Source organism: Pseudomonas sp. A-R-19 (assembly GCF_019956575.1).
GTDB lineage: Bacteria > Pseudomonadota > Gammaproteobacteria > Pseudomonadales > Pseudomonadaceae > Aquipseudomonas.
The window spans coordinates 1-42,256 of the sequence record NZ_JAHBDR010000079.1; the positions used below are offsets into that span (position 1 = coordinate 1).

The 42,256-nt window shown below is 62.4% G+C and carries 42 protein-coding genes; 20 read left to right on the top strand and 22 right to left on the bottom strand.

The annotated features are described in order from the left end of the window. The first annotated feature begins 925 nt into the window (after positions 1–925). The 6 genes from KGA88_RS22555 to KGA88_RS22580 all read left to right on the top strand — a co-directional run bounded on the left by KGA88_RS22555 (position 926) and on the right by KGA88_RS22580 (position 7,604). Entirely contained in the window at positions 926–1,441 is a 516-nt protein-coding gene (locus KGA88_RS22555; protein ID WP_110663281.1) for a flavin reductase family protein, read from the top strand. Positions 1,442–1,450: 9 nt separating this feature from the next. Further along, positions 1,451–3,130 carry an FAD-binding protein gene (locus tag KGA88_RS22560; protein WP_223594363.1) on the top strand — a complete coding sequence of 560 codons (1,680 nt, stop codon included), beginning with the start codon at positions 1,451–1,453 and terminating at the stop codon, positions 3,128–3,130. After that, positions 3,118–3,873, top strand: coding sequence for a glucose 1-dehydrogenase (locus tag KGA88_RS22565; RefSeq protein ID WP_085725856.1), 756 nt, complete (start codon positions 3,118–3,120; stop codon positions 3,871–3,873). Before KGA88_RS22560 ends, KGA88_RS22565 begins: the two co-directional genes overlap by 13 nt. 13 nt (positions 3,874–3,886) lie before the next feature. Next, positions 3,887–4,969: a ferredoxin--NADP reductase gene (locus tag KGA88_RS22570; RefSeq protein WP_223594365.1), complete on the top strand. Its 1,083-nt coding sequence runs from the start codon at positions 3,887–3,889 to the stop codon at positions 4,967–4,969. A 235-nt stretch (positions 4,970–5,204) separates the two neighbouring features. Next, positions 5,205–5,951 carry an SDR family NAD(P)-dependent oxidoreductase gene (locus KGA88_RS22575; RefSeq protein WP_110661736.1) on the top strand — a complete coding sequence of 249 codons (747 nt, stop codon included), beginning with the start codon at positions 5,205–5,207 and terminating at the stop codon, positions 5,949–5,951. 72 nt (positions 5,952–6,023) lie between these two features. Beyond that, positions 6,024–7,604 (top strand): FadD3 family acyl-CoA ligase, encoded by a 1,581-nt coding sequence (locus KGA88_RS22580; RefSeq protein WP_223594367.1) that lies wholly within the window; start codon positions 6,024–6,026, stop codon positions 7,602–7,604. A gap of 172 nt (positions 7,605–7,776) precedes the next feature. Here the strand turns inward: KGA88_RS22580 and KGA88_RS22585 are convergent, their stop codons facing one another. Both KGA88_RS22585 and KGA88_RS22590 read right to left on the bottom strand, forming a co-directional pair. Then, positions 7,777–8,655: an SDR family NAD(P)-dependent oxidoreductase gene (locus tag KGA88_RS22585; RefSeq protein WP_223594369.1), complete on the bottom strand. Its 879-nt coding sequence runs from the start codon at positions 8,653–8,655 to the stop codon at positions 7,777–7,779. Then, positions 8,652–10,394 carry an FAD-binding protein gene (locus KGA88_RS22590; protein ID WP_223594371.1) on the bottom strand — a complete coding sequence of 581 codons (1,743 nt, stop codon included), beginning with the start codon at positions 10,392–10,394 and terminating at the stop codon, positions 8,652–8,654. Before KGA88_RS22590 ends, KGA88_RS22585 begins: the two co-directional genes overlap by 4 nt. 448 nt (positions 10,395–10,842) lie before the next feature. Between KGA88_RS22590 and KGA88_RS22595 the strand changes: the two genes are divergently transcribed. The 3 genes from KGA88_RS22595 (at position 10,843) to surE (ending at position 14,821) form a co-directional block, all read left to right on the top strand. Further along, on the top strand, positions 10,843–12,360 hold the full coding sequence (locus tag KGA88_RS22595) for a DUF1302 domain-containing protein (RefSeq protein WP_317851685.1): 1,518 nt from the start codon (positions 10,843–10,845) through the stop codon (positions 12,358–12,360). 23 nt (positions 12,361–12,383) lie between these two features. Continuing rightward, the gene (locus KGA88_RS22600; RefSeq protein ID WP_223594375.1) at positions 12,384–13,763 is read left to right on the top strand and encodes a DUF1329 domain-containing protein; all 1,380 of its coding nucleotides are present in this window, start codon (positions 12,384–12,386) and stop codon (positions 13,761–13,763) included. An 80-nt stretch (positions 13,764–13,843) separates the two neighbouring features. After that, positions 13,844–14,821, top strand: coding sequence for a 5'/3'-nucleotidase SurE (surE, locus tag KGA88_RS22605; RefSeq protein ID WP_223594377.1), 978 nt, complete (start codon positions 13,844–13,846; stop codon positions 14,819–14,821). A 191-nt stretch (positions 14,822–15,012) separates the two neighbouring features. Here surE and KGA88_RS22610 read toward each other — a convergent pair whose 3' ends face one another. The 3 genes from KGA88_RS22610 to KGA88_RS22620 are packed head-to-tail and all read right to left on the bottom strand — an operon-like array spanning position 15,013 to position 17,877. Continuing rightward, a complete protein-coding gene (locus tag KGA88_RS22610) occupies positions 15,013–16,128 on the bottom strand; it encodes a 3,4-dihydroxy-2-butanone-4-phosphate synthase (RefSeq protein WP_223594381.1) in 1,116 nt (371 codons plus the stop codon). Further along, complete coding sequence (locus tag KGA88_RS22615) at positions 16,125–17,051, bottom strand: alpha/beta hydrolase (protein WP_110661783.1); 927 nt, start codon at positions 17,049–17,051, stop codon at positions 16,125–16,127. The genes KGA88_RS22610 and KGA88_RS22615 overlap by 4 nt, the downstream gene beginning before the upstream one ends. After that, positions 17,038–17,877, bottom strand: coding sequence for an SDR family NAD(P)-dependent oxidoreductase (locus tag KGA88_RS22620; RefSeq protein ID WP_223594383.1), 840 nt, complete (start codon positions 17,875–17,877; stop codon positions 17,038–17,040). The genes KGA88_RS22615 and KGA88_RS22620 overlap by 14 nt, the downstream gene beginning before the upstream one ends. A 146-nt stretch (positions 17,878–18,023) precedes the next feature. Here KGA88_RS22620 and KGA88_RS22625 point away from each other — a divergent pair, with 146 nt between their 5' ends. The 4 genes from KGA88_RS22625 to KGA88_RS22640 all read left to right on the top strand — a co-directional run bounded on the left by KGA88_RS22625 (position 18,024) and on the right by KGA88_RS22640 (position 21,739). Then, a complete protein-coding gene (locus KGA88_RS22625; RefSeq protein WP_223594385.1) occupies positions 18,024–19,067 on the top strand; it encodes a Rieske 2Fe-2S domain-containing protein in 1,044 nt (347 codons plus the stop codon). Positions 19,068–19,203: 136 nt separating this feature from the next. After that, positions 19,204–20,334 (top strand): helix-turn-helix transcriptional regulator, encoded by a 1,131-nt coding sequence (locus KGA88_RS22630; RefSeq protein ID WP_223594387.1) that lies wholly within the window; start codon positions 19,204–19,206, stop codon positions 20,332–20,334. 87 nt (positions 20,335–20,421) lie between these two features. After that, positions 20,422–20,970, top strand: a complete 549-nt coding sequence (gene nudE, locus KGA88_RS22635; protein ID WP_223594389.1) for an ADP compounds hydrolase NudE — start codon at positions 20,422–20,424, stop codon at positions 20,968–20,970. Between the two features lie 601 nt (positions 20,971–21,571). Then, positions 21,572–21,739 (top strand): hypothetical protein, encoded by a 168-nt coding sequence (locus KGA88_RS22640; protein WP_177336459.1) that lies wholly within the window; start codon positions 21,572–21,574, stop codon positions 21,737–21,739. A 65-nt stretch (positions 21,740–21,804) separates the two neighbouring features. On the opposite strand, the gene dmpG is transcribed toward KGA88_RS22640, so the two are convergent. Genes dmpG through KGA88_RS22660 form a run of 4 tightly spaced genes read right to left on the bottom strand, consistent with a single transcriptional unit; the run spans position 21,805 to position 25,398 of the window. Next, positions 21,805–22,839 (bottom strand): 4-hydroxy-2-oxovalerate aldolase, encoded by a 1,035-nt coding sequence (gene dmpG, locus KGA88_RS22645; protein ID WP_223594393.1) that lies wholly within the window; start codon positions 22,837–22,839, stop codon positions 21,805–21,807. Between the two features lie 13 nt (positions 22,840–22,852). After that, on the bottom strand, positions 22,853–23,761 hold the full coding sequence (locus tag KGA88_RS22650; protein WP_223594397.1) for an acetaldehyde dehydrogenase (acetylating): 909 nt from the start codon (positions 23,759–23,761) through the stop codon (positions 22,853–22,855). 18 nt (positions 23,762–23,779) lie between these two features. Continuing rightward, entirely contained in the window at positions 23,780–24,571 is a 792-nt protein-coding gene (locus KGA88_RS22655) for a fumarylacetoacetate hydrolase family protein (protein WP_223594403.1), read from the bottom strand. Further along, positions 24,568–25,398 (bottom strand): alpha/beta fold hydrolase, encoded by an 831-nt coding sequence (locus KGA88_RS22660; protein ID WP_110662568.1) that lies wholly within the window; start codon positions 25,396–25,398, stop codon positions 24,568–24,570. The genes KGA88_RS22655 and KGA88_RS22660 overlap by 4 nt, the downstream gene beginning before the upstream one ends. Before the next feature lie 269 nt (positions 25,399–25,667). Between KGA88_RS22660 and KGA88_RS22665 the strand changes: the two genes are divergently transcribed. Beyond that, positions 25,668–26,444, top strand: a complete 777-nt coding sequence (locus KGA88_RS22665) for an SDR family oxidoreductase (RefSeq protein WP_223594404.1) — start codon at positions 25,668–25,670, stop codon at positions 26,442–26,444. A 13-nt stretch (positions 26,445–26,457) separates the two neighbouring features. Further along, positions 26,458–26,955, top strand: a complete 498-nt coding sequence (locus KGA88_RS22670; RefSeq protein WP_223594406.1) for an SRPBCC family protein — start codon at positions 26,458–26,460, stop codon at positions 26,953–26,955. A 353-nt stretch (positions 26,956–27,308) separates the two neighbouring features. Here KGA88_RS22670 and KGA88_RS22675 read toward each other — a convergent pair whose 3' ends face one another. The 10 genes from KGA88_RS22675 to KGA88_RS22720 all read right to left on the bottom strand — a co-directional run bounded on the left by KGA88_RS22675 (position 27,309) and on the right by KGA88_RS22720 (position 35,560). Continuing rightward, entirely contained in the window at positions 27,309–27,743 is a 435-nt protein-coding gene (locus KGA88_RS22675; RefSeq protein ID WP_223594408.1) for a nuclear transport factor 2 family protein, read from the bottom strand. Next, complete coding sequence (locus tag KGA88_RS22680; RefSeq protein ID WP_110660508.1) at positions 27,740–28,129, bottom strand: steroid Delta-isomerase; 390 nt, start codon at positions 28,127–28,129, stop codon at positions 27,740–27,742. The genes KGA88_RS22675 and KGA88_RS22680 overlap by 4 nt, the downstream gene beginning before the upstream one ends. Then, entirely contained in the window at positions 28,130–29,332 is a 1,203-nt protein-coding gene (locus KGA88_RS22685; protein ID WP_110660507.1) for an acetyl-CoA C-acyltransferase, read from the bottom strand. Between the two features lie 29 nt (positions 29,333–29,361). After that, a complete protein-coding gene (locus KGA88_RS22690; RefSeq protein WP_110660506.1) occupies positions 29,362–29,820 on the bottom strand; it encodes a MaoC family dehydratase in 459 nt (152 codons plus the stop codon). Positions 29,821–29,822: 2 nt separating this feature from the next. After that, positions 29,823–30,605 (bottom strand): SDR family oxidoreductase, encoded by a 783-nt coding sequence (locus KGA88_RS22695; RefSeq protein WP_110660505.1) that lies wholly within the window; start codon positions 30,603–30,605, stop codon positions 29,823–29,825. Between the two features lie 13 nt (positions 30,606–30,618). Further along, positions 30,619–31,812 carry an acyl-CoA dehydrogenase family protein gene (locus KGA88_RS22700; RefSeq protein WP_223594409.1) on the bottom strand — a complete coding sequence of 398 codons (1,194 nt, stop codon included), beginning with the start codon at positions 31,810–31,812 and terminating at the stop codon, positions 30,619–30,621. Continuing rightward, on the bottom strand, positions 31,809–32,981 hold the full coding sequence (locus KGA88_RS22705) for an acyl-CoA dehydrogenase family protein (protein WP_223594410.1): 1,173 nt from the start codon (positions 32,979–32,981) through the stop codon (positions 31,809–31,811). The genes KGA88_RS22700 and KGA88_RS22705 overlap by 4 nt, the downstream gene beginning before the upstream one ends. A gap of 150 nt (positions 32,982–33,131) precedes the next feature. Then, on the bottom strand, positions 33,132–34,541 hold the full coding sequence (locus KGA88_RS22710; protein ID WP_223594411.1) for an ArnT family glycosyltransferase: 1,410 nt from the start codon (positions 34,539–34,541) through the stop codon (positions 33,132–33,134). 3 nt (positions 34,542–34,544) lie between these two features. Next, entirely contained in the window at positions 34,545–34,823 is a 279-nt protein-coding gene (locus KGA88_RS22715) for a lipid-A-disaccharide synthase N-terminal domain-containing protein (RefSeq protein ID WP_110660501.1), read from the bottom strand. Continuing rightward, positions 34,820–35,560 carry a glycosyltransferase family 2 protein gene (locus KGA88_RS22720; RefSeq protein ID WP_110660500.1) on the bottom strand — a complete coding sequence of 247 codons (741 nt, stop codon included), beginning with the start codon at positions 35,558–35,560 and terminating at the stop codon, positions 34,820–34,822. Before KGA88_RS22720 ends, KGA88_RS22715 begins: the two co-directional genes overlap by 4 nt. A 299-nt stretch (positions 35,561–35,859) precedes the next feature. On the opposite strand from KGA88_RS22720, the gene KGA88_RS22725 reads away from it, so the two are divergent. Then, the gene (locus KGA88_RS22725) at positions 35,860–36,504 is read left to right on the top strand and encodes a YceH family protein (protein WP_223594412.1); all 645 of its coding nucleotides are present in this window, start codon (positions 35,860–35,862) and stop codon (positions 36,502–36,504) included. A gap of 157 nt (positions 36,505–36,661) precedes the next feature. Here the strand turns inward: KGA88_RS22725 and KGA88_RS22730 are convergent, their stop codons facing one another. Together KGA88_RS22730 and KGA88_RS22735 are read right to left on the bottom strand one after the other, a co-directional pair. Further along, complete coding sequence (locus tag KGA88_RS22730) at positions 36,662–37,180, bottom strand: cupin domain-containing protein (protein ID WP_223594413.1); 519 nt, start codon at positions 37,178–37,180, stop codon at positions 36,662–36,664. Positions 37,181–37,189: 9 nt separating this feature from the next. Continuing rightward, complete coding sequence (locus tag KGA88_RS22735; RefSeq protein WP_223594415.1) at positions 37,190–38,008, bottom strand: shikimate 5-dehydrogenase; 819 nt, start codon at positions 38,006–38,008, stop codon at positions 37,190–37,192. Between the two features lie 246 nt (positions 38,009–38,254). On the opposite strand from KGA88_RS22735, the gene KGA88_RS22740 reads away from it, so the two are divergent. The 3 genes from KGA88_RS22740 (at position 38,255) to KGA88_RS22750 (ending at position 39,516) form a co-directional block, all read left to right on the top strand. Next, the gene (locus KGA88_RS22740) at positions 38,255–38,620 is read left to right on the top strand and encodes a hypothetical protein (protein WP_103395354.1); all 366 of its coding nucleotides are present in this window, start codon (positions 38,255–38,257) and stop codon (positions 38,618–38,620) included. A 394-nt stretch (positions 38,621–39,014) separates the two neighbouring features. Next, complete coding sequence (locus KGA88_RS22745; RefSeq protein WP_008052996.1) at positions 39,015–39,209, top strand: hypothetical protein; 195 nt, start codon at positions 39,015–39,017, stop codon at positions 39,207–39,209. A 115-nt stretch (positions 39,210–39,324) separates the two neighbouring features. Further along, complete coding sequence (locus KGA88_RS22750; protein WP_223594417.1) at positions 39,325–39,516, top strand: hypothetical protein; 192 nt, start codon at positions 39,325–39,327, stop codon at positions 39,514–39,516. Here the strand turns inward: KGA88_RS22750 and KGA88_RS22755 are convergent. After that, a complete protein-coding gene (locus KGA88_RS22755; protein ID WP_223594419.1) occupies positions 39,513–40,574 on the bottom strand; it encodes an AI-2E family transporter in 1,062 nt (353 codons plus the stop codon). The two genes, KGA88_RS22750 and KGA88_RS22755, sit on opposite strands and share 4 nt — an antisense overlap. A gap of 160 nt (positions 40,575–40,734) precedes the next feature. Here KGA88_RS22755 and yegQ point away from each other — a divergent pair, with 160 nt between their 5' ends. Further along, entirely contained in the window at positions 40,735–42,060 is a 1,326-nt protein-coding gene (gene yegQ / locus KGA88_RS22760; protein ID WP_223594420.1) for a tRNA 5-hydroxyuridine modification protein YegQ, read from the top strand. The last annotated feature ends 196 nt before the right edge of the window (positions 42,061–42,256 follow it).

Below are 42,256 nucleotides of genomic sequence, written 5' to 3' on the forward strand. Positions count from 1 at the left end.
GCTGGCAAGCCAGCTCCTACAAGGATTGAGTGCGTCTGAAAGAGATTGGGCGGCTGGTAGGCCGCCATCGCTGGCAAGCCAGCTCCTACAAGGATTGAGTGCGTCTGAAAGAGATTGGGCGGCTGGTAGGCCGCCATCGCTGGCAAGCCAGCTCCTACAAGGATTGAGTGCGTCTGAAAGAGATTGGGCGGCTGGTAGGCCGCCATCGCTGGCAAGCCAGCTCCTACAAGGATTGAGTGCGTCTGAAAGAGATTGGGCGGCTGGTAGGCCGCCATCGCTGGCAAGCCAGCTCCTACAAGGATTGAGTGCGTCTGAAAGAGATTGGGCGGCTGGTAGGCCGCCATCGCTGGCAAGCCAGCTCCTACAGTTTGACCGGGTATGTCTGCAAGAAATTGGTCGGCCGACAGGCCGCCTTCGCGAGCAAGCCCGCTCCCACAGAAGAGCAAAGGCAAATCGACGTACACCCACGCCCCTCACCACTCATCAGGCCGAGCGTTAGCTCGCCTGCAGCTCTTGATCTTGATCCACCCGCCCCCTCGGGAGGCTGAGCGGAGGTGTTCATCCGGGGATGGGCGCGCAGCGCCGTTCGACGCAGTCGAACTCATCGCATGTAGGTGCCAGCGAAGCCAACCGGAGGGCGATGCCACCGGATGAATGCCGGAGCGAAGGAACCCCGAGCCTAAGCGAGGGGCCGTACGCCAGGGGCGAGACCTTTTGGTTCCTTTTGGGGCGTTTGCCAAAAGGGACTCGCCGTAAGGGCGAAACCATAAGCCGCCGTCACCGCAGCAACGGATATGTACTCAATCAACCCGGCAGCCTGGTCGGCCCAGAGGCCGCCAAGGCCTAGTCCCCTCGGACGATGTTACAGATGGACGTCAGAGCAAGAATCCATCGCACTACCCAACCAACAAAAAGGCCCAGTGCGATGAACGACGCCAACCTCAAAGCCGACATGCTCCAGGCCATGCGCCGCCTGGCCAAGTCCGTCACCATTATCAGCACCAGCAACGGCTCCGAACGCTTCGCCATGGCCGCCACCGCGGTCGACTCCCTGAGCACCGAACCGCCATCGCTGCTGATCTGCGTCAACAAGACCGCCTCGCCCCACGCCGCACTCGCGACCGGCGCCGACTTCTGCGTCAACATCCTCGGCGTCGAACAACAAGACCTGGCCAACCTGTGCAGCGGCGCGATCAAGGGCGAAGCACGCTTCGACCGTGGCAACTGGCTGACCAGCCCAGGCGGCATTCCTTACCTGGGTGACGCACAGTCGGCGATCCTCTGCCGCCAGGACGGCCACTTCAGCTACGGCACCCACACCGTATTCATCGGTCGCATCCTGCAAATCCACACCACCGCCGAGATCACCCCGCTGGTCTACCTCGACGGCAGCTACACCACCACCGCCAAACCGGCCCCTTCTCTCGCTGCTGCTGGCTGAGGCCCGAACATGGACAGCCTGAACCGGTTGACGGCGTTGCGAGTGAACAGCGCCGACCAGTTGCCATGGGATGAGCGCTGCGACTTGCTGATCGTCGGGTTTGGCGGTGCCGGCGCCTGTGCCGCCATCGAAGCCAGCACTCGCGGCCTGTCAGTACTCGCCCTGGATCGCTTCGAAGGCGGCGGCGCCACCGCACTCAGCGGCGGCGTGGTGTATGCCGGCGGCGGTACGCCGTATCAGCGTCAGGCTGGCTATGAAGACACCAGCGACGCCATGTTCAACTACCTGCGCCAGGAAGTCGGCGAAGCCGTCAGCCACGCGACATTGCGCAATTTCTGCGACGGCAGCCGCGAGCAACTGGCCTGGCTGGAGCGACAAGGCGCCGCCTTCGAAGCCAGTGTGCCGCCGCACAAAACCTCGTACCCGAGCGACCAGTACTACCTCTATTACTCCGGCAACGAAGCCGTGCCGGCCTATGCTGCCAGCGCCAAGCCGGCTCCTCGCGGCCACCGCACCAAAGGCCCGGGCATGTCCGGTGCCAGCCTGTTCGCCCCGCTCAAGGCCAGCGCCTTGCGCCACGGTGCACGCCTGCGTAGCCAGTGCGAAGTGCGGCGGCTGGTCCTCGACCTCGACGACAAGGTCCTCGGCGTCGAAGCCTGGCAATTGCCGCCGGGTAGCCGCGCAGCCAAAAAGCACGCGCGTCTGTCACGCTGGGCCGCTGCCATTCATATGTATGCTCCGGCGTTGGCCGACCGCTTGCGCGCCCGTCAGCGGCGCATCGAACAGACCAGCGCCATTCGGCAACTGATTCGCGCCGAACAGGCGGTGCTGTTGAGCAGCGGCGGTTTTATCTTCAACCGCGATCTGGTGCGCCAACACGCGCCGCAGTACCTGGCCGGTTTGCCGCTGGGTGCCACCGGGTGCAATGGCAGCGGCATCGCCCTGGGCCAGAGTGCCGGCGGCGACGTGGCGCGGATGGACAAGGTCAGCGCCTGGCGTTTCATCAACCCGCCATTGGCCTGGGCCCGGGGACTGATCGTCAATGCTCGCGGACAGCGTTACGCCAACGAAGAAATCTACGGCGCGACCCTCGGCCACGCCATGGTCGAGGAACAGGACGGCCGCGCCATCCTGATTCTCAATCGGGCGCTGGTTCGAGAAGCACTCAGTCAAGTCGGTCCGGGCAAGGTGTGGAATTTCCAGCGCCTGCCGGTGCTGCTCAACCTGGTGTTCAACGCCAAGCGCAGCGCCAGCCTGGCCGGGTTGGCCAAGCGCTGCAACCTGCCGCCGGAACTGCTGCGCCAAAGTGTCGAACGCTATTCCCGCGCGGCACGGGGTGAGGTCGCCGACGAGTTCGGCAAGTCCGCCGCGATGCTCGCCAACCTCGACCAGGGTCCGTGGTACGCCCTCGACCTGTCCTTTGACAGCAAACTCTTCCCCTGCCCGGTCATCACCCTGGGCGGGCTGAAGGTCTGCGAGGACAGCGGTCGGGTGCTGGACCACGCCGGCCAGCCAATAAACGGTCTCTACAGCGCCGGCCGCAATGCGGTCGGGGTCGCCTCCAACCTGTATGTCTCCGGCCTGTCACTGGCCGATTGCATTTACTCAGGTCGCCGGGCAGCTGCCCACGCGGCCGACCAATTCGCACTTCAAACCGCACGATCAGGAGAACAACAATGCAACGTGTAGAAGGCAAAGTCTGCATCATCACCGGCGCCGCCAGCGGCATCGGTCGCGAAGACGCCCTGCTGCTGGCCCGCGAAGGCGCCAAGGTGGTACTGACCGACCTCAATGAAGAGGCCGGTCGTCAGGCCGCTGCGGAAATCGGCGCCAATGCGCTGTTCATCCGCCACGACATCGCCAGCGAAAGCGACTGGCAACACGTGATCAAAACCACCGTCGAACACTTCGGCCGCCTCGACGTTTTGGTCAACAACGCCGCGATCCTGGCCCTGGGCAGCATCGAAGACACCACCCTGGAGCTGTGGCAGAAGGTGCAGAAGATCAACGGCGAAGGCTACTTCCTCGGCTGCAAGTACGCGATCCAGGCCATGAAGGAAACCGGTGGCGGCTCGATCATCAACATGTCGTCGGTCGCGGCGTTGGGCGCCATGCCGATGTTCTGCGCTTACTCGGCCTCCAAAGGCGCGGTGGCGGCGATGACCCGTTCCATCGCCCTGCACTGCAAGCAACAGGGCTACCGCATCCGTTGCAACAGCGTGCACCCCGATGGCGTGAACACACCGATGACCCAGGCCCTGGCCGGTGGTCAGCCAATCCCGCAGGAAGCTCTCGACCAGGACCCGATGAACCGTATGGCCGCGCCACGGGACATTGCCAACGTGGTGCTGTTCCTCGCCACCGACGAGTCGCGATTCGTCAACGGTGCCGAGATCCGCGTCGACAATGCCCAACTGATCAGCGGGCTCTGAGGTCGAGGTGAATATGGGCACGCAACAACAGAACCTGACCCCGGCTGAATCGACGACGGGAAGCGTCTCATTGCAAGTGTGTGCGGTGATCGACGAGACCGCTGACGCGCGCTCGCTGGTGCTGGACGTACCGCCAAACCTGCGTGAGCGCTTTCACTACAAACCGGGCCAGTTCCTGAGTTTTCGCGTGCCCTTCGCTGGCAAATTGTTGACCCGCTGCTACTCCATGGCCAGCTCGCCCCTCGCGGATGCGCTGCCCAAGGTCACGGTAAAACGGGTCGACGGTGGCCGGGTGTCGAACTGGATGAACGAAGTCCAGGTCGGCGACTGGCTGGAAGTGCTGCCACCGGCCGGGCTTTTCTGCCTGGACCCGCAGGCAAACAGCGAAAAACCCCTGGTCTTGTTCGGTGGCGGCTCGGGCATCACCCCGGTGTTCTCCATTCTCAAGTCGGTGCTGCACAGCAGCCAGCGGCCGATCAAATTGATCTACGCCAACCGCGATGAAGCGTCGGTGATTTTCAAGGACGAGCTGTGCCGGTTGATCAAGGCGCATCCTGATCAACTGCACGTGGTGCACGTCCTCGATTCGGTGCAGGGGTTCCTGACGGACCATCAGGTCCGTCATCTGCTGCGCGGATCGGCCGGCGGCGACTACTTCATCTGCGGGCCGGGCCCGTTCATGGACACCGTGGAACGCACGTTGCTGGCGCTGGGTGAGGCGGCCGAACACATCCATGTCGAACGTTTCGTCTCACCGCCAGACCCTGACGAACTGCTGGCCGAAGAAGCCCTCGCCCGCGAGGCCGCGATGGGTTCCCACTGTGAAGCATTGATCGTCGAACTCGATGGCCAGCAACACGAAATTGCCTGCCAGCCGGGTGACACCCTGCTGCAAAGTTGCAAGGCTGCCGGGCTGGACGTGCCGTCATCCTGTGAAGAAGGTTTCTGTGGGGCCTGCATGTGCGTGGTCAAGGAAGGTGAGGTTCAGTTGGCGCGCAACGATGTGTTGAGCGCAAAAGAACTCGCCGACGGCTGGACACTGGCCTGCCAAAGCCGCCCGACCGGGGCGAAGGTACGCCTGAAATTCCCGGATTGATATTCAGGACAAACACTGTACCTGTGGCGAGGGGGCTTGCCCCCGTTGGGCTGCGAAGCGGCCCCAAAATCTCGAAGCGACGACTGCTTCGCAGCCGAACGGGGGCAAGCCCCCTCGCCACAGGTTTCCGCTGTCCGACCAATATTGGCCTTAGTCTCAACGGACGATCACCCAGGCCCGGTCTGCGGTTAGACTCGGCCACAGCATTAGCCCACAACAATAAAGAGGTGCAGTTATGGCTCGTTTGCAGAATAAGGTCGCGGTGGTCACCGGCGGCGCTTCGGGGATCGGTCTGGCCTGCGTGCGCCGTTTCGCGGCCGAAGGCGCGCAAGTGGTCGGGCTGGACATCGGCAGTGCACCGGCGGACTTTCCCGGCCTGTTCATGACCCTCGACGTGCGCGACGAAGCGCAGGTGCAACAGGTCATGCAAGAAGTCATCAGCCGCTTCGGGCGCATCGATGTACTGGTCAACGCCGCCGGCGTCGCCGACCAGGGCAGCGTGACCCAGACCACCACCGCCAACTGGCAACGGGTGATGGACATCAACCTGACCGGCAGCATGCTCACCAGCAAGTACGCGCTGGCGTCGATGGTGGAACAACGCGGCGGCTCGATCATCAACGTCGGTTCGATCTTCGGCCTGCAAGGTTGCGACGGCAACGTGGCCTATAACGTGTCCAAGGGCGGCATCAACCAGCTGACCCGCTCGATGGCCATCGACTACGGTTACGCCAACGTTCGCGTCAACGGCCTGTGCCCGGGCCTGATCGAAACGCCGATGACCAGCATGGTCCGTGACAATGATGCGTTCCACGCGTTTTTCGCCTCGCAGCACATGCTCAACCGCTCCGGGCAACCGGAAGAAGTGGCCAACGTCGCGCTGTTCCTGGCCTCCGACGAAGCGTCCTTTGTCAGCGGCCAGATGATCGCCGTGGACGGCGGTTTCTCCGCCGGTCGCCGTTTCGCCCCGCCCGCCCAGTAATTCGCAATCCGGCCGGGCGCCCTGCCCGGCCTACTCCCTTTTTCGTACATGTCTTCTAACCGGGGAGGCCCCATGCCGCCTGTCGCCACCGCACTGACCATTGCTCAACTGTTCGCCAACGCTGCCCAGGCCTACGGCGACCGCCCGGCCATCGAGGACGCGGGCCACGTCATCAGCTACCGACAACTCGACCAACTGCGCCGCCAGGCTGCCCGCGCATTGCTGGCCCTCGACGTACAGGTCGGGGACCGCGTGGCGATCTGGGCGCCCAACGTGTGGGAATGGATCGTCGCCGCCGGCGCCCTGCAAAGTGTCGGCGCGGCCCTGGTGCCGCTCAACACCCGGATGAAGGGCAGCGAGGCCGGCTACATCCTGCGCGAAAGCGGCACCTGCGTGCTGTTTGCCATCGGCGAGTTCCTCGGCGCGGACTACCCCGGCATGCTGGCCTCGGAAGACCTGCCTGAGTTGCGCCACATCGTCAGCCTGCGCGGCGCCAATTCGGGCACCCTGGCGTGGGAACGGTTCATGGACCTGGCGGACGACGTGCCGCACCTGGCCCTGCGCACCCGCGAACAGAGCGTTGGCCCGCAGGCCTTGTCCGATGTGCTGTTTACTTCCGGCACCACCGGCAAACCCAAAGGCGTGATGACCAGCCACGGCCAGAACCTGCGCATCGTGCGCGACTGGAGCGATATCGTCGGTTTGCGCGAGAGTGATCGCTACCTGATCGTCAATCCGTTCTTCCATTCCTTCGGCTACAAGGCCGGCTGGCTCGCGGCGCTGATGCGCGGCTGCACCATCCTGCCGCAGCAGGTGTTCGACGTGCAGGCCGTGCTCGAATGCGTGCAGCGCGAACGCATCACCGTGTTGCCCGGGCCACCGACGTTGTATCAGTCGTTGCTGGCCCATCCGCAACGCAACCAATTCGACCTCAGCTCCTTGCGCGTGGCGGTGACCGGGGCGGCAGCGATTCCGGTGGAGATGATCCACCGCATGCGCGACGAACTGGGCTTCGCCACCATCGTCACCGCGTACGGCCTGACGGAAGTCTGCGGTTTCGCCACGATCTGCCGCTCCGGCGACTCGGCGGAACGGGTCGCCAACACCAGTGGCCGGGCCATGCCTGGCGTAGAAGTGCGCTGTGTCGGCAACAACGGTCGCAGCCAGCCGGCCAACATCCCCGGCGAAGTGCAGATTCGCGGCTACAACCTGATGCAGGGTTATCTCAATAACCCCGAAGCCAGCCAGGAACTACTCGACGCCGACGGCTGGCTGCACACCGGCGACATCGGCATGCTCGATGAACAGGGTTACCTGCGCATCACCGACCGCCTCAAGGACATGTTCATCACCGGCGGCTTCAACGTATACCCGGCGGAGATCGAACAGTGCCTGCTGACCTATCCGGGCGTGGCCCAGGCCGCGGTGATCGGCATTCCTGACGAGCGCATGGGTGAGGTGGCAATGGCGTTCCTGCTGCCCGCGCCAGGCATCGAGATCGAGCAGGCACGCTTCCTCGCCTGGTGCCGTGAGCAGATGGCCAACTACAAGGTGCCGCGCCGGGTCCAGGTGCTGCAGAAGATGCCGATCAATGCGGCGGGGAAAGTGACCAAGAATGTGTTGCGCGAGTGGGCATTGCAGCCAGTCGGTTAATCGCAATCCAAGTCGGAGGATGTCCTCGGTTTTCGCGTCCGACACCGATCAACTGTGGGAGCGGGCTTGCTCGCGAAGGGGTCATCAGCCTCAACATTATTGTTGACTGACATGCCGCTTTCGCGAGCAAGCCCGCTCCCACAGGTATTGTGTTTGTCTTACTTAATCTGAGTCAGACCACCCGCGCCGGATGCTGCTGGCGCGGATCGCCGAGCATGGCGCGATGGGACGGTGGCTGGCGGCCTTCGGCTTCGCTGATGCCATAGCCGGGGGCGATTTCGGCGGTGATCAGGGTCTGCCCGGACAACGCCATCAACTGCGGATCATTGAGCAAGGCATGGATCACCCGCCCGTTGAATTGCGGGGTTTCGGCGTGGGCCAGAAACGCCTGGTACTGCTCGCCATGCTGCTCGCCGGCAATCTTCGTGCGTTCGGTCAGTTGCGGGCCAAGCCACAGCGACAACGCCGCCACGCCCTGCCCTTCGAAATCGATCGCCATGTCGGCCGCCAGCTTGTCGACGCCGGCCTTTTGCGCACCATACGCCGGGCCGTGCATGTAGCAGCCGGCGCCGAATGACGAAGTGAAGCAAATCAGCCCCTGGACACTTTTCAGCAACAGCGGGGCCGCGTAGTAACTGGCGATGTAGGCCGAGCGCAGACCGACGTCGAGAATGCGCACCAGTTCCAGCGGTTTGGCCCAGAACGGCCCCGGTTCGATCAACTGGTCATGGATGAACGCGGCGTTGTTCACCAGCAAATCCAGATGCCCGCATTCCTCTTCGACCTTCGCAAACAGTGCCTGGACCTGCGCGTCATCGGCGTGATCACAGACCACCGCGATACCGCGCCCACCGGCGGCGGTGATCGCGGCGGCGGTGTCCTCCAGCGAACCGTTCAAGGCATGTCCGTACAAATTCGACCCGCCTTGCGCCGGGGCACGGCCAGTGACATACACCGTCATGCCCGCCGCCCCAAGGGCCAGGGCGATACCCTGGCCCACTCCGCGACTGGCGCCGGTAACAACAGCGATTTGTTGACGTGGCTGATTCATTCGACACTCCCGAACAAGGTTTTGGCCGAAGCGGTTTCGCTCTGGCGCTTGATGTGATTGGCCGCCAGGTAACCGAAGGTCATGGCCGGGCCAATGGTCGAACCGGCACCCGGATAGGTACGGCCCATCATCGAGGCGGCGCTGTTGCCGATGGCGTACAGGCCGTTGATCGGTTCTCCGTCCTCGTGCAGCACGCGGGCATGCACGTCGGTCAGCAGGCCACCCTTGGTGCCGATGTCGCCGGCGTCGATGCGCACCGCGTAGAACGGCCCCTTGAGCAATGGCGCCAGGCACGGATTGGGTTGTACGTTCGGGTCGCCGTAGTAGCGGTCGAACAACGAGTCGCCCTTGTGGAAATCCTCATCGACGCCCTGCACGGCCATGCCGTTGAAGCGTTGCACGCTGCGGACCAGCCCGGCACCGTCGACGCCGATTTTCGTCGCCAGTTCTTCCAGGCTCGACGCCTTGTGGAAGTAGTCGCGCAGGTGTTCGGGCAATTGCCAATCGCGCTGGGCATAACCCGGCAGCAAGGCGCCGCACGGGTATTTGCGGCGGAACTCGGCGTCGAACACCATCCAGCACGGCACGCTCGCGGCGCCTTCGCGGTTGTTGGCGTACATCGCGTAAACGATGTCGGTATAGGGTGCAGCTTCATTGACGAAACGCTCACCCGCCGCGTTGACCATCACGCACCCCGGCAGGGTTCGTTCGACAAACAACGCACGTTGCTTTTCTTCGCCCTTGACGTAAGTGGTCGGCGCCCACCAGCTGTGCTCCATCAACGCGGTCCGCGCGCCGATGGCCTGGCCGGCGCGAATGCCGTCGCCGGTATTGTTCGGCGGCGTGGCGCTCCAGCTCGCCTGGGACGGTTGCGGCAGATACTGCTCGCGCATCGCCTGGTTACGTTCGAAACCGCCGGCGGCAACGATCACGCCGTAGCGCGCCTTGACGTTGAGCACCTGGCCGTTGCGATTGACCCGCGCCCCGCCGACCCGGTCGCCGACCAGCAGCAATTCTTCCAGCGCACAGTTGAGCCACAGCGACTTGCCGCGATCCTGCAACGAACAGCGCAAGGCACCGATCAGGGCATTGCCCAGGGTCAGGAAACGGTCGCGGCGGGACAAGCGCCGCCCTTCGCGATCACGCCAGTAGCGCCACATCACCCGCAGGGTCAGGCGCAACCAGCCAGGGCCGCGGCACAGCAACACTTGCGCCTCTTTCATGGTCATCGCCATGCGCCCCATCATCAGGGTGCCGGGGGACGGTGCGCGCATGCGCAAGAATTCTTCGCCCAGTTCGGCGGCATCGAACGGTTGCGGATCCATCGAGCGATAGCCCGGTTTGCCGCCTTCGACTTCCGGGTAGTAGTCGGAGTAACGAGGTTGTGCCTCGAAGCGCACCCGGGTGTGTTGCTCCAGGTACTCGACCATTTCCCGCCCATGCTCGACGTAGGCTTCGATGCGCCCGTCGTCGATCTCGCCGTTGGTCACGGCGCGGATGTAGGCGATCGCTTCGGCTGCCGAATCACTGCCGCCGATGGCGCTGATCCGGTGGTTGTTGGGGATCCAGATCCCGCCGCCGGACACCGCCGAGGTGCCGCCATATTCGCCGCTTTTCTCGATCAGCAGCGCATTCAGGCCCAGGTCGTGAGCGCGCAGCGCAGCGGTCATGCCCCCTGCTCCCGAGCCAATCACCAACACATCACAGCACTCGTCCCATTTGATCCCGGCAGCGTTCATGCGATCACCCTTGTTCAGCGCCCATCAGGCAGAAACCGCCACCGCCGGATCTTCGCCCGGTGCAGTCGGTCTCGGGATTGTTCGCCGCAGACGCCGGGTGTTCATCGTCCGATAAGACTAAGGAGAGGCCCGCTGCCACCCCATGAACCTGTAGGAGCCGGCTTGCTGGCGATGGCGGCGCATCAATCAACACTTATGAAATCTGACACAACGCTATCGCCAGCAAGCCGGCTCCTACAGCGATCCGATGTTTGCTGTTCCCCCGTACAAATCGCTTAGTCCGCTTGGACGATGTTGCGCGCAAGTCGTGACTCCATAGTCGCCCACAGCACCAACAATCCCCCTGAAATGCAGGTCGGTCAGGTCTGACCTGGGCCATGAGGACGACATGATAAAAACAATAATCGCCCCACCAACACAGCACCCTCGTACACAGCTTGTTCTATTGATGCTGGCTGGCGGACTAAGCGCTCACGTTAACGCCATGAGCTTCCAGCCAAGCGAAGACTTGAGCATCGACTGGGACACCACACTGACGTACAGCCTCGCCTGGCGGACCGAGGCTCGCGATCACAAACTGACCGCCAATGCCAACGGCAACGACGGCGACAACGCGTTCGACAAAGGCAGCCTGATCAACAACCGCAGCGGCTTTCTCACCGAAGCCAACATCAAGTGGCAAGACAACTACGGCGTGTTTGTCCGGGCGACCGGCTTCTACGACAACGTCTACGATCAGGACAACGACAACACCACCGGCACCTCTAACTGCTTCGCCGGTGGCCATTGCAGCCAGCCTGACCGATTCTCCCAGGACACCATCGACCAGCATCGCAATGAACTGCGCATGCTCGATTACTACGCCTATGGCACCTGGGACCTGAGCGGCCACGCCCTCAACGCGCGCCTGGGTAACCAGGTGGTGAGCTGGGGTGAGAGCCTGTTCTATCCGGGCATTTCCGCGGCCCAGAGCCCGGTGGACGCGACCAAGGCAACGACCCCGGGCGTCGAGGTCAAGGAAATCCTGCTGCCGGTCGGCCAACTGTTCACCCAGTTCGCCCTGACCGAAAGCCTGGGTATCCAGGCCTACTACCAGTACAAGTGGGAAAAGACCGAGCTGTTCGGCGTGGGTAGCTACTTCTCTACCACCGACTTCATCGATGAAGGCGGCTTCAACGACGCCTCCGGTTTCGTCACCCGCCTCAAGGACGACAAGCCGAGCGACAGCGGCCAGTACGGCCTTGCCTTCACCTACGCCGCCGCGTCGCTGAACAACACCGAGTTCGGCATCTACTACTCGCGTTACCACGACAAGACCCCGTCGCTGGACTTTGCGTCGACCCTGGGCCGCTACCAGGTGCGCTACTTCGACAACATCGACCTGTTCGGCGCGAGTTTCGCCACCGTGCTGGGCGACGTTAGCTGGGCCGGTGAAGTCAGCTACCGCGACGGTACGCCGGTGATGGTCGACAACGGTTTCTCCAGCCCCGTGCGTGGCAAGACCGTGCAGGCGCAGTCGTCGATGATCTACGTGGTTGGCCCGACGTCCTTCGCCGACAACACCACCCTGACCGGTGAGGTGGTCTACAACACCGTCGTCAGCAACGACAAGTCGCAGCCAGTGACCCTGGCGCCGGGCTTCTCGCTTCCGGGCACCGACAGCCTGGTCTACGACCGCGAGGCATGGGGTTACACGGTTCAGGCCAGCTTCGATTACAACGACGTGTTCAGCGGCTGGGACATGTCGGTCCCCATCACCTACAGCACGGCCTCCCACGGCGACAGCTCGATGGTCGGCTCGATCAACTCGGGTGAAGGCGACGACCGCGCCAGTATCGGCAGCTCATGGCGCTACCTGGGCAACTTCACCGTCGAGGCCCGCTACAACGCCTACCTCGGCAACGCCAACAACAGCCCGTTGGCCGACCGCGACAACGTCGCGCTCAACTTCAAGTACCGGTTCTGATTCCCCAATCGGAGGAGCACAGCATGTCCAGATTCACCCAAACATTATTGAGCACCGCGCTGACCGTCGGCCTGCTCGGCAGTGGCCTGGCCTACGCCAAGGTCAGCCCCGAGGAAGCCGCCCGCCTGGGCCACGACCTGACCCCGATGGGCGCCGAAAAGGCCGGCAACGCTGACGGCAGCATCCCGGCCTGGACCGGTAAATGGCGCGGCCTGCCACCGGGACTCAAATACGCCGGTCCCGGCACACCGTACCCGGACCCGTACGCCGCGGAAAAACCATTGTTCGTGATCGATTCGAAGAACATGGACAAGTACGCCGACAACCTGAGCGATGGCCAGAAAGCGTTACTTAAACGCTACCCTGACACCTTCAAGATCCCGGTGTACCCGAGCCACCGCGACTTCCGTCTCGATCAGAAGCTGGAAGACCTGATCAAGAAAAATGCCGTCACTGCCGAACTCGACAATGACAATAACGACACCAAGAACGCTTGGGGTGCTTCGCCGTTCCCGATCCCGAAGAACGGCAGCGAGCTGATGTTCAACCACACCTTGCAGGGACGCGCCAACACGGAAGAGGCCAACTACGGCCAGGCCGTGGTGTACTCCAACAAGGAAAAGGTACTCGAAGAGGTCAACTACAAGATCTACTCGATCTGGTCGAGCCCGGACAAAACCCTTGAAACGGCCAACGGCGTACTCACCAACTTCCTGATCACCACCCTGGAACCGGTGCGCAAGAAAGGCGAGATCGTCGTCGGTCACGAGTTCATCAACCCGACCGCCGCCCCGCGCCAGGCCTGGCAGTACAGCCCGGGTCAACGCCGGGTACGTCGCGCACCGACCGTGGGCTACGACTCGCCGACCGGCGCGGGAGGTTTTCGCGTGTACGACGAAGACCGTTTGTTCAACGGTGCACCGGACCGCTACAACTGGACCATCGTCGGCAAGAAAGAGATCTACATTCCGTACCACAACTACAAGATCGACGATCCAAGCGTAACGGCCGACCAGATCCTGGCCACCACCGGTCACATCGATCCGCAGTACATGCGCTACGAAAAACACCGCGTCTGGGTCCTGCAGGCCAACCTCAAGGAAGGTGCCCGCCACGTGTACGCCAAGCGCGTGCTGTACCTGGACGAGGACACCTGGTCGGCGACCATGGCCGACAACTACGACAGCCGTGGCCAGTTGTGGCGCACCAACATGCAGACCTCGATCTACGCCTACGAGATGCAGCGTTACCACGCTCGCCTCGGGATCTACCACGACCTGATCGCCGGCTCCTACCTGGTTGACCGCATGCTGGTCGATCAGAAACCGGCCAAGCTCAACGCCACCGCCTTCACCGAAGACGAATTCACCCCTGGCAACCTGCGCAAACTCGGCACCCGCTAAAACCATGACGCCCCGGCCGAGTCATTCGGTCGGGGCGTTATGCTTTGTAAAATCCGCTCCTTCCATGGAAGACTCCCTCGATGAACAAATTCCTAACCGGCGTCATCGCCATGGCCAGCGTTGGCCTGTCGGTGCATGCCAATGCCTTGAACATCCTGCTGACCAACGACGACGGCTGCCGCGCACCCGGCATCGACGCGATGTACCGCGCCCTGACTGCCGCCGGGCACAAGGTCACCCTGGTCGGCCCGTTGAACGACAGCAGCGGCATCAGCGCCGCCAGCGTGGTCGTACCCGGCCAGGCCCTGGCTGTGACCGAACTGGCGCCAGGCAAATTTTGTGTCGGGCCGCCAGAGGGCTACACCCCGCCTGCCGGCAAGACCTCTGCTATCGGTACGCCAGTGGATGCGGTCAACGTCGGCCTCGACGTGATCCTCAAGGATTCGCCGCCGGACCTGGTGGTGTCCGGCAGCAATTTTGGTGAAAACGTCGGCCCGTTGACGCAGATGTCCGGCACCCTCAACGCTGCTGTACGGGCGATGTTCAAGGGGATTCCGGCGGTGGCGGTGTCCACGGGTATCGACATGGACCTGATCATCCGCGACCAGCAGGCCGGCTACCGCAAGACCCTGGGCGCCATGGACGACACGGCACGCTTTGCGGTGAAGGTGATCGAGCAGGCGAGCCTGGCCGGCACCGAAGCCAGACAGGCCTGCGCCAAAAATAAACATCCGTGTGATTTGAACGTGCTCGGCCTGCCGGGTGTCAGCGGCTTGAACCTCAACTACCCGCCCCTGAAACCCGAGGAGGTCAAAGGCGTGAGCTTTGCGCCGATCGGCAACTGGGATCGCGTGAACTTCACCTCGCAGCGCGGCACCGACGGCGTGGTCCACGTCAACCTGGCCGCTCCTTCGACACCGACCCAAGCCCAGCAAAAGGCCGATGCCTATCAACTGTGGCAAGGCCACGCGGTGATCACCGTGATCGACGGCAACATGACCGCGCCAGAGGCGGTACAGGATCAGGCGAAGAAGATGTTGCGAGGCATCAAGCCTTAAGCTGAATCTTTGGGACCACACTGACCTGTGGCGAGGGGGCTTGCCCCCGTTGGGGCGCGCAGCGGTCCTAAAATCAGTGTTCGCGTTTTTTCAGTGAGAACGCATTCGCCGATTTTACGACTGCTACGCAGCCGAACGGGGGCAAGCCCCCTCGCCACAAAAGCTCGCTCCCACAGGTTTTTGTGTTGCCTTCAGTCTGCTGGTTGAAACGGCACAAACTCGGTCACTTCCAGATCAAACCCGGACACGGCCTTGTACGGCACCGGCGAGCTCATCAGGCGCAATTTGCGTACGTTCTGGTCGCGCAGGATCTGCGCGCCGATGCCCAGGGTCCGTTGCGGAAACTGTGACGCCAAGTGCTTGCCTGCGTTGCGCTGACGCAGTTGTTCGAGCACGCCCTCGGCGGTTTCCTTTTGCGCCAGCAGCACCAGCACACCGCTACCGGCCGCCGCGATACTGGCCAGCGAACGCTCCAGGGTCCACTGTTGCGGCCCGCCTTCGCGTTCACACCCCAGAACGTCACGCAACGTCTCGATGCTTTGCACCCGCACCAGCACCGGTTGCGTGCTGTCGATCCGGCCCTTGACCAGCGCCATGTGCAACGAGCCCTGGTAGGTGTCCTGATAGGTGGTCACCTGGAACTCGCCATGGCGGGTATGCAACGGATATTCGCCGCCGCGCTCGATCGTGCCTTCATGGAGGATGCGGTAGTGAATCAAGTCGACGATGGTGCCGATGCGCAGGCCATGCCGCTGGGCGAACTCATGCAACTCGGCACCACGGGCCAGTTCGCCGTCTTCGTTGAGAATGCCCACCAGGGTTGCCGCCGATTGCAGCCCTGCCAGTCGCGTCAGGTCGCAGGCCGCCTCGACATGCCCGGCGCGCTGCATCACGCCACCGGGCAAGGCCTGCACCGGGAAGATATGCCCCGGTTGCACCAGGTCCGTAGGAACGCTGGCTGGGTCGACCGCCACCTGGATCGACCGCGCCCGGTCCGCCGCCGAGATGCCCGTGGACACTCCGGTGGCGGCTTCGATCGAGCGGGTAAAACCCACGCCATGTTGTGCCCGGGAATTGGGCACCATCAGGTCCAGGCCCAGCGCACGGCAGCGCTGCTCGGTCAGGGCCAGGCAAATGAGCCCGCGCGCCTGCACCGCCATGAAGGTGACGGCCTCGGCCCCGGCCTGTTCGGCGGCCATCAGCAACGAGCCTTCGCCGTTGTGTTCGTCGTCGGTGATCACCACCATCTGACCGGCGCCAATGGCCTCGATCAGTTGCGGCACCGTGTTGAAGGCCAGGCCGTTCATTTGAGTGCCCCGCGCAGGTCGGCCGCTGCATCGGACAAGGCATGTGCCGCCCCTTCGACAAATGCCGCCATGCTGATAAAGCCGTGGATCATGCCGTCACAACGCTGTACCCGCACAGGCACGCCGGCCTCACGCAAGCACTCGGCCATTGCCTCGCCCTCATCACGCAACGGGTCGAATTCGGCGGTAATCAGGGTCGTTGGCGGCAACCCGACAAGGCTCTCGGCGCGCAACGGCGAAGCCAATGGATCATCCGCCTGCCCGACGTCTTGCAGATATTGCTGCCAGAACCAGCGCATCATTCCGGCGGAAAGCAGATAGCTCTCGGCAAAGTCTTCGAAGGACTGACTATCGCAACCTGCGTCGGTGACCGGGTAAAACAGGCACTGATAACTGATCTTCGGCCCTTGGCGTTGTGCCGCCAACTGACTGACCGCCAGCGCCAGATTGCCCCCGGCACTGTCACCGGCCACGGCCAGCCGGCGGCCATCGACGCGCAGTTCAGCCGCGTGCTCGACCAGCCAGCAGGTGGCCGCATAACAATCGAGGGGCGCCGCCGGGAACGGATGCTCCGGGGCCAGTCGGTAGGCGACAGACACCACCACCGCCTCGGTCTGGCGCGCCAGTGAGCGGCAGAGATTGTCATGGGTATCGAGATTGCCCATGACAAATCCGCCGCCATGGAAAAACACCAGCAACGGCAGGTTGGGCTCTTCCGATGGCCGGTACAGCCGTGCATCCAGTTCACCGTCCGCGCCAGCTACTTTCAGGTCGCGAACCTCGCTCATCGGATCGCCGGGAATGGCCGGCAGCAGATTGTCGGAGAATTGCCGGTACTGGGCGGCATCGACCTGGCTGAAATCGGGCTCCGGGATGTCGCGAAACTGCTGGAGTACTCCAGCGATCTGCTTATCGAGCGGCATGGGCATCGTCCTCTACGTCAGTCATTTGAAACTGCGGATTGGTTTCGCCCAGGATGCTTTGTACCCGGCGCTCAAGGGCCGGCTTGAAACCCTTGTGGGGCAGGATCCAGAAACGCTTTTGCGCGACGGCGGCGAACACTTGCGCGGCCAGTTCCGCCGGGGTCATACCCTGGCGAACGGTACTGTCGAGCAGTTGACTGAAGTCGGATCCGGCGGTGCCCACTTCCTGGTTCGACGCCATGATTTCACTGGCCACCGGCCCCGGGCACAGTACCGAAACCGACACCGGTGCACCCAGCATGGCGAGTTCGTAATGCAGGGTTTCCGAGAGCGCGACCACGGCCTGCTTGGTCACGTTGTACGGTGCCATCAACGGACTGCTGACCAGCCCGGCAAGGGACGCCGTGTTGATCACATGGGCTACCCGGCCCTGACTGAGCAGCAGCGGCACAAAGCTGCGAATGCCGTTGATCACGCCGTTGAGGTTGACGTTCAGTATGCGCTGCCATTGCGCCTCGGTGATTTCCCAGCTGAAGCCGGTTTGCATCACCCCGGCGTTGTTGAACAGCAGGTCGACCCCGCCAAAGTGCTCGACAGCCCGATCACGCAAGTGCTCGACCTGCTTCATATCGCCGACATCGGTGACGCAGGCAATCGCTTGCACACCGCGGGCCTTCAATTCGTCGCACAGGGCTTGCAGGCCAGCTGCATCCCGATCCGCCAGCACCAGGCGCATGCCCAGCGTCGCCGCGTGTTCGGCCAAGCCTCGACCAATACCACTGGCGGCCCCGGTAATCACCGCTACCGGCCCTTGTTCATTACTCATCGCCTACTCCTGCCATGGGTCCAATGTCGCCAGTAGAGCGGGCCAACCAAAAGCAGCCATCGTCCATTCAGACGATGCCCGCTTTTACAGGGCCGGCAGAATCCGTTACATGCACCAAACCCGTGATCCCTTGGGAGAATAATAAGATGAGTACCCTGCACCGCATCGAAGCCAAACTGCTGGAAGACCGCTACGCCCGTGGCTGGCATTGCCTGGGCCTGGCCGCGCAATACCGCGACGGCAAGGCTCACCGCCTGGAGGTGTTCGGCACCCGTCTGGTGGCGTTCCAGGGTGAAGACGGCGAACTGCACATTCTTGATGGCTACTGCCCGCACATGGGCGCGGACCTGAGCACCGGTTGCGTTGAAGGCAACTCGATCCGCTGCCCGTTCCACGCCTGGCGCTGGGGCGCCGATGGCGTGTGCGATGACATTCCTTATGCCAAGCGCATCCCGCCACGGGCCAAGATCAAGAGCTGGCCGATCATGGAAGAAAACCAGCTGCTGTTCGTCTGGAACGACCCCGAAGGCAACCCGCCGCTGCCCGAACAACGCATTCCGCGCATCGACGCCTGCTACAGCGACGAATGGGCCGCGTGGGAAGTCGCCGAATTGCAGATTGGCACCAACTGCCGCGAACTGATCGACAACATCGCCGACATGGCGCACTTCGGCACCGTACACGGCGCACCGGTCGATGAGTTCATCAACATTTTCGAAGGCCACCTGGCGACGCAGATCATGCGTGCCCGCAGTGAGCGCCTGTCCGGCGACAGCGTGCTGAGCACCGAAGCCACCTACTTCGGTCCGGCCTATCAGATCACCGAAATGAACGGTGCGATGAACGGCCAGCCGATCAATTCGATCCTGCTCAACTGCCACGTGCCGATCGACCTGGACAGCTTCACCCTGCGCTATGGCGTGCTGGTGAAGAAGATCCCGGGGCTCAGCGAAGAGCAGAACCAGGCGATGGCCAAGGCCTACGTGGCGCAGGCGCAGGCAGCCTTCTACGAAGACGTGGCCATCTGGCACAGCAAGACCCGCGTCGACAACCCGCTGCTGTGTGACGGCGACGGTCCGGTCTACCAGTTGCGTCGTTGGTACGAGCAGTTCTATACCGATGTGGAAGCGCTGTCGGCCGACGTTGCCGAACACAAAAAGTTTGTCGTGCGGGCCAGCGAACGGGTCTGACGCCAGCGGCTTTTCGCCCGCCCCGGGCCTGATCGGCAGCCGCCGGTCAGGCCCGGAGCCCGAGCGTTGCAAGGAGTCGATACCGGCGCTTATTCTCGGCCACCGCCAACGCTAATAATAAAAACGGTTTTTCCCTATGCAGCAGAGCCTCAGCCTCGATACGTTCAGTGATTTGATCGGCAACCTCTATCAGGGTCCGCTGGAAAACATTCCCTGGGCCACCTTTCTCAATCAGCTCAACGTACATCTGAACAGCAAGTACGTGACCTTCATCCTGCGCCCGCCCAGCGCCCACGTGGACGGTCTGATGGTCAACACCACCGGCACCTCGACCGAGGCGACCGCGTCGTACAACAAGCACTTTTTCAGCCTGGACCCCTTTGTCGACCTGCCCAACCGCCAGGTCGTGACCCTCGCCGAGTTCGTCTCCAATGACGACTGGCAGAACTCCGAGTTCTACAAGAACTTCCTCGAACCGGTGGACGTGTTCCACATTCTCGGCGCCGACATCAACACGGTCGACGGTGCCCAGTGCCGCATTCGCATCAGCCGCGGGCGTGATGACAAGCCTTTCGGCAATGAAGAAAAGGCCATGCTCACGCATTTCATTCCGCACCTGGAACGTTCGATCAAGATCCACATGCAACTCAACCGCATCGAAGCCGAGCGCAACCTCTACGCTGGCGCCGTGAACCAGATGGCGGTCGGCACGATCATCCTCGACGAGTCCGGCAAGGTGCTGCAGACCAACCAGGTCGCCGACCGGCTGATCCTGGAAAAGGACGGCATCAAGCTGGTCAACGATGGCCTGCAGGTCGGTACGGCGCGCGATACCCAGGAATTCCGTCGACTGGTCAAACAATCGCTGCTGTCGCAAAAGAGCAGCAACCCGTCGGTGGTCGAAGCCCTGCGCGTGCAGCGGCCGTCCGGCAAAGCGGACCTGGGGATCATCGTGCGCTCGGTGCCATTGACCGACTGGAGCGAAGGCAAGCAGTGCCCGACCGTGGTGATTTTCATCAGTGACCCGGAACAACAGTCCACCGCACCGCAGGAGATCGTTCGCGCCCTGTTCGACTTCACCCCGGCGGAGACCCAGCTGGCGATGTTGCTGGCCAACGGCCTGACCCTCGACGAGGCTTCGGAGGAGCTGGGCATCAGCCGCAACACCTCGCGAGCCCACCTGCGTTCGACCTTCTCCAAGACTGGCGTGACCCGCCAGACCATGCTGGTGCGCCTGATCCTGCGCAGCGTGGCGACTCTCGGCTAACCCTCATTGCCGCCCTCGTCCGCTCGGACGATGGCGGCGCCCGTTGTACAGCGCACAGTGAGTTAATCCCAAACAGGGGACTACCCCATGCGCAACTGCCCAACCATCCTCAAGACTGAACTGCTGGCGCAAAGCGGCCACTTTCAGATCGAAGCCCTGCACCTGCAATTCAGCAACGGCCAGCAGCGGGTCTACGAACGCCTGCGCGGCACCGGTTATCGCTCGGTGATGCTGGTGGCGATGCCTGATCCAGAGCATGTGCTGCTGGTGCGCGAATACGCGGTCGGTGTGGAAAAAACCATCCTCGGCCTGCCCAAGGGCGGCGCGGAGCCCGATGAAGACTACTTGCAGGCAGCGCAGCGCGAGCTGAGCGAAGAAGTCGGCATGCGCGCCGAACGCCTCACCGAACTGGGCGAGCTGACCCTGGCACCGGGGCACTTGTGCCACCGCTACCGAGTGGTGCTGGCCGAACAACTGAGCCCCTGCCAACTGCAAGGCGACGAACCCGAACCCCTGGAATGCCTGCGGGTACCACTGGCGCAAATCCCCGAACTGGTAGCCCGCGGCGAACTCCATGAAGCCCGGGCCATTGCCGCGCTGTTCATGGCCATGGGCGCCCTCGCCCGACGCGGCTGACTGTGGGAGCGGGCTTGCCCGTGAAGAGGCCGGCACAGCCAACATCTCCATCACCTGACACTCCGCCATCGCTGGCAAGCCAGCTCCTACAGGGGACTGCCGCCAGCCACAAATCCCGGGATCGCCCAACATCCTTGTGGGAGCGGGCTTGCTCGCGATGAGGCCGGCACAGCCAACATCTCCATCACCTGACACTCCGCCATCGCTGGCAAGCCAGCTCCTACAGGGGACTGCCGCCAGCCACAAATCCCGGGATCGCCCAACATCCTTGTGGGAGCGGGCTTGCTCGCGAAGAGGCCGGCACAGCCAACATCTCCATCGCCTGACACTCCGCCATCGCTGGCAAGCCAGCTCCTACAGGGGACTGCCGCCAGCCACAAATCCCGGGATCGCCCAACATCCTTGTGGGAGCGGGCTTGCTCGCGAAGAGGCCGGCACAGCCGACATTTACTTCGCCTGACACTCCGCCATCGCTGGCAAGCCAGCGTCTACAGGGGGCGGGACAGCTTCAAATCGATCACCTAGTCCATTCGGACGAAGCCACTCGCTAACTACCGCAATAACCTGTCTCTACAACAATAAAACCGTGTCGAGACCCATCATGCGCAAATCTACTTGTGCTCTGTTCATCATCCTCTGTGCCGGTGCTTCCACCAGTCTGTGCCAACTGTTCAAGAATGAAGCCTACCGACCGACCACGGCCTACTTCAGCTGTTCGAGCACGGCGATCAATTGCTATCCACCCGTGGTGCGCAATCTGTTGCCTTGAGCACGGTTTCCACCGGCCATAAAAAAACCACCGAATCATCGGTGGTTTTTTCGTTGCCGCAGTAATCAGGTCGGCAGTACACCCCTGGCTCGCGACAGAGTCAGCGCCAGGTCTTCAATCATGTCCTCCTGGCCACCCACGGTTCCGCGCCGCCCCAACTCCACCAGCAGCTCACGCGCCGCAATACCGTACTTCTGCTCCGCCCGCTTGGCGAACAACAGGAACGAACTGTAAACCCCAGCATAACCCAACGTCAGGGCATCACGATCCAGGCGGATCGGCTGGTCCATCATCGGCACCACCAGGTCTTCGGCCACGTCCATGATCTTGTACAGGTCGACGCCGCTGTTGACGCCCATGCGCTCCAGCACCGCGACAAACACTTCCAGCGGCGTGTTGCCCGCTCCCGCGCCAAGGCCTGCAACCGAGCCGTCGATCCGCGCAGCACCGGCCTCGATGGCGGCCAGAGAGTTGGCGATGGCCATGCCCATGTTGTGGTGACCGTGGAAACCGACTTCAGTCCCGGCATTCAACCCGGCGCGCAGGGCACCGATCTTTTGCGTCACTTCATCAGGCAGCATGTAGCCCGCCGAGTCGGTGCAGTAGATGCAATTGGCGCCGTAGCTTTCCATCAGGCGTGCCTGCTCCAGCAGTTTCTCCGGGCTGACCATGTGCGCCATCATCAGGAAGCCGACGGTGTCCAGGCCCATCTTCGCCGACATGCCGATATGCTGCCCGGACACGTCCGCCTCGGTGCAGTGAGTGGCCACGCGAATGGTCGAGACGCCGTGCTCATGGGCCATTCTCAGGTGATCGAGAGTGCCGATCCCCGGCAACAACAGGGCCGAGACCTTGGCCTGTTTCATCTGCGGGATCACCGCAGCGAAATATTCCTCGTCGCTGTGGGCCGGGAAACCGTAGTTAAGCGACGCCCCGCCGAGGCCATCGCCATGGGTGATTTCGATTAGCGGCACGCCGGCCGCATCGAGGCCGGTGGCCACCGAGACCATTTGTTCGATACTGATCTGGTGCTGTTTGGCGTGCATGCCGTCACGCAGGCTCATGTCGTGCAGACGGACGCTCTTACCTTGCAAATTCATCGGGATTCTCCACTCAACGGACGGGCAGTTGCAGGGTGCCCTTGTGGGCTTCTTCGGCGAACATCTCGGCCGTGCGCAAACCGGCGGCGGTCATGATGTCGAGGTTGCCGGCGGACTTGGGCAGGAAATCGCCGAGGCCTTCGACCTCGATGAAGATCGACACCTTGCGCCCGTCGAACACCGGCCCGTTGATCAGCTTGTAGCCCGGCACATAACGCTGGACTTCGCGGACCATCTCCAGCACCGAGGTGCGGATTGCGTCCTGGTTCGGTTCGTCATCGGTCAGGCAGTGGATGGTGTCGCGCATCATCAGCGGCGGCTCGGCCGGGTTGATCACGATGATTGCCTTGCCGCGTCGGGCGCCGCCGATCTTCTCCACCGCTCCAGCCGTGGTGCGGGTGAATTCATCGATGTTCTGCCGCGTCCCCGGGCCGACCGAACCGGAGGACACCGTCGCGACGATTTCGCCGTAGCCCACCGGTTGTACCCGCGACACTGCCGCCACCATCGGGATGGTCGCCTGGCCACCGCAAGTAACCATGTTGACGTTCATCGCCAGGCTCGAGGCGTGCTCCTTGAGGTTGACCGGCGGCACGCAGTACGGGCCGATGGCCGCCGGCGTGAGGTCGATCATGATCACCCCCAGTTCGTTGAGCTTGCGGCTGTTTTCCGCATGCACGTAAGCCGAGGTGGCATCGAAGGCGATGCGAATGTCATCGTCGAGCACGTGCGGCAGCAAGCCGTCGACACCACCGGCGGTGGTTTTGATGCCCATTTCGCGGGCACGCTTCAGGCCTTCGGATTCAGGGTCGACGCCGACCATCCACACCGGTTCGATCCATTCCGATCGGCACATTTTCATCAGCAGATCGGTGCCGATGTTGCCCGGGCCGATAATGGCCGCTCTGAGTTTTTTGCTCATGGGGTCAAACTCCAAAAGTCAGGCGCAGAAAGACACCCGGGCACTGCCCAGGCCGTCGATAGTCAGCGAAAAAAGGTCGCCGGCACGGGCCGGTTCCAGCGGTACCAGGGAGCCGGACAGGATGATTTCCCCGGCTTTGAACGGAATGCCGAAGGCGCCCAGGGTGTTGGCCAGCCAGGCCACCGCCGTCAACGGATTGCCCTGCACCGCCGAACCCAGGCCTTCACTCAGCGGCTCACCGTTCTTGAACACGCGCATGCGCAAGTTCGGCAGGTCCAGCTCACGGGGATCGACCTTGCTGTCGCCCAACACGAATACACCGCAGGAGGCGTTGTCAGCGACCGTGTCCTGGATGCGGATGCGCCAGTCGTGAATCCGCGAATCGACGATTTCGAAGCACGGCATCACGTACTCGGTGGCGGCCAGCACGTCGGCCTCGGTGATGCCGGGGCCGACCAGATCATGCTTGAGCTTGAAGGCGATCTCGCCCTCGGCCCGGGGCTGAATCAACTTGTTCGCCGACAGGGAAATCCGCGCATCGTCATCGAACGACATCTGCCGCGTGATGAAGCCGAAATCCGGCTGATGCACGTTGAGCATCTGCTGGACCGCCGCCGAGGTGACGCCGATTTTCTTGCCGACGATCTGGTCACCGGCCGCCACCCGACGCTCAATGGCGTACAGGGAAATGTGATAGGCGTCTTCGATGCTGATCGACGGCCAGCGCTCGGTCAGCGGCGCCAGGGTGGAGCCGCTGAGCAGCGCCTGATAAAGCTCTTCGCCGAACTCACGGCGCAATTGCACGCTCATCCGCGGGCCTCCTGAAAAAATGCCAGGCACTGGCGGTTGAACAGATCACGGTGCTCGACCTGCACCCAATGCCCGCACTCGCTGAGCATCACGAAACGGATGCTGGTGCAGTTTTCAAGCATGGTCTGGGCACCGGAGGACGGGCAGAACTTGTCGTTCATGCCCCAGAAGCCGAGGATCGGGCACTGCAGTTCGGCCAGGCGCGACGTCATGTTCGGCACCTGCATGGTCGACAGCACACACACCGGTTGCTGTTGCACCACGGCAACGCGCTCGTTGACCGTTTCGTCGCTGATCAGGGTTTCGTCGAACAGTTGCAGGGCCAGCAGGCGACGCATGCCCGCCGCATCGTTCAGCTCACCCTTGGCGAAGGCCGCGCCCATTTTCTGGATGCCTTCCATCTGCAGGTAATACTGTTCTTTCTCCATCAGGCCACCGGGCGCCATCAGCACCAGACGGCTGACACGCTGCGGTTGGTCGAGGGCCAGTTTGATCGCGATCGCACCGCCCAGGGAGTTGCCGACCAGCACGCAGCGCTGGATGTCCAGGGCGTCGAGCAGACCGCTCAGCGCGGCAACGAAAAAGTCCAGGGTGTAGAGGGTGTCGGGTTTGTCCGAAGCGCCGTAGCCCGGCAAGTCCGGGACGATGACTCGATAGCCGGCTTCGGCAAACTCCGGGTAGTTCTGCTTGAAGTTACTGTGACCGCTGGCGCCCGGCCCGCTGCCATGGATGAAAATCACCGGCTCGCCATTGCCACCGGTGTCTTTATAGTGCAGCTGCAAACCATCCGGCAGCGTAACGAAGTGCCCTTGCGCTGAAGCGCCCATAAGGTGTCCTCCCGGCCTGTTGTTGTACCCGGATTATTCCGAGGGGCCGGGCGCACAACATCGTCCGACAGGACTACACCCCTGTAGGAGCGAGCCTGCTCGCGATGGTCGTCAACGATGACGCTGGATGCCTGACACCCCGCGGTGTTCTCAGGTCCATCGCGAGCAAGCTCGCTCCTACAAAGTCTCTAGTCTCATCGGACGTTGGATTACAGGGACCACAGACCTAGCATCAACGGCATTCCCGAGCGACAAAAAAGAGAATTCCCATGCTTGATCCTATGGACTTTCGCGGCAAAGTGGTACTGGTCACCGGCGGTGGCAAAGGCGTCGGGCGTGGCATCAGCCAGCGCTTTCTCGAATGCGGCGCCGAGGTGGTGATCTGCGGTCGCGAAGCCCCACAGACCTTGCCTGCCAGCGGTGGGCGCGAGGCGTTGTTCGTGGCCTGTGACCTGCGCGATGTCGAACAATCCGCAGGCCTGATCGCACAGATCGTCGAGCGCTTCGGCCGCCTCGACGTGCTGGTCAACAACGCCGGAGGCTCGCCGAACGCCGATGCCGCCACGGCCTCGCCGCGCTTCAGCGAAGCGATCATCCGCCTGAACCTGATCGCGCCCCTGAACCTGTGCCAGCAAGCCAATCAGGTGATGCAAGCCCAGGCCGACGGCGGTGCGATCATCAACATCTGCAGCGTCAGCGCCACCCGCCCTTCCCCCGGCACCGCAGCCTATGGCGCGGCCAAGGCCGGGCTGTTGAACCTGACCACTTCACTGGCGGTGGAATGGGCGCCGAAGGTGCGGGTCAACGCCGTGACCGCCGGACTGATTCTCACCGAGCAGGCGGCCATGCATTATGGTGACGATGCCGGTATTGCCCGGGTGGCGGCGACCATCCCGCTGCAACGCCTGGCGACCCCGGAGGACATTGGCGACACCTGCCTGTACCTGGCCTCGAAGCTGGCCCGTTACGTCAGCGGCGCGGATATCGCGGTGCACGGTGCCGGCGAACGCCCGGCGTTTCTCGATGCAGCCCAATCCCATTCATGACAGGAGCCCCGACATGTCCGCAATTGCCAGCCACAGCGTACGACTTGAGCTGTCTCCTCAGGTGGCGTGGGCCAAACTGCGCGACCTGAGCCTGGCCCCGCACTATGTGCCGGGGCTCACCGGTTGCCATTTTCACCCCGGTGCACACGAAGGCGTTGGCGCCAGTCGCCGAGTGCTGCGCAAAGGTGGCCAGTTTTTGGATGAAAGCGTGATGCAATGGCAGGAAGGCACCGGCTTCGAATTGCTTTTACATAAAGGCACCAATGGCTCGCCCTTCCCGTTTCGCGAAGCCACGTTCAGCTATGCCTTGCAGCCCGAAGGCAATGCGACCCGCATCACCCTGCAAATGCGCTACAGCCTGCGCGGTGGCAGGCTGATGGAATTACTTTTGGGAAAAGCCTTCAACAAAGTCGTGCGGCAGATCGCCGAGAACCTCAAGGCCTACTACGAAACCGGCCGGACACAGAATCCGGATATGACGTTGAGCACCTCCAGCATAGATGTCGTTTGACACACCGCCATCGCTGGCAAGCCAGCGCCTACAGGGGATTGCCGCCAAGCACAAATCCCGGGGTCGCCCAATAATCCTGTGGGTGGTTGCAAATACCGGGGTCACCACAAAACCTGTAGGAGCTGGCTTGCCAGCGATGAAGCCGGCACATCCAACATCAATATTGCCCGACACGCCGCCTTCGCGAGCAAGCCCGCTCCCACAGGGGATTGTGGGTGGTTGCAAATACCGGGGTCACCACAAAACCTGTAGGAGCTGGCTTGCCAGCGATGAGGCCGGAACATCCAGCCTCAATGTCGCCTGACACGCCGCCATCACTGGCAAGCCAGCGCCTACAGGGATTGCGGCGGTCGTCAGGAACGCGCCACTTCCGAGTGAGCGGTAAAACGGGTGGCGACGATCTTCCATTGACCGGCAACACGCTGGTAACGGTCCTGATAGAACCCACCCAGCTGCCGCGTCGCCCCGTTCTCGCCATCCAGATTGAAATACCACAAGGCCCAACGGCCCTGGGCCTGGTCCTCGTTCAGCACCTCGATTTCCGGATTGGCACCATGATGCAGATCGATCACCCGTTCATGGCAAGCCAGTTCGCGGTACAGCGCGACAAAACTGTCGCGCTCACGAAAGATCCCCAACGGCCCGTAATCGATCAGCACTTCACCTTCGGCAAAGCAGTCGGCAATCACCTCGACCTGCTTGAGGTCGCAGGCGTTGAGGTAACGATGCTTGAGCTGGCGGATGTCCTCCAGCGCCTCCAGGCGGGCGATACGCTGTTCCAGATTCATGCCGCACCTCGCGCGGTCACGTTGACCTCACTCCAGAAGGCTTTCATCGAGCGGATCTGGCCGTCGACATTGAACTCCATCACGTCGATCACATGCAGCGAGCACGGTTGCCCGCCCCACTCCATGTCGACCCGGAACGGCATCGCGCCGCAACCGTTGAGCGTCGCGCGCACCGGCCCGGTCTGGGTCGCCGAGACGTTCATCGCCCCCAGTCCTTCACGGTAAAAACGCGCGATGGCGTCGATGCCCTGCAATGGCGCCTGGCCGACCGGGTCTTCAACGGTGGCGTCTTTGGCGTAGAGCGCTAGGATGCCGTCGATATCGCCGGCATCCACCAGTTCCACATAACGCGCCATGGTCGCCTGGATTTGTTGTGCGCTGATCATTCAGACCACCTCGAACAAGGCTGCCGCGCCCATGCCGCCACCGATGCACATGCTCACCACCACGTAACGCAAGCCGCGACGCTGGCCTTCAACCAGCGCATGGCCGACCATGCGCGCCCCGGACATGCCGAACGGATGGCCGATGGAAATCGCCCCGCCGTTGACGTTCAGGCGCTCGGCCGGAATGCCCAGGGTGTCGCGGCAGTACAGCACCTGACAGGCGAACGCTTCGTTCAACTCCCAGAGGCCGATGTGGTCCATGGTCAGGCCGTGGCGCTTGAGCAGCTTGGGAATGGCGTAGATCGGGCCGATGCCCATCTCGTCGGAGTTGCAGCCGGCGACCGCCATGCCGCGATAGATCCCCAGCGGTTCAAGGCCACGTTTCTCGGCCATTTTCGCGCTCATCAACACCGAGGCCGACGCACCGTCGGACAACTGCGAGGCATTGCCGGCGGTGATGAAACGCCCCTTTTCGCTCCACTGACCACCCGGCCATACCGGCTCCAGCGCCTTCAGGCTTTGGAGGGTGGTGTCGATGCGGTTGCACTCGTCGCGCAGCAAGGTGACGGTTTCATAACGGGTTTCGCCGGTGGCCTTGTCGAACAGTGCCTTGCGGCTGGCCAGCGGCGCCAGCTCACGGTCGAAGCGCCCGGCACTTTGGGCCTGTGCGGTACGCAGCTGGCTCTGGTAGCTGTATTCGTCCTGCTCGTCGCGGGTAATGCCGTAGCGCGCGGAGACGATCTCGGCGGTTTCGATCATCGGGATATAGGCGTGCGGGTCCAGCTCGATCACCGAACCCGACTGGTTGCGATAGAGATTCTTGTGTTTGTTCTGCACCAGGGAAATCGACTCCAGGCCACCGGCCACGGCGATGTCGATTTCGTCGCACATGATGCCCTTGGCGGCCATGGCGATACTCATCAGGCCCGACGAGCACTGGCGCTCGACGGCCATCCCGGCAACCGATGCCGGCAGGCCGCCGGCAATCGCGCAAAGGCGCCCCAGGTTATAGGACTGCGTACCCTGTTGCGCGGCGGCGCCAATGATCACGTCGTCCACTTCACCTGGCTCGATGCCGGCGCGGCGCACGGCTTCGCGTACCACATGGCCGCCCAGTTGCGGGGCTTCGGTGTCGTTGAAGGCACCGCGAAAGGCCTTGCCGATCGGGGTACGGGCGGTCGAAACGATGACGGCTTCTTTCATGCTGGAATCCTCGAAAATGCTGTTGAAGGTCAGGCCGGGTAATAGCGACTGATGGTGTCGACCACGCAGCCGGGGCGTTCCTCGCCGTCGATTTCGACGCTGACGCGGATGGTCGCCTGCACGCCGCCCTTCACCTCCTCGACCGCGATCAGTTGCGCACTGCCACGCACCCGCGAACCGACGCGCACCACCGAAGGAAAGCGCACCCGCTCGCAGCCGTAATTGACGCCCATGGCCAGGCCACGGACCTCGACGATCTGCGGCAAAAACAGGTTCACCAGCGACAGGCTCAGGTAACCATGGGCAATGCAGGCGCCAAACGGGCCGCTGGCGGCCTTGAGCGGATCGACGTGAATCCACTGGTGATCGCCAGTGGCATCGGCGAATTGGTCGATGCGGTCCTGCTCCAGCAGCAGCCAGTCGCTGGCGCCGAGTGATTCGCCAACGGCCTCGAACAAGGCCATCGGCGTGTCGAAAATACGTGGCATGGTCACGCCCTCTGGCTGGACACCGACAACACTTCGCCGGTCATGTAGGAGCTGTAGTCGCTGGCCAGGAACATCATCACGTTGGCCACTTCCCAGACTTCGGCAGCGCGGCCGAACGCTTCGTTGGCGGCGAGTTGATCGAGTACCGCCTGGGGCGCGGATTTGCGCAGGAAATCGTGCAGGGCAATGCTCGGGCTGACCGCATTGACGCGGATGCCGTAGTCGGCGGCCTCGACCGCTGCGCAGCGGGTCAGGGCCATGACCCCGGCCTTGGCGGCGGCGTAGTGCGCCTGTTCCTTCTGTGCACGCCAGCCCAGCACCGAGGCGTTGTTGACGATCACCCCGGCACGGCGCTCCATCATTTTCGGCAGCATGGCGCGGGTCATGCGCATGGTGCCGGTGAGCGTCACATCGATGACCCGATTCCACTCTTCGTCGGCCATGTCCACCAGCAAGCGCGAGCCGCCAAGCCCGGCGTTGTTGATCAACACATCGACGCCTTGCAGGTCGCGCTCGGCGCAGGCAACCAGTTGCTGCACCTGGGCTTCGTCGGCGACATTGCAGACCTGGCCGAAGACTTGTTGCAGCCCGGTGGTTTCGCGGATTTTCAGCACCGCCTCGGCCAACCGGCCTTCATGGATATCGCTGATCATCAGCGCGCGGCAACCTTCCTCGGCAGCACGCACAGCAGCGGAAAAACCGATCCCGGCCCCCGCCGCCGCGGTGATCAACACCGACTTGCCACGCAGCAGGCCGCGACCTTCAACATATTGAGGTACAGACATGAACTCTCTCCTTTCAGGCGCGCGGACGCGGCTCTTTGGGCATGCCCAGGGCACGCTCGGCGATGATGTTGCGCTGGATTTCGTTGCTGCCGCCGTACAGGGTGTCGGCGCGGCTGAACAGGTACAGCGACTGCAAACGGGTCAACTGATAAGGCCCGGCTTCGAGCAGTTCCGCCTCGGCGCCGAGAACATCCATTGCCAACTTGCCGAGGCTGGCGTGCCAGGTCGACCAGAACAATTTGTAGATGGTCGCCTCTTTGCGCAGCGAACCGTCCTGGCTACCCGAGAGCATGCGCAGCGAGTTGTAGCGCATGATCCGCAGCCCGCTCCAGGCTTCGGCCAGGCGCTGGCGCAGGATCGGGTCGCGGTCGGCGCCATTGGTCTTGGCGATGGCGATGATTTCGTTGAGTTCGTTCTGGAACTGCATCTGCTGGCCAAGAGTCGACACGCCCCGCTCAAAGCCGAGCAGCGCCATGGCGATCTTCCAGCCTTCGCCCGGCGCGCCGATGATGTTGGCGGCGTCGGTGCGGGCATCGTCGAAAAACACTTCGTTGAATTCCGAGGTGCCGGTCAGTTGCTCGATCGGTCGTACGGTAATTTCCGCCTGGGCCATCGGCACCAGCAGGAACGACAGGCCACGATGGCCGACGCTGCCCGGCTCGGTGCGGGCGATGACAAAGCACCAATCCGATTCGTGGGCCAGGGAAGTCCAGACTTTTTGCCCGTTGATCAGCCATTGGCCGGTCGCTTCATCCAGCGTCGCACGGGTCTTGACGTTGGCCAGGTCGGAACCGGCGCCCGGCTCGGAATAGCCCTGGCACCAGAACGACGTACCGCTGACGATCCCCGGCAAAAAGCGCTGTTGCTGTTCGAGCGTGCCGAACGCGGCAATGGTCGGCCCGGCCAGGCCTTCGCCGATATGGCCCATGCGACCGGGGCCGCCAGCGCGGGCATATTCCTCGTGGAAAATAACTTGCTGGGTGATCGACAGGCCACGCCCGCCATGCTCCGGCGCCCAGCCGACGCAGGTCCAGCCGCCTTCGGCGAGTTTGCGTTCCCAGGCTTTGCGTTCCTCGGGAAACATGTGCTCATCGCCTGGACCGCCGCGAAAACGCAGGGCCTCGAACTCACCGCAAAGGTTGGCACTCATCCAGTCGGCGACTTCCTGGCGGAAGCGTTCGTCCTGCTCGCTAAAACTGATTTTCATGGCTGCTCTCCAAGAATCACCGAAGCAATGCGCTCGCGATGCCAGGCCGGTAGCCCGAGGAAACTCTCGCTGGCGCGGGCGCGCTTGAAGTAGAGGTGCGGGTCGTATTCCCAGGTGAAACCGACGCCACCGTGCAACTGGATCGATTCGGACGCGCAGGAGAAATAGGTCTCGGAGCACTGCGCCTTGGCCAGCGCCGCCGCTAGCGGCAGTTCGGCCGCGACCTGCGGATCACCCTGCGGGTCGAGGACTTCCTGGGCCACGCAGGCGGCGTAGTAACTGGCCGAACGCGCGCATTCGACTTGCAGCATCATGTCGGCGGCCCGGTGTTTGAGGGCCTGGAAACTGGCAATCGGGCGACCGAACTGCTGGCGCTCCTGCATGTAGGCCACGCTGAGGTCGAGTACCTGCTGCGCACCGCCGGTCTGCTCGGCGGCCAGGCCGATGCAGGCCAGTTGCAGGACCCGCTCAAGGTGCGACCAGCCGTTGCCGAATTCACCCAGCAGGCAGTCGGCTTCGAGGTACAGGCCCTTGAGCTGGATCCGCGCCTGGCGCCGGGTCTGGTCCATGGTCGGCAGCATCTGCCGCTCGATGCCGGCCCGCTCCGCGCTCACGGCAAACAGGCTGATGCCCTTTTCGCCAGTGCTTGCGGGTTGCCGCGCGGCAATGATCAACAGGTCAGCGCCATGGCCATCGAGCACATGCTTGAGGGTGCCCTCGAGGACAAAGCCGTCGCCCTCGGCCACCACCGTTGCCTGGACGTCGTCGGCGGACCAGCCATTGGCACTGCTGAACGCCAGGGTCGCGGTCACGCTGCCGTCGGCGATCGACGGCAACCAGCGCTGCTTCTGTTCTTCATTCGCGGCCAGCAACAGTGCGGGCGTGGCCATGCAGGCGGTGGCGAAAAACGGTGAGCACAGCAAACGCCGGCCCATCTGTTCCAGCAGGATCGTCAGCTCGACAAAGCCGAGGCCCAGGCCGCCGTAGGTTTCGGGGATATGAATGGCCGGCCAGTACATTTCCTGGCACAGACGCTGCCAGAGGGCTTCGTCGAAACCCCGTTCGCTGACCATCGCCGCGCGCACCGCGGCGGAATCCGAGACATCGGCGAGGAAACCCTCGGCCGATGCGCGGATCATTTCCTGTTCGTCGCTGAATGCAAACTCCATCGCGGCGCCTTCTGCTCGTTTGGCGGGGCGCGCGTGGCGCAACACCCCTTTGAGCATGAAGTTTGGCGCCGCCCGGACGCGGCAGAATCGTTAGCCCTGCCTAGTCCGAACGGGTGATGTGCTGGCGCCTGTGTTCGCCGGCGAAGCCGATCAGCGGCAGTCTCCGCCCATGCGCACCAGCAGCGCTGAACGGTGCGGCTTGAGGTACGGGTTGACTTCACCGACCTGGCACGACGCCAGGTTTTGCAGTTCCGGTGCGAGGGGTTCTTGCACAAACAGCAACCCCGCCGGACGGGACTCTGATTGCAACTGCGCCACCGTCAGCGGCGCCACCGGCCGGCCCATGTAGTAGACCAGGCGGATATCCGGCTCACCGAGGGTATAAGCCTTCTGCCCCGGCTGCCCATCGGCCAGCGTGGCCACCTGCTCAAGACCACCGAACCGGTGCGACAAAACCCGTGCTTCGACGAACATGTAGAACACCACGAACCCGGCCAGCATCACGTAGGGCACAACGGCCAGGACCGTGCGCCAGCGCCCCTTCAGATCATCGAGCAGCGCCGACCAGTGCATCGCCAGCAGTAACGCCAAGGACGGATAAACCGGCAACAGGTACTTGCCATGCTTTTCAGTGAACAGGGAAAACACCAGCAGCGGCAACAGGCTGCAGCACAGCAACATGCCGGCCTCGCGGCGCGAGCGGATCATTGCCCAGAACTTGCGTGGCTGCACAAACACGATCAGCCAGAACGGGAAGAAATCACCGGCCAGGTACAGCAGGTAGGCGTACCAGGCCTCGGCGCCCTGCCCGTCGATCTTCTTCACGATGTCTTCGCTGATGATCGAGGCCCAGATGCCCCAGCCCTGACTCATCGACACCGCCACGTACCAGGAACTGCCCAGCACTACGGCGATCAGCCAGCCCCAACCGTCGCACAGGTAAGCCTTGGCCCGGGCGTCGCGGTAGATCAGGGCATAGGCCAGGATCGGTGCCGTCACCCACAACAGGCAAACAGGTCCTTTGGTCAGCAACGCGCACCCAAGCAGCACGTAGCTCAGCCGACTCCACAAAGCCCGGCCTTGCAGGAAAATGAACTGCCAGGCCGCCAGCAGTGCGCCGAAGCACAGCAGGGTCAACAGCATCTCGATTTCCGAGCGCCGTGCGAACAGGCTGAAGGCACCGTTTGCGGCCAGGAACACCACGGCGAACAAACCGACCTGCCGCCCCGCCTGCCGAACGCCGTACAGATAGGTGCCAACGCAGCACAAGGCGGCAGCCAGCGCCGAAGGCAGGCGCACGCTCCACTCGGACAAGCTGCCCAGCACCGCGGTCGAAACCAGGCCGGCCCAATAGAAAAACGGCGGCTTGGACAAGTACAAGTCGCCGTTCATATAAGGCAGCAGCCAACTCCCTGCCTCGCGCATTTCGCGCACGGTCACGGCGCGGCGGGCCTCGTTGACACTGAGGAATGGCACGCTGCCCAGCCCCCAGAAAAACAGCAACGCAACCGCGATAACCACGAGCAACGTAATATTTCGGGTCGATAACGATCCGCGCATGACCTACTCCTTCAGGCTTTTGCTTTTGGCGATCAACTGCAGGTTGCGAAAATAGACCAGGGAGCCAAAGGCCTGCCCGGCGATGAACACAGGATCTTCGCGGTAAATGGCGTAGGCCAGCAGCAAGGTGCTGCCGACGATGCTCAGGTACCAGAAGCTCACCGGGATTACGCTGCGTTTCTTGTACTCGCTGTACAGCCACTGCAAGACGAAACGCCCGGTAAAGGCGATCTGGCCGACAAAACCGACGATCAGCCACAAGGCTTCGCGGGAGAGATTCATCCTTCGATCTCCTGGGCAATGGTGTTCAGGCGCGTGCGCTTGATCAGCCACCAGACACCGAACAAATCGAGAATGCCGACCAGCGCGCGGTCGAGGTTGCCGTACTTCGACACCCCGGCCGTGCGTGGCCGGTGGTTGACCGGGTGGACGATCATGCGCCCGTTATGGCGCTGGATCAGCGCCGGAATGTAGCGATGCATGTGGTCGAAGTACGGCAGGCGCAAGAACGCCGCGCGCTCGATCAGCTTCAGGCCGCAACCGGTGTCCGGGGTGGCGTCCTTGAGCAGGCGCTGGCGCAGGTTGTTGGCGAACCGCGAGGCGTAGCGTTTGCTCGCGGTGTCGCGGCGATTGACCCGGTGCCCGGCGACCAGTTGCACATCGACCTTGCCCGGTTCGCCGCGCACCAGCGCGAGCATGCCGGGAATGTCCGCCGGGTCGTTCTGGCCGTCGCCATCGAGGGTCGCCAGCCACTGCCCACGGGCTTCACGGGCGGCGTGGTACAGCGAAGTGCTCTGACCCAGCGAACGTTCGTGATGGAGGATGCGCAGGGTGTTCAAGCCGTTTTGGCGAATCTGCCGCAGTTCATGCAGGGTCGCGTCGGTGCTGCCATCGTCGACCACGATGATTTCGTACGACTCAGCGGCCAGCGCCACACTTATTTCTTCAAGCAATGGCTTGAGGTTGTTCGCTTCGTTCTTGGCGGGAATCAGTACGGATACAAAAATGTCTTGGTTCATGGAGTCTCTCGCCTTTATTGGATTTCTTTTATCAGAGGCGAATGAAGGTGTAGTACACCGGCCGACTCGATGCAGGGTTCAGCTTTTCAGGGCGCTGGTGCCAACGAAATTCAGTCAATACAGCCGCGCTCGCGCGGCACGCATACGGTGCCCGGCCAATTGTAAAAATGGCGTTAACATTTCATGCGCTTTTTGTCCTTTCGCGCGGTGGAGCAACGAATTCGGTTGCCATTGGCGCCTGCCAATCTAAAGTGCATCCACGCGAGAGAAAATCATGAACCGGGTAAGGACGCACAACCATGAGCACTGAACAAGAGACGACCTTCGACGAGCCGCGGCTCAACAGTACGGAAATCCGCATTCTGGGTTCGTTGATCGAGAAAAAGGCCACCAGCCCGGAAACCTATCCCCTGACCCTCAATGCCCTGGTGATTGCCTGCAACCAGAAAACCAGCCGCGAACCTGTGATGAACCTGACGCCGGGCCAGGTCGGCCAGAGCCTGCGCGCGCTCGAAGGACGCGGCTTCACCAGGCTGGTGATGGGCAGCCGCGCCGACCGCTGGGAACACAAGGTCGACAAGGCCCTGGAACTGGTGCCGGCGCAGGTGATCCTGACCGGGCTGATGTTTTTGCGCGGCCCGCAGACCGTCAATGAACTGCTGACCCGCAGCGGCCGCATGCATGAGTTCGAAGACGCCGAACAGGTCGTGCATCAACTCGAACGCCTGATTGCCCGGGGCTTGGCCGTGCTGATTCCACGTCAGGCCGGCCAGCGCGAAGACCGCTATAGCCACGCCTTGGGCGACCCGGCGGATATCGAAGCGATCATGGCCGCGCGGCAAAACCCGTCCGAACGCGGTAGCAGTGGGGTTTCGGTTGAACGCATCGAAGAGCTGGAAGCACGGATTGCGGCGCTGGAAGAAAGGCTGGCCCGGCTGGAATAGCCTGGATGTTTGCCTGGCACAAAACCTGTAGGCGCGAGCTTATGTGGCGAGGGGGCTTGCCCCCGTTGGGTCGCGAAGCGGCCCCAAAAAATGGGACTGCTGCGCAGTCCAACGGGGGCAAGCCCCCTCGCCACAAAGTAACCGCCATCCTGTACCGCTACTCGCCGTCCCAGTAATCCACCCCATCGGCCTGCCGGGCCACCGCAACAAAGCCTGACGCATTACCCTCGGCATCGACCTTGAAGTCATCCATCACGGCATATTTGCCGGAGTCCGGGTACTCACAGATCTCCGGCGATTTCTGGGTGCTGACGGCCAGGTAGCGCAACTCGCCGTTGCTGGTATTGATGATCTGATGGGCCTTTTCAGGCCCGCCCGGTGGACAGGCGATCACATCACCGGCGCGGATTGGAAAGCGTTCGGCCCCCAGGCGAACCTCCCCTTCCCCGGCCACGACGTAGAACATTTCCTCATTGACCCGATGGCTGTGAAACGGGCTGCCACGCATGCCCGGCTCCAGCACATACAGGCGATAACCCAGCTTTTGCGCCCCCAGTTGCTGACCGACACGGGCCAGGCGCTGCTGATAGCGACCGGCGGTTTCACCGGTCGGCGCAAACGCTTCGGGCAGCGGTTCAAGCTCGACCGAGTTCAAATTGAGAATGGGGGGATGCATGGCCACCTCCTAGCTGCGGGCAAATGCCACGGCCTTGTGGAATTGCTCATCCGTCGGCCGCACTCCGGTATAGAGCACAAATTGCTCCAGCGCCTGGATCGCGATCACTTCCAGCCCGGTGATGACCCGTTTGCCTTCGGCACGAGCACGCACGATCAATGGTGTTTCCGAGGGAATCGCCACCACATCGAACACAGTTTGCGCTTTTTCGATCACGTCAGGCGCAAAGGCCAGTTGCTCTGCCTCCGGCCCTCCCGTCATGCCGATCGGCGTGACGTTGACCAGCATCTGCGGGCGACGACTCCCCAGCTCCAGCTGCCACTCATACCCCAATGACTGCGCCAGCGCCTGCCCGGCGCGCTCATTACGGGCCACGATCAGGCCGTTTTCGTAGCCGCCATCGCGCAAGGCGCTCGCCACGGCCTTGGCCATGCCGCCGCTGCCGCGCAGGGCAAAGGTCGAGTCCCTGGGCACCTGGTGTTTTTCCAACAACTGGGCAACGGCGATGTAATCGGTGTTGTAGGCCTTGAGATGACCCTCGGTGTTGACGATGGTGTTGATCGATTGAATGGCGGCGGCAGAGGCGTCGAGTTCATCCACCAGGGCAATGCAGGCTTCCTTGAACGGCATCGACACGCCACAGCCACGAATCCGCAGGGCGCGAATGCCGGCAACTGCGCCCGTCAGGTCCTGGCTGGCAAAGGCCTTGTAGTAAAAATTCAGGCCCAATTGTTCATACAGATGATTGTGAAAACGCAGACCAAAGTTCCCGGGACGCCCTGAGAGGGACATGCACAGCTGGGTGTCTTTGTTGGGGTTCATCTGCATGGGAAAGCTCCTTCAAATGCACTTTTCGGATGGACGGGATTAGCCCTCCATCGGGTTCTGATCGATCATATAAGCCTGATTACATGGGCTTACACAGGTCGGTAAGAAAGTCGGTACAGACCTTACACAAAATTTACCCAACGGCCGTGCCGATTTTCAAAAAAACGCTGTCTTAGAAGTATCCCCGCGACAATCCCTGGGTCTATCGCAGACACAGGCGCCGGGTTGAAGAACCGAGGAACTATCATGATCCGTAAAATCCCCACAGTAGCCTTGCTGATCGGCGCCCTCGCTATCGCAGGACAGGCGCAAGCCCATGGTGGTGGTAATTACTGGCAGGGCCCAGCGGTGTTTGGCGCAATCGTCGGTACTGCCATTGTTGGCTCGGCTCTGATCAACGCCAACCGCCCGGTCTATGTCGCGCCGCAACCGGTCTACGCAGCACCGCCTCCGGTCTATTACGCACCACCGCCGCCGGTCTACTACCAGCCGGCCCCGGTCTACGTGCAACAACCGATCTACTACCGCCCGGCGCCGGTGTACTACGGACCACCCCGTGGCTACTACGGTCCGCCGCGCGGCTACTACGGCCCTCACTACGGCCGCTGGTAAGAACTCATATAGCCCCGCTGATACAGCGGGGCTTTTTTTCGGGCTTTCATTGGTTCAAAGGCCACGCAATCTCCTGTAGGAGCCGGCTTGCTGGCGATGGTCGTTAACGATAACGCGTGTGATCCAGATAAACGCGGTGTGTTTGAGTCCCTCGCCAGCAAGCCGGCTCCTACAGGGTTTGCCTGAAGAATGTTTTTTTATGCCGTCTGTCGGTATAGGTCTGGATAAATCTCGCCAAGGTCGCTATCGGGACAGTGCGCGTGGCGAAAATTGGCAAGATGGACTCGACCGGTTTTCTGCCGTGCGGCATTAAACGGTCATATTTTTGTCATGACAGTTGCGCAAGCTCGCTGCTGTCCGTCGAAAACAGGTTGATAACAACAAGGACGACCACATGCCAACGCAAAACCCGCACCGCATCGTCGGTCTGTGCACCTCCAGCAAGGTCTACAACGCACTGACCGAACTCAAGCACCTGGAAGGTCATCGCAGCGCCAAGTTTCTCTCGCTGCTGACGCAAAGCCTGGTGCGCAAGGGCCTGCTCAACGAGCAGGAAGTGGTTCATATGCTCGATCAGGTGGTCAGCTGACCGACCAACGGTCGTTTGCCCCCGCTGGCATCAATGACCACTATTGAGAGCGTTAATTACCCCTCACGGCACCCGGACCTTAAAGTAGCTCCACAGATTGATGGAGGTACTTGTCATGTCCAAGGTTCAGATCATGTCCGTTATCGGCAGCGCCGTCCCTGCACAGCTCAGGGAGTTGGGCATGCTTGCTTGCTGGTACCTGGTGCAGGACGGTGTGCAGATCAGCGGTCCGCTCACCTCGCTGCCCGCCGCCCAGGAACTGTCGCAACGCCTCGGCACCGGCCAGCCTGGCCGACTGAGCGCCTAAGGCAGCTGCACCCGCGGTTTGGTTTCAATGAAAATGGCCCAGCTCGACATGAACAGGGCCGCGATCAACGGCCCGATGACAAAACCGTTCAGCCCGAAAATCGCCAGGCCGCCGAGGGTCGAGACCAGGATCATGTAATCCGGCATCCTGGTGTCCTTGCCCACCAGCAATGGCCTGAGCAGGTTGTCCACCAGCCCGATCACGAACACGCCGAACAATCCCAGCACCACGCCCTGCCAGATCGCCCCGGTCAGCAGGAAAAACGCCGCCACCGGCACCCAGACTATTCCCGCCCCCACCGCCGGCAGCAGCGACAGAAACGCCATCAACACCGCCCAGAGCAATACGCTGTGGATGTCCAGAAACCAGAACATCAGACCGCCCAGCGCGCCTTGCGTAATGGCCACCAACAGGTTGCCTTTCACCGTAGCCCGCACCACACGATTGAACTTGAGCTGCAAACGGCGTTTCTGCTGTTCCTGCAACGGCACCGCTGTGCGCACCTTGCGCGCCAGTTCCGAACCGTCGCGCAGGAAGAAGAACAGCAGGTACAGCATGATGAAAAAACTGACGACGAACTCGAAGGTGCCCTGGCCAAAAATGAACGCCTGAGCGGCCAGGTCCTGACCGCCGGTCATCGCGCTTTTGACGATTTTCTCCCGTAGCCCATTCAACTCGCCCATGCCGAAGCGATCCAGCAGGTGCTGGAAATACGGCGGCAGGCTGTGCTTGAACTGCGACACGTACCCGGCAATGTCGAGCTCGCCGCTCTCGATGCTTTTGTAGAGCGTCACACCCTCCTGAACCAGCAAGGCGCTGATGATGATCACCGGCAGAATCGCAATCACCAGGCAAATGCTCAATGTGCACAGCGACGTGAGGTTGCGTTGCCAGCCAAACTTCAGTTGCAACCGGGTTTGCAGCGGCGCAAAGAGGATGCCGAGGATCACCGCCCAGAACACCGCGCCGTAAAACGGCAGCAGGATCCAGATGAAGGCGGCGCTCACCAGCACCAGCAAAACCGTCAGCGATCTGTCTTGCAGGGTCGTTTCTTTCATGTCCGGTCCGTGCCAGCGAGGGCGAAAAACTTCCGCCCTGATGTTTAGTCCGCTACGGCTCGCGCGAGTGCCATGGCTTTGTTGAACAAACATGGATCCAGGTCAATAAACCCTCGCCACCGACGATTTACCCTGTGCGGCTTTTGCGACCGACACCGCCATGACCCTCTCCGTGCCAGAACTGCTCGCCCCCGCCGGCACCCTGAAAAACATGCGTTATGCCTTCGCCTACGGCGCCGATGCCGTGTACGCCGGCCAGCCGCGCTACAGCCTGCGGGTGCGCAACAACGAATTCGACCATGCCAACCTGGCCCTCGGCATTCGCGAAGCCCAGGCCCGGGGCAAGCGCTTTTACGTGGTGGTGAACATCGCGCCGCACAACGCCAAGCTCAAGACCTTCCTCAAGGACCTTGAACCGGTGATCGCCATGGCCCCGGATGCGCTGATCATGTCCGACCCCGGCCTGATCATGCTGGTGCGCCGGCACTACCCGCAGATGCCGATCCATCTTTCGGTACAGGCCAATACGGTGAACTGGGCGAGTGTCGAATTCTGGCAGCAACAAGGCCTGAGCCGGATCATCCTGTCGCGGGAGTTGTCGCTGGAAGAGATTGCCGAGATTCGCGAGCAGGTGCCCGCCATGGAACTGGAAGTGTTCGTGCATGGCGCGTTGTGCATGGCCTACTCCGGGCGCTGCCTGCTGTCGGGCTACATGAACCGGCGCGATGCCAATCAGGGCAGTTGCACCAACGCTTGCCGCTGGAAATATTCGGCGCAACCGGCCATGGAAAACCAGCTCGGCGAAATCGTCCAGTCATTCGACCCCGAGCCGACCCTGGGCATTGGTGCGCCCACCGATCAGGTGTTCCTGTTGCAGGAAGCCAATCGTCCCGACGAACAGATGCCGGCCTTCGAAGACGAACACGGCACTTACATCATGAACGCCAAGGACCTGCGCGCCGTGCAGCACGTCGAGCGCCTGACGCACATGGGCGTGCACTCGCTGAAAATCGAAGGCCGGACCAAATCGCACTTTTATTGCGCGCGAACCACCCAGGTGTATCGCCGCGCCATCGACGACGCGGTGGCGGGCCGGGCCTTCGACCGCGGCCTGATGACCGACCTGGAATCCCTCGCCCAGCGCGGCTACACCGAAGGTTTTCTGCGCCGGCATGTGCATGACGAATACCAGAACTACCAGAACGGCAGCTCGGTGTCGGAGCGGCAACAGTTTGTCGGTGAACTGAGCGGCCAGCGCCGGGATCGCCTGGCCGAGGTCAAGGTGAAAAACCGCTTCGGCCTGGGCGACCACATGGAACTGATGACGCCCAAGGGCAACTTCCACTTCGACCTGCATCAGTTGCAAAACGCCAAGGGTGAAGCGATCGAGGTTGCACCGGGGGATGGGCATACGGTGTATTTGCCGATACCGGATGCGGTGGATTTAGGTTTTGGCCTGCTAATGCGAGATATCAACATGCCGTAACCCCTGTGGGAGCGGGCTTGCTCGCGAAGGGGGCGGCACATTCAACAACAATGTCGCCTGACTCTCCGTCATCGCTGGCAAGCCAGCTCCTATGTATGGACTCGCCCCCACTGTCTACCCGCTTTTGAAAAACCGCTGCCCCGTTGCATCTATGTATTAGGCCTATTCGTGGAAGCCGTCTTCGGCTTCTGGCCAA

What these genes read in the sequence shown, in the direction of transcription:
- KGA88_RS22555 (WP_110663281.1), top strand. Translation starts at nt 926, where the DNA reads ATGAACGACGCCAACCTCAAAGCCGACATGCTCCAGGCCATGCGCCGC.
- KGA88_RS22560 (WP_223594363.1), top strand. Translation starts at nt 1,451, where the DNA reads ATGGACAGCCTGAACCGGTTGACGGCGTTGCGAGTGAACAGCGCCGAC.
- KGA88_RS22565 (WP_085725856.1), top strand. Translation starts at nt 3,118, where the DNA reads ATGCAACGTGTAGAAGGCAAAGTCTGCATCATCACCGGCGCCGCCAGC.
- KGA88_RS22570 (WP_223594365.1), top strand. Translation starts at nt 3,887, where the DNA reads ATGGGCACGCAACAACAGAACCTGACCCCGGCTGAATCGACGACGGGA.
- KGA88_RS22575 (WP_110661736.1), top strand. Translation starts at nt 5,205, where the DNA reads ATGGCTCGTTTGCAGAATAAGGTCGCGGTGGTCACCGGCGGCGCTTCG.
- KGA88_RS22580 (WP_223594367.1), top strand. Translation starts at nt 6,024, where the DNA reads ATGCCGCCTGTCGCCACCGCACTGACCATTGCTCAACTGTTCGCCAAC.
- KGA88_RS22585 (WP_223594369.1), bottom strand. Translation starts at nt 8,655, where the DNA reads ATGAATCAGCCACGTCAACAAATCGCTGTTGTTACCGGCGCCAGTCGC.
- KGA88_RS22590 (WP_223594371.1), bottom strand. Translation starts at nt 10,394, where the DNA reads ATGAACGCTGCCGGGATCAAATGGGACGAGTGCTGTGATGTGTTGGTG.
- KGA88_RS22595 (WP_317851685.1), top strand. Translation starts at nt 10,843, where the DNA reads ATGCTGGCTGGCGGACTAAGCGCTCACGTTAACGCCATGAGCTTCCAG.
- KGA88_RS22600 (WP_223594375.1), top strand. Translation starts at nt 12,384, where the DNA reads ATGTCCAGATTCACCCAAACATTATTGAGCACCGCGCTGACCGTCGGC.
- surE (WP_223594377.1), top strand. Translation starts at nt 13,844, where the DNA reads ATGAACAAATTCCTAACCGGCGTCATCGCCATGGCCAGCGTTGGCCTG.
- KGA88_RS22610 (WP_223594381.1), bottom strand. Translation starts at nt 16,128, where the DNA reads ATGAACGGCCTGGCCTTCAACACGGTGCCGCAACTGATCGAGGCCATT.
- KGA88_RS22615 (WP_110661783.1), bottom strand. Translation starts at nt 17,051, where the DNA reads ATGCCGCTCGATAAGCAGATCGCTGGAGTACTCCAGCAGTTTCGCGAC.
- KGA88_RS22620 (WP_223594383.1), bottom strand. Translation starts at nt 17,877, where the DNA reads ATGAGTAATGAACAAGGGCCGGTAGCGGTGATTACCGGGGCCGCCAGT.
- KGA88_RS22625 (WP_223594385.1), top strand. Translation starts at nt 18,024, where the DNA reads ATGAGTACCCTGCACCGCATCGAAGCCAAACTGCTGGAAGACCGCTAC.
- KGA88_RS22630 (WP_223594387.1), top strand. Translation starts at nt 19,204, where the DNA reads ATGCAGCAGAGCCTCAGCCTCGATACGTTCAGTGATTTGATCGGCAAC.
- nudE (WP_223594389.1), top strand. Translation starts at nt 20,422, where the DNA reads ATGCGCAACTGCCCAACCATCCTCAAGACTGAACTGCTGGCGCAAAGC.
- KGA88_RS22640 (WP_177336459.1), top strand. Translation starts at nt 21,572, where the DNA reads ATGCGCAAATCTACTTGTGCTCTGTTCATCATCCTCTGTGCCGGTGCT.
- dmpG (WP_223594393.1), bottom strand. Translation starts at nt 22,839, where the DNA reads ATGAATTTGCAAGGTAAGAGCGTCCGTCTGCACGACATGAGCCTGCGT.
- KGA88_RS22650 (WP_223594397.1), bottom strand. Translation starts at nt 23,761, where the DNA reads ATGAGCAAAAAACTCAGAGCGGCCATTATCGGCCCGGGCAACATCGGC.
- KGA88_RS22655 (WP_223594403.1), bottom strand. Translation starts at nt 24,571, where the DNA reads ATGAGCGTGCAATTGCGCCGTGAGTTCGGCGAAGAGCTTTATCAGGCG.
- KGA88_RS22660 (WP_110662568.1), bottom strand. Translation starts at nt 25,398, where the DNA reads ATGGGCGCTTCAGCGCAAGGGCACTTCGTTACGCTGCCGGATGGTTTG.
- KGA88_RS22665 (WP_223594404.1), top strand. Translation starts at nt 25,668, where the DNA reads ATGCTTGATCCTATGGACTTTCGCGGCAAAGTGGTACTGGTCACCGGC.
- KGA88_RS22670 (WP_223594406.1), top strand. Translation starts at nt 26,458, where the DNA reads ATGTCCGCAATTGCCAGCCACAGCGTACGACTTGAGCTGTCTCCTCAG.
- KGA88_RS22675 (WP_223594408.1), bottom strand. Translation starts at nt 27,743, where the DNA reads ATGAATCTGGAACAGCGTATCGCCCGCCTGGAGGCGCTGGAGGACATC.
- KGA88_RS22680 (WP_110660508.1), bottom strand. Translation starts at nt 28,129, where the DNA reads ATGATCAGCGCACAACAAATCCAGGCGACCATGGCGCGTTATGTGGAA.
- KGA88_RS22685 (WP_110660507.1), bottom strand. Translation starts at nt 29,332, where the DNA reads ATGAAAGAAGCCGTCATCGTTTCGACCGCCCGTACCCCGATCGGCAAG.
- KGA88_RS22690 (WP_110660506.1), bottom strand. Translation starts at nt 29,820, where the DNA reads ATGCCACGTATTTTCGACACGCCGATGGCCTTGTTCGAGGCCGTTGGC.
- KGA88_RS22695 (WP_110660505.1), bottom strand. Translation starts at nt 30,605, where the DNA reads ATGTCTGTACCTCAATATGTTGAAGGTCGCGGCCTGCTGCGTGGCAAG.
- KGA88_RS22700 (WP_223594409.1), bottom strand. Translation starts at nt 31,812, where the DNA reads ATGAAAATCAGTTTTAGCGAGCAGGACGAACGCTTCCGCCAGGAAGTC.
- KGA88_RS22705 (WP_223594410.1), bottom strand. Translation starts at nt 32,981, where the DNA reads ATGGAGTTTGCATTCAGCGACGAACAGGAAATGATCCGCGCATCGGCC.
- KGA88_RS22710 (WP_223594411.1), bottom strand. Translation starts at nt 34,541, where the DNA reads ATGCGCGGATCGTTATCGACCCGAAATATTACGTTGCTCGTGGTTATC.
- KGA88_RS22715 (WP_110660501.1), bottom strand. Translation starts at nt 34,823, where the DNA reads ATGAATCTCTCCCGCGAAGCCTTGTGGCTGATCGTCGGTTTTGTCGGC.
- KGA88_RS22720 (WP_110660500.1), bottom strand. Translation starts at nt 35,560, where the DNA reads ATGAACCAAGACATTTTTGTATCCGTACTGATTCCCGCCAAGAACGAA.
- KGA88_RS22725 (WP_223594412.1), top strand. Translation starts at nt 35,860, where the DNA reads ATGAGCACTGAACAAGAGACGACCTTCGACGAGCCGCGGCTCAACAGT.
- KGA88_RS22730 (WP_223594413.1), bottom strand. Translation starts at nt 37,180, where the DNA reads ATGCATCCCCCCATTCTCAATTTGAACTCGGTCGAGCTTGAACCGCTG.
- KGA88_RS22735 (WP_223594415.1), bottom strand. Translation starts at nt 38,008, where the DNA reads ATGCAGATGAACCCCAACAAAGACACCCAGCTGTGCATGTCCCTCTCA.
- KGA88_RS22740 (WP_103395354.1), top strand. Translation starts at nt 38,255, where the DNA reads ATGATCCGTAAAATCCCCACAGTAGCCTTGCTGATCGGCGCCCTCGCT.
- KGA88_RS22745 (WP_008052996.1), top strand. Translation starts at nt 39,015, where the DNA reads ATGCCAACGCAAAACCCGCACCGCATCGTCGGTCTGTGCACCTCCAGC.
- KGA88_RS22750 (WP_223594417.1), top strand. Translation starts at nt 39,325, where the DNA reads ATGTCCAAGGTTCAGATCATGTCCGTTATCGGCAGCGCCGTCCCTGCA.
- KGA88_RS22755 (WP_223594419.1), bottom strand. Translation starts at nt 40,574, where the DNA reads ATGAAAGAAACGACCCTGCAAGACAGATCGCTGACGGTTTTGCTGGTG.
- yegQ (WP_223594420.1), top strand. Translation starts at nt 40,735, where the DNA reads ATGACCCTCTCCGTGCCAGAACTGCTCGCCCCCGCCGGCACCCTGAAA.